42 protein-coding genes and 1 pseudogene are annotated in these 45,001 nt (G+C 70.7%); 18 read left to right on the top strand and 25 right to left on the bottom strand.

All coding sequences use genetic code 11. From position 1 onward, the window contains the following. Positions 1–163 precede the first annotated feature (163 nt). Positions 164–958: a polyprenol monophosphomannose synthase gene (locus tag ITJ56_RS11610; protein WP_194630759.1), complete on the bottom strand. Its 795-nt coding sequence runs from the start codon at positions 956–958 to the stop codon at positions 164–166. Positions 959–1,141: 183 nt separating this feature from the next. After that, complete coding sequence (locus ITJ56_RS11605) at positions 1,142–2,146, bottom strand: aldo/keto reductase family protein (RefSeq protein ID WP_194630758.1); 1,005 nt, start codon at positions 2,144–2,146, stop codon at positions 1,142–1,144. Between the two features lie 443 nt (positions 2,147–2,589). On the opposite strand from ITJ56_RS11605, the gene ITJ56_RS11600 reads away from it, so the two are divergent. The 4 genes from ITJ56_RS11600 to ITJ56_RS11585 all read left to right on the top strand — a co-directional run bounded on the left by ITJ56_RS11600 (position 2,590) and on the right by ITJ56_RS11585 (position 6,480). Beyond that, positions 2,590–3,522 carry a hypothetical protein gene (locus tag ITJ56_RS11600; protein WP_194630757.1) on the top strand — a complete coding sequence of 311 codons (933 nt, stop codon included), beginning with the start codon at positions 2,590–2,592 and terminating at the stop codon, positions 3,520–3,522. A gap of 109 nt (positions 3,523–3,631) precedes the next feature. After that, positions 3,632–4,192, top strand: a complete 561-nt coding sequence (locus ITJ56_RS11595; protein WP_194630756.1) for a YceI family protein — start codon at positions 3,632–3,634, stop codon at positions 4,190–4,192. 612 nt (positions 4,193–4,804) lie between these two features. Continuing rightward, the gene (locus ITJ56_RS11590) at positions 4,805–5,371 is read left to right on the top strand and encodes a TIGR03086 family metal-binding protein (protein ID WP_194630755.1); all 567 of its coding nucleotides are present in this window, start codon (positions 4,805–4,807) and stop codon (positions 5,369–5,371) included. 182 nt (positions 5,372–5,553) lie between these two features. Next, on the top strand, positions 5,554–6,480 hold the full coding sequence (locus ITJ56_RS11585) for an aldo/keto reductase (protein WP_194630772.1): 927 nt from the start codon (positions 5,554–5,556) through the stop codon (positions 6,478–6,480). A 193-nt stretch (positions 6,481–6,673) separates the two neighbouring features. Here ITJ56_RS11585 and ITJ56_RS11580 read toward each other — a convergent pair whose 3' ends face one another. Continuing rightward, entirely contained in the window at positions 6,674–7,600 is a 927-nt protein-coding gene (locus ITJ56_RS11580; RefSeq protein ID WP_194630754.1) for an oxygenase MpaB family protein, read from the bottom strand. A 95-nt stretch (positions 7,601–7,695) separates the two neighbouring features. Between ITJ56_RS11580 and ITJ56_RS11575 the strand changes: the two genes are divergently transcribed. Continuing rightward, entirely contained in the window at positions 7,696–9,381 is a 1,686-nt protein-coding gene (locus ITJ56_RS11575) for a long-chain-fatty-acid--CoA ligase (RefSeq protein WP_194630753.1), read from the top strand. A gap of 5 nt (positions 9,382–9,386) precedes the next feature. Here the strand turns inward: ITJ56_RS11575 and ITJ56_RS18965 are convergent, their stop codons facing one another. The 11 genes from ITJ56_RS18965 to ITJ56_RS11520 all read right to left on the bottom strand — a co-directional run bounded on the left by ITJ56_RS18965 (position 9,387) and on the right by ITJ56_RS11520 (position 22,459). Further along, the gene (locus tag ITJ56_RS18965; RefSeq protein WP_194630752.1) at positions 9,387–10,370 is read right to left on the bottom strand and encodes a DMT family transporter; all 984 of its coding nucleotides are present in this window, start codon (positions 10,368–10,370) and stop codon (positions 9,387–9,389) included. Then, positions 10,367–12,268, bottom strand: a complete 1,902-nt coding sequence (locus ITJ56_RS11565) for an amino acid transporter (RefSeq protein ID WP_228517673.1) — start codon at positions 12,266–12,268, stop codon at positions 10,367–10,369. The genes ITJ56_RS18965 and ITJ56_RS11565 overlap by 4 nt, the downstream gene beginning before the upstream one ends. A gap of 150 nt (positions 12,269–12,418) precedes the next feature. Then, positions 12,419–13,267 carry an ABC transporter permease gene (locus ITJ56_RS11560; protein ID WP_194630750.1) on the bottom strand — a complete coding sequence of 283 codons (849 nt, stop codon included), beginning with the start codon at positions 13,265–13,267 and terminating at the stop codon, positions 12,419–12,421. Further along, positions 13,264–14,265 carry an ATP-binding cassette domain-containing protein gene (locus tag ITJ56_RS11555; protein ID WP_194630749.1) on the bottom strand — a complete coding sequence of 334 codons (1,002 nt, stop codon included), beginning with the start codon at positions 14,263–14,265 and terminating at the stop codon, positions 13,264–13,266. The genes ITJ56_RS11560 and ITJ56_RS11555 overlap by 4 nt, the downstream gene beginning before the upstream one ends. 58 nt (positions 14,266–14,323) lie before the next feature. Next, positions 14,324–15,115 carry a hypothetical protein gene (locus ITJ56_RS11550; RefSeq protein ID WP_194630748.1) on the bottom strand — a complete coding sequence of 264 codons (792 nt, stop codon included), beginning with the start codon at positions 15,113–15,115 and terminating at the stop codon, positions 14,324–14,326. Between the two features lie 141 nt (positions 15,116–15,256). Further along, positions 15,257–16,777 (bottom strand): inositol monophosphatase family protein, encoded by a 1,521-nt coding sequence (locus ITJ56_RS11545; RefSeq protein ID WP_323749792.1) that lies wholly within the window; start codon positions 16,775–16,777, stop codon positions 15,257–15,259. Positions 16,778–16,884: 107 nt separating this feature from the next. Beyond that, on the bottom strand, positions 16,885–17,961 hold the full coding sequence (locus tag ITJ56_RS11540) for an ABC transporter ATP-binding protein (RefSeq protein ID WP_228517603.1): 1,077 nt from the start codon (positions 17,959–17,961) through the stop codon (positions 16,885–16,887). A 41-nt stretch (positions 17,962–18,002) separates the two neighbouring features. Then, positions 18,003–18,815: an ABC transporter permease gene (locus ITJ56_RS11535; RefSeq protein ID WP_194630745.1), complete on the bottom strand. Its 813-nt coding sequence runs from the start codon at positions 18,813–18,815 to the stop codon at positions 18,003–18,005. After that, positions 18,812–19,861, bottom strand: a complete 1,050-nt coding sequence (locus tag ITJ56_RS18960) for an ABC transporter permease (RefSeq protein WP_194630744.1) — start codon at positions 19,859–19,861, stop codon at positions 18,812–18,814. Before ITJ56_RS18960 ends, ITJ56_RS11535 begins: the two co-directional genes overlap by 4 nt. Continuing rightward, complete coding sequence (locus ITJ56_RS11525) at positions 19,858–21,012, bottom strand: extracellular solute-binding protein (RefSeq protein WP_194630743.1); 1,155 nt, start codon at positions 21,010–21,012, stop codon at positions 19,858–19,860. The genes ITJ56_RS18960 and ITJ56_RS11525 overlap by 4 nt, the downstream gene beginning before the upstream one ends. A gap of 496 nt (positions 21,013–21,508) precedes the next feature. After that, positions 21,509–22,459, bottom strand: coding sequence for a hypothetical protein (locus ITJ56_RS11520; RefSeq protein ID WP_194630742.1), 951 nt, complete (start codon positions 22,457–22,459; stop codon positions 21,509–21,511). Between the two features lie 125 nt (positions 22,460–22,584). Here ITJ56_RS11520 and ITJ56_RS11515 point away from each other — a divergent pair, with 125 nt between their 5' ends. Together ITJ56_RS11515 and ITJ56_RS11510 are read left to right on the top strand one after the other, a co-directional pair. Next, positions 22,585–23,007, top strand: a complete 423-nt coding sequence (locus ITJ56_RS11515) for a DUF3054 domain-containing protein (protein WP_323749791.1) — start codon at positions 22,585–22,587, stop codon at positions 23,005–23,007. Beyond that, positions 23,004–24,017, top strand: coding sequence for a LacI family DNA-binding transcriptional regulator (locus ITJ56_RS11510; RefSeq protein ID WP_194630740.1), 1,014 nt, complete (start codon positions 23,004–23,006; stop codon positions 24,015–24,017). Before ITJ56_RS11515 ends, ITJ56_RS11510 begins: the two co-directional genes overlap by 4 nt. Before the next feature lie 276 nt (positions 24,018–24,293). Here ITJ56_RS11510 and ITJ56_RS11505 read toward each other — a convergent pair whose 3' ends face one another. Both ITJ56_RS11505 and ITJ56_RS11500 read right to left on the bottom strand, forming a co-directional pair. Beyond that, positions 24,294–24,947 (bottom strand): spermidine/putrescine ABC transporter substrate-binding protein, encoded by a 654-nt coding sequence (locus ITJ56_RS11505; protein WP_194630739.1) that lies wholly within the window; start codon positions 24,945–24,947, stop codon positions 24,294–24,296. Positions 24,948–25,019: 72 nt separating this feature from the next. Then, a complete protein-coding gene (locus ITJ56_RS11500; protein ID WP_194630738.1) occupies positions 25,020–25,964 on the bottom strand; it encodes a DUF3097 domain-containing protein in 945 nt (314 codons plus the stop codon). An 80-nt stretch (positions 25,965–26,044) separates the two neighbouring features. Between ITJ56_RS11500 and ITJ56_RS11495 the strand changes: the two genes are divergently transcribed. Further along, complete coding sequence (locus ITJ56_RS11495) at positions 26,045–27,094, top strand: alcohol dehydrogenase catalytic domain-containing protein (RefSeq protein ID WP_194630737.1); 1,050 nt, start codon at positions 26,045–26,047, stop codon at positions 27,092–27,094. 11 nt (positions 27,095–27,105) lie between these two features. On the opposite strand, the gene ITJ56_RS11490 is transcribed toward ITJ56_RS11495, so the two are convergent. From ITJ56_RS11490 to ITJ56_RS11475, 4 genes are all read right to left on the bottom strand, one after another. Beyond that, positions 27,106–27,684 (bottom strand): anthranilate synthase component II, encoded by a 579-nt coding sequence (locus tag ITJ56_RS11490; RefSeq protein ID WP_194630736.1) that lies wholly within the window; start codon positions 27,682–27,684, stop codon positions 27,106–27,108. Further along, complete coding sequence (locus tag ITJ56_RS11485; protein WP_194630735.1) at positions 27,681–29,177, bottom strand: anthranilate synthase component I family protein; 1,497 nt, start codon at positions 29,175–29,177, stop codon at positions 27,681–27,683. Before ITJ56_RS11485 ends, ITJ56_RS11490 begins: the two co-directional genes overlap by 4 nt. Further along, positions 29,165–30,109, bottom strand: a complete 945-nt coding sequence (locus ITJ56_RS11480; protein ID WP_228517665.1) for an isochorismate synthase — start codon at positions 30,107–30,109, stop codon at positions 29,165–29,167. The genes ITJ56_RS11485 and ITJ56_RS11480 overlap by 13 nt, the downstream gene beginning before the upstream one ends. A 215-nt stretch (positions 30,110–30,324) precedes the next feature. Further along, positions 30,325–30,636, bottom strand: a complete 312-nt coding sequence (locus ITJ56_RS11475; protein ID WP_194630733.1) for a hypothetical protein — start codon at positions 30,634–30,636, stop codon at positions 30,325–30,327. A 65-nt stretch (positions 30,637–30,701) separates the two neighbouring features. Here ITJ56_RS11475 and ITJ56_RS18955 point away from each other — a divergent pair. The 10 genes and pseudogenes from ITJ56_RS18955 to ITJ56_RS11435 all read left to right on the top strand — a co-directional run. Continuing rightward, positions 30,702–30,761: pseudogene (locus ITJ56_RS18955) on the top strand (hypothetical protein); the annotation flags it as partial. Positions 30,762–30,840: 79 nt separating this feature from the next. Further along, a complete protein-coding gene (locus tag ITJ56_RS18450) occupies positions 30,841–31,110 on the top strand; it encodes a hypothetical protein (protein ID WP_228517599.1) in 270 nt (89 codons plus the stop codon). Then, on the top strand, positions 31,088–31,555 hold the full coding sequence (locus ITJ56_RS18445; protein WP_228517597.1) for a hypothetical protein: 468 nt from the start codon (positions 31,088–31,090) through the stop codon (positions 31,553–31,555). The genes ITJ56_RS18450 and ITJ56_RS18445 overlap by 23 nt, the downstream gene beginning before the upstream one ends. 59 nt (positions 31,556–31,614) lie before the next feature. Next, entirely contained in the window at positions 31,615–32,091 is a 477-nt protein-coding gene (locus ITJ56_RS11465) for a zinc-binding dehydrogenase (RefSeq protein WP_194630732.1), read from the top strand. Positions 32,092–32,256: 165 nt separating this feature from the next. After that, positions 32,257–33,498, top strand: coding sequence for an ROK family transcriptional regulator (locus ITJ56_RS11460; protein WP_194630731.1), 1,242 nt, complete (start codon positions 32,257–32,259; stop codon positions 33,496–33,498). A 108-nt stretch (positions 33,499–33,606) separates the two neighbouring features. Next, the gene (locus ITJ56_RS11455; protein WP_194630730.1) at positions 33,607–34,971 is read left to right on the top strand and encodes an extracellular solute-binding protein; all 1,365 of its coding nucleotides are present in this window, start codon (positions 33,607–33,609) and stop codon (positions 34,969–34,971) included. Beyond that, complete coding sequence (locus ITJ56_RS11450) at positions 34,971–36,011, top strand: carbohydrate ABC transporter permease (RefSeq protein ID WP_228517595.1); 1,041 nt, start codon at positions 34,971–34,973, stop codon at positions 36,009–36,011. Before ITJ56_RS11455 ends, ITJ56_RS11450 begins: the two co-directional genes overlap by 1 nt. After that, entirely contained in the window at positions 36,011–36,901 is an 891-nt protein-coding gene (locus tag ITJ56_RS11445) for a carbohydrate ABC transporter permease (protein WP_194630729.1), read from the top strand. Before ITJ56_RS11450 ends, ITJ56_RS11445 begins: the two co-directional genes overlap by 1 nt. Positions 36,902–36,909: 8 nt before the next feature. Beyond that, positions 36,910–38,211, top strand: coding sequence for a 6-phospho-beta-glucosidase (locus ITJ56_RS11440; protein ID WP_194630728.1), 1,302 nt, complete (start codon positions 36,910–36,912; stop codon positions 38,209–38,211). Beyond that, positions 38,199–39,305 carry an N-acetylglucosamine kinase gene (locus tag ITJ56_RS11435; RefSeq protein ID WP_323749790.1) on the top strand — a complete coding sequence of 369 codons (1,107 nt, stop codon included), beginning with the start codon at positions 38,199–38,201 and terminating at the stop codon, positions 39,303–39,305. The genes ITJ56_RS11440 and ITJ56_RS11435 overlap by 13 nt, the downstream gene beginning before the upstream one ends. A gap of 262 nt (positions 39,306–39,567) precedes the next feature. Here ITJ56_RS11435 and ITJ56_RS11430 read toward each other — a convergent pair whose 3' ends face one another. The 5 genes from ITJ56_RS11430 to gatC all read right to left on the bottom strand — a co-directional run bounded on the left by ITJ56_RS11430 (position 39,568) and on the right by gatC (position 44,868). Next, positions 39,568–40,290: a methyltransferase domain-containing protein gene (locus ITJ56_RS11430; RefSeq protein WP_323749789.1), complete on the bottom strand. Its 723-nt coding sequence runs from the start codon at positions 40,288–40,290 to the stop codon at positions 39,568–39,570. Beyond that, positions 40,287–41,426, bottom strand: a complete 1,140-nt coding sequence (locus ITJ56_RS11425; RefSeq protein WP_194630727.1) for a type III polyketide synthase — start codon at positions 41,424–41,426, stop codon at positions 40,287–40,289. The genes ITJ56_RS11430 and ITJ56_RS11425 overlap by 4 nt, the downstream gene beginning before the upstream one ends. Positions 41,427–41,522: 96 nt before the next feature. Then, a complete protein-coding gene (gatB, locus tag ITJ56_RS11420; protein ID WP_194630726.1) occupies positions 41,523–43,028 on the bottom strand; it encodes an Asp-tRNA(Asn)/Glu-tRNA(Gln) amidotransferase subunit GatB in 1,506 nt (501 codons plus the stop codon). Continuing rightward, positions 43,028–44,572, bottom strand: a complete 1,545-nt coding sequence (gatA, locus tag ITJ56_RS11415; RefSeq protein WP_194630725.1) for an Asp-tRNA(Asn)/Glu-tRNA(Gln) amidotransferase subunit GatA — start codon at positions 44,570–44,572, stop codon at positions 43,028–43,030. The genes gatB and gatA overlap by 1 nt, the downstream gene beginning before the upstream one ends. Beyond that, the gene (gatC, locus tag ITJ56_RS11410; protein ID WP_017887005.1) at positions 44,569–44,868 is read right to left on the bottom strand and encodes an Asp-tRNA(Asn)/Glu-tRNA(Gln) amidotransferase subunit GatC; all 300 of its coding nucleotides are present in this window, start codon (positions 44,866–44,868) and stop codon (positions 44,569–44,571) included. Before gatC ends, gatA begins: the two co-directional genes overlap by 4 nt. Positions 44,869–45,001: the final 133 nt, after the last annotated feature.

Raw genomic sequence — 45,001 nt, 5'->3', positions numbered from 1 at the left:
CAATCACCACCGGCCCCACACCGCCATCGGGAACCGGTCACCCATCACACGGTTGACCAACGTCCCTGGGCAGTACAGCTAGGAGCGAGCCGACGCCCGCCCGCCCAGCCAGGAACGACGGCGACGGTCTCTTGCAGGAGGCCGTCGCCGTCAGGCCGTCGCCTCAGCCCGCGTGGTCCGCGACAGAGCGCGCGTTCTTCCGTACGGACGGCAGCTTGCGGTGGTCCTTGACGATGGAACGGGTCTCGCGGAAGCGGCGGTCGATGCCCCACTTCGTCACCAGCGCCAAGCTCTCCCGCACGATGTTCCCGCTCATCTTCGAGACGCCGAACTCCCGCTCGGTGAACGTGATCGGTGTCTCCACGACCTGTAGACCGGCCTCGAGGGCGCGCCAGCAGAGGTCGACCTGGAAGCAGTACCCCTTCGATGCGACACCGGCGAGGTCGATCCGCTCGAACGACTGCGACGTGAAGACGCGGAATCCGCCCGTCGCGTCACGTACTGCGATGCCGAGCGCCAGACGGGTGTACAGGTTGCCGCCGCGCGAGAGCGCCTTCCGGTACCAGGGCCAGTTCTCGACCTTGCCGCCGGTGATCCAGCGCGAGCCGAGCACCAGGTCGTTGGAATCGGCGAGCTCGAGCATCCACGGCAGGTACTCCGGGTGGTGCGAGCCGTCGGCGTCCATCTCGACGAGCTTGGCGTAGCCGTGCTCGAGGCCCCAGGCGAACCCGGCCAGGTACGCCCCGCCGAGACCGTCCTTCACGGTGCGGTGCAGAACGTGCACCCGGTCGTGCTCGCGGGCGATCGCGTCGGCGAGCTCGCCGGTGCCGTCCGGAGAGTTGTCGTCGACGACGAGCACGTGCACCGTGTCGTCGGTCGCCGCCAGGGTCCGCTCGACGATCGGACGGACGTTCTCCGCCTCGTCGTAGGTCGGGATGATGACCAGGGTGTCGCTCATGGTGCTCCTCGTGCTCGATCCGAACGTACCGGCCGGTGGCTGCACCGATCCGAGGAGCGCAGCGCGAACACGATCAGCGTGCCCGCTTCCTGACCGGGCACCCGAGGGGTGGGCACACGCCGCGACGGACGGGAGGTCCGGTGCCAGCTGGCACCGGACCTCCCGTCCGTCGGTGGGTTGCGTCTACGCGGGGCGCGACGTCGGGGACACGTTCTTGGAGGCGTCACGCTCCGGGATGTCGCCGAGGGCCTCGTCGATCGCCGCGAGCGCGTCGGCGTCGAGCTGCACCCCGGCGGCCTTAACGTTGTCGGTGACCTGCTGCGGACGCGAGGCGCCGACGATCGCCGAGGCGACGTTCTCGTTCTGCAGCGTCCACGCGATCGCCAGCTGCGCGAGGGTCAGGCCTGCCTGGTCGGCGACCGGCTGCAGGCGCTGCACGGCCTCGAGGACCTCGTCGCGCATGAACCGCTTGATCATGTCGGCGCCACCCTTCTCGTCCGTGGCGCGCGAGCCCTCGGGCAGCGGCTGACCGGGCTTGTACTTGCCGGTGAGGACCCCCTGCGCGATGGGTGACCAGACGATCTGCGACAGACCGAGCTGCTTCGAGGCCGGGACGACCTCTTCCTCGATGACCCGCCAAAGCATCGAGTACTGCGGCTGGTTCGAGATGAGCTGGAAGCCGAGCTCCTTCGCGAGGGCGGCGCCCGCACGGATCTGCTCGGCGTTCCACTCGCTGACGCCGATGTAGAGCGCCTTGCCCTGTCGGACGACGTCGGCGAAGGCCTGCATCGTCTCTTCGAGGGGGGTCTCGTAGTCGTAGCGGTGCGCCTGGTAGAGGTCGACGTAGTCGGTCTGCAGCCGCTCGAGGGAGCCGTTGATCGACTCCGTGATGTGCTTGCGGCTGAGGCCCACGTCGTTGTGCCCCTTCGGGCCGGTCGGCCAGTAGACCTTCGTGAAGACCTCGAGCCCGGCGCGCCGCTCGCCCTTGAGCGCCTCGCCGAGGACCTTCTCGGCGGCGGTGTTGGCGTACGTGTCCGCGGTGTCGAACGTGGTGATGCCGGCGTCGAGCGCTGCCCGGACGCACTGGGTGGCGACGTCGTTCTCGACCTGCGAGCCGTGCGTCAGCCAGTTGCCGTAGGTGATCTCGGAGATCTTGAGTCCGGAGTTGCCCAGGTACCTGAATTCCATGATCTCGACGCTACTGGAGCGCGCGCCCGTCCGGGAGGCCCCGCGAGTGCCTGTGTGCGGGGTGGGCGGCGGTGGCGGGCGTTCGCGCCAACCTGCCCGTCCGCCCGCCGCTGCCTGCCCGCCCGCCCGCCCGCCCGCGAGCGGGCGAAACACCCGCGTTGTTTGCTGGGGCACGCAGGTATGTCGCCCGCTCGGCCGACGGCCACTTCCGCGCGGCACGCCCCTCCCTGGTCGCCCTCGACACCGCGCTCGGCAACGCATGCGGCTGCACCAGGGACGCGAGCGCGAGCGGGCGAAATGCCGCGGTCGTCGCGCTGACGGGTCCGGTGTTTCGCCCGCTCGCGTGCGCGAGCGACTCCTCCACAGAGGCACCAGTTCCCGTTCCGTCCACAGCGGAGGCCCGACACCCGACCACAACGGAGGCTCACCTCCACCATGTGGTGATGACCTCCAAACGCCCACTCCCGTTGGTGCTCCGGGACGCCTCGTTCCGGGTGCGGGACGCCCTGCACCGGGGCGTCTCCCGCGGCCGGCTGGACGCGCAGGACCTTGTTCGTCCGTTCCACGGGATCCGTTCTGGGACGACGCCGCGGTCGGTCGAGGAACATGCGCGGGCACTCGCTCCTCGGCTCCGCGCCGATCAGGTGTTCAGCCACATCACGGCCGCGGCGATCCTCGGGGTCCCGCTCCCGCGCCGATTCGAACGCGGTCCACGGCTCCACGTCACCACGATCGGAGCCGATCAGGCAATCCGTGTCCGCGGTGCCGTCGGGCATCGCGCGAAGTCCGGGCTGATGCGTGCAACCCGGTCTCGTGGAGTGCCGCTGACCACCCCTGCCGACACCTTCGTCGCACTCGGGACGATGTTGACCCTCGACGAGCTCGTCATCGCCGGCGACGCACTGGTCGGATGGCTCGGCTGGGCCACGTTCGACGAGCTCGTGCACGCGGTCCGTCGACGACGAGGCACACGGGGCATCGTGAAGCTCCGCCTGGCGCTCGAGGAGATCAGGAGGGGTTCTCGATCACCGGGTGAGACCAGGACACGGCTGGCGCTCGTGCGACACGGGCTGCCGGAGCCGGCCCTGAACCACGATGTGGTCGTCGGCGGCAGGTGGATTGCTTGCGTCGACCTCGCGTACCCGGCAGCCCGGGTGGCCATCGAGTACGAGAGCGACCTCCACCGCACCGATCCAGCTGTGTTCAAGAAAGATCTCACCCGCGGTGAGCACCTGAAGGACGTCGACTGGTGGCTCGTCCGCGCAACTGCGCACGACGTGGGACCGGGTCTCGACCGCTTCGTGCAACGGATTCGACGGCTCCTCGTCATCGGTGTCCGGGGGTCGCATGACACGCGGTTTGCGTCACGCGGGTGAACATTGGTTGACGCTTCAACCAAAAGGGTGCACACTGTCGTAGTATCAACTCGATGCAGGCGTATGGATTGCGCTGCACCGCAGACTCTCGCTCGGAAGAAGGACCACCATGACGCTCACCGCTGCCACCGTTCCCGGCTACCAGACCGGCACCTGGAAGATCGACCCCACCCACTCCGAGGTCACCTTCTCGGTCCGTCACCTGGCGATCAGCAAGGTCAAGGGCAAGTTCGAGACCTTCGACGCCACCGTCGTGACCGCTGAGAACCCGCTCGAGTCGACCGTCGAGGCGAACATCGACGTCGCTTCGATCAACACCGGCCAGGAGCAGCGTGACCAGCACCTGAAGACCAGCGACTTCTTCCTCACCGAAGAGCACCCGCAGCTGACCTTCCGTTCGACGGGCATCGAGGCCAAGGGCGACAACCTGCACATCGCGGGCGACCTCACCCTGCGCGGCGTCACCAAGCCGGTCGTCCTCAAGGCCGAGCTGGGTGGCTTCACGACCGACGGCTACGGCCAGGTGAAGTTCGGCGCCGAGGCGACCACGAAGATCGACCGCACCGAGTTCGGCGTGAACTGGAACGCAGCACTCGAGGCCGGTGGTTTCACGCTCGGCAACGACGTCACGATCAACCTCGACGTCCAGTTCGTCCTCCAGGCGGCCTGAGTCCCCTCGGACTCGTCGCCCCGCTGAGGGCACCGGGCAGCACCACCTTCCAACCCGAGACCAACGCCCCGACTCCTCATGGAGTCGGGGCGTTCGTCGTTCCCGGACCCCGCGGATCACGAGCGGTGAGTGATCGCGGCACCAGCGCACGTGCCGCGAGCGGGTGATATGCCGCGGTGGTGGCGACATGTCGGCATGGTGTTTCGCCCGCTCGCCGCGTCCCCCGGTGCCCGGCAGCGGGAAGCCGGGGCCGAGCGTGGGGCGGCATCCGGTCGCCCCGGCCCGACCGCGAGCGGGCGAAAAACCCCGGAACGCGGCACCTCGACCCCGACATTTCGCCCGCTCGCGGGACAGAGCGGCGGGACGGAGCTCGCGGGACCGAGCGGGAGGACGCTGCGGCGGGAAGCCGGTGAACACGAGCGACACCATGCGCACGGTCCCGCGTAACGTGGGCCTGCACGGCTGGTTCGCAACGCCCGGGAATCCAGGCGTCGGGCACCGGGTTGCACGAGACGGCAGCACCACGAGCGCCACGAGCACCACGAGCGCCACGAACACAGCCACCAGCAGCCCGCAACCCGCACCGCCCGCACGACGAACAGGAGCACCACCATGGCCACCGACTGGATCGCGATGCAGGCCCTCGCGGCAGCCGAGTTCGGCCGTCGCGTCGCCGCCGTCACCGACTGGGACGCCCCGACACCGGACTCCGAGTGGACCACCCGCGACCTCGTCGCCCACGTCGTCGACGAGCAGCGCTGGATCCCGAAGCTCCTCACGGGGTGCGACTACGCCCAGGCCCAGGCCGACCTCGAACCCATCGGAGAGGACCTGGTCGCCGAGTGGGACCGCTTCGCCACCGCGGCGACCGAGGCCTGGCGGAACGCCCCGCACGACACTCCGGTGCACCTCAGCACCGACGTCGTCCCCGCCGCTCAGTACCTCACCGAGCAGACGAGCGACATCACGATCCACACGTGGGACCTCGCGCGGGCGACCGGCTCCGAGGAGACCCTGCCCGAGGAGCTCGTCCGAGCCGTGTGGGAGTACTTCGAGCCGCAGATCGAGGTCCTGGCGGCGACCGGCCTGTACGCCGCCCCGGTCGACGTCACCGAGGACGCCCCGCTCCAGGTCCGCCTGCTCGCCGTCACAGGCCGCGATGCCAGAGTGACCGCATGACGACAGACACCGGCAGCACCACCCCAGACACCGGCAGCACCACCGCCGGCACCACCACCGCAGCCACCGGCAGCACCACCACCGCAGCCACCGGCAGCACCACCACCGCAGCCACCGCAGCCACCGCAGCCACCAAACGCCTCGGCGCCTCGGGGCTCGAGATCAGCAGCATCGTCCTCGGCATGATGTCCTACGGCGACCCGAACCGGGGCTCGCACGCCTGGAGCGTCGGCATCGACGAGGCCCGCCCCTTCGTGCGCCGCGCCTTCGAGGCCGGCATCACCACCTTCGACACCGCGAACGTCTACTCCGACGGCAGCAGCGAGGAGATCACCGGCACCCTGCTCAAGGAACTCGCCCCGCGCGAGGACGTCCAGGTCTTCACGAAGGTCTTCAACCGCATGCGGCCCGGTCGCAACGGCGCCGGCCTGTCCCGCGCCGCGATCATGCACGAGATCGATGCGTCCCTGACCCGGCTGGGCACGGACTACGTCGACCTGTACCAGATCCACCGCTTCGACCCGGTGACGCCGGTCGAGGAGACCATGGAGGCCCTCCACGACGTCGTCAAGGCCGGCAAGGCGCGCTACCTCGGCGCGAGCAGCATGTGGGTGTGGCAGTTCGCCGAGATGCAGCACGTCGCCGAGCTGCACGGTTGGACCCGCTTCGTCAGCATGCAGGACCAGTACAACCTGCTCGAGCGCGAGGAGGAGCGCGAGATGCACCCCTTCTGCGCGCACACCGGCGTCGGCGTCATCCCGTGGAGCCCGCTCGCCCGCGGCCGCGTCACCCGCCCCTGGGACGCCTCCGGCTCAGGCTCCCGCGCCCAGACCGACGAGTTCGGCAAGACGCTCTACAAGCAGGACGAGGACGCGAACCGCGCCATCGTGGACGCCGTCGAGGCCGTCGCCTCCGACCGTGGTGTCCCGATGGCGCAGGTGGCCCTCGCCTGGGTCGCCGGCAAGCCGGCCGTCACCGCGCCCATCGTCGGGGCGACGAAGGAGCACCACATCGACGACGCGGTCGCGGCAGCCTCGCTGACGCTCACCGACGACGAGGTGGCGCGACTCGAGTCGGCGTACACGCCCCGGGTGCCGTCCGGTTTCTGACGCTCGCACGAGCGGACGGGAGGCACGGCGCCAGCTGGCACCGTGCCTCCCGGCCGCCACTGGTCACCGGCACAGCCCCGGACACGCCGGCGTGGCCGGATGACGCCGCGGTGTCTGCCGGACGCCGCCGGATTCCGCGGCGCCTCGACGAGGCGTCTTCGGTCCCGAAGTGCGACTTTCGACGACCCGACGGTCAGGCGATCACGTCGTCGTGCGAGCGCTGCAGGCGGGCGATGCGGCGCCGCGCGGCGCGCTCGGAACCGCTCTGGTCGTCGAGCACCGCTCCGATCCCCCCGAGCACGAGCCCCGTGGCCCGCACCACCGGCAACTCCACCGGCCCGATCACCGGCGCACGCAGCCCGAGCAACGACCGGTGCCGCGGGTCGAGCGTGGAGACCGCGCCCTCGAACACCGCGCGGTAGCCGGGCCGGAGCAGCAGCGCGAGGGGCGGGTTCTTGATGAACCGGACGACGTCGCGGGTCCGCGAGTCCACGGCGAGCTCGCCACGGTCCAGGTACCCGTTCATCTGCTCACGGAGCTCGACCTCGGACGCCGGCGGGTCGTCGATCCGCATGAGCCGCCCGGCTTCCGCCCACTCCCGCACGTAGGCGTCGGCGCCACCGGGGATCGGGCCGCCCCATCGCTGTGCGGCCCGGAGGAACGCGTCCGTGAATGCCAGGTGCACCCAGCGCGCCAGATCGGGGTCGTTCGCGGAGTAGGGCCGGATCGCGCCGTGCCCGTCGACGTACTGCCCGCGCACCCGCTCGTGCAGCCGGTGCACCCAGGCGCTGCCGCTGCGCGCAGTGGCCCGGTCGCCGTACGTCACGGTGGCGATCCAACGGCTGGTCCCCGCGAGCCGGCCGAACGGGTCCTCGCGGTAGCGGGAGTGGTCCGCGACCCCGGCGAGCGCGCCCGGGTGCAGCGCCTGGACGAGCAGTGCCCGCACGCCGGCGACGATGCCGTGGCTGCCGCCGTGCACCGCCCAAGTGGCGGATCCCGGACCGAAGAAGCCCGCGTCGGTCCCGTGTTCCAGGTCGTCCATCCAGGCGGCCGTGCCCGTCGAACCACCCGTGAACGTCTCGTTGAGGCGGGACCGGAAGGCGTCGGAGACAGAGGGCATGGCGTCATGGTCCGTCCGGCCCCTGGGAACCCGCTCGGCACCGCGCATCGCGGCCCTCCCAGCGCGCCCCGGGGCGGCCCGCTAGGTTGGGTCGCGTGAGCATCGACACGCCTCGTCCCTGGCTTGCCTCGTACGCCCCGGGGGTCCCGCACGACATCGAGGAACAGAGCGGTTCCCTGTACGACCTGGTCGAGCAGTCGGCCCGGACGTTCCCGAAGCGGGTCGCCCTCGAGTTCTTCAGACGCACCACCAGCTACGCCGACCTCGAGGACCAGATCCTCCGCGCGGCGAACGGTCTGCGGAAGCTCGGCGTCGGGCACGGCGACCGGGTCGCCATCGTGCTGCCGAACTGCCCGCAGCACATCGTGGCCTTCTACGCGGTGCTGCGGCTCGGCGCGGTGGTGGTCGAGCACAATCCCCTGTACACGCCGCGCGAGCTCCGCCACCAGTTCGAGGACCACGGGGCCACGGTCGCCATCGCCTGGGACAAGTCCGTCGCGACGCTGCAGGACTTCCCGGCCGACGTGCACCTCGACGCGATCGTGTCCGTCGACATCACGCGGGCCATGCCCCGGAGCACCCGGCTCGCCCTGGCGCTGCCGGTCGCGAAGGCCCGCGAGTCCCGCGCGAAGCTGACCGCCCGCGTGCGCGGCACCGTGAAGTGGGACGACCTGGTGGATTCGCGGAAGCTGTCGAAGCGCCACCCGCGCCCGGCCACCGACGACATCGCGCTGATCCAGTACACGTCAGGCACGACCGGTACCCCGAAGGGTGCCGTCCTGTCGCACCGGAACCTGCTGGCGAACGCCGCACAGTCCCGCGCCTGGGTGCCGCAGATCCGTCGCGGCGACAACGTCGTCTACGCCGTGCTGCCGATGTTCCACGCCTACGGCCTGACGCTCTGCCTGACCTTCGCGATGAGCATGGCCTCGCGCCTGGTGCTCTTCCCCGCGTTCGACCCGGCCCTCGTGCTCACCGCGATCAAGCGTCACCCGCCGACGTTCCTGCCGGCCGTGCCGCCGATCTACGCCCGACTGCAGCACGCCGCGGACTCGGCGAAGGTGTCGCTCAAGGGCATCGAGATCGGCATCTCCGGCGCCATGCCACTGTCGCAGGACATCGTCGAACCGTGGGAGGCCCGGACCGACGGCTACCTGGTCGAGGGCTACGGCCTGTCCGAGTGCTCCCCCGTCCTGATGGCGAACCCGGTCTCCCCGGAGCGTCGGCTCGGATCGATCGGCCTGCCGCTGTCCTCGACCGAGGCCCGCGTGGTCGACCCCGACGACGACACGAAGGTGCTCGGGGTCGACGAACCCGGTGAGCTGCAGGTCCGCGGTCCGCAGGTGTTCCGCGGCTACTGGGGCAAGGCCGAGGCCACGGACGAGGTCTTCACCCCCGACGGGTGGTTCCGCACAGGCGACATCGTGGCGATCGACGCCGACGGGTACGTGCGGATCGTCGACCGGCTCAAGGAGCTCATCATCACCGGCGGCTTCAACGTGTCGCCGTCCGAGGTCGAGGACACCCTGCTCAAGCACCCCAGCGTCAAGGAGGTCGCGGTCGTCGGCATCACGCAGGGCGGCAACGAGCAGGTCGTCGCCGCGGTCGTGCCGAAGGACCCGTCGACGTTCGACGGTGCCGCGCTCCGGGCGTGGTCGCGCGAGCACCTGGCCGCGTACAAGGTGCCGCGCCGGGTCGTCGTGGTCGAGGACCTGCCGCGCTCGATGATCGGCAAGGTGCTGCGCCGCAAGGTGCGCGACGAGATCCTCGCCGGCGACTGACGAGCTCAGCGCCCGCGCCGTGACGGCAGCGCGAGCACGGCCAGCCCGGCCACGACCAGCACGGTGCCCGCCCACCCCGTGCCGCCGAGGCGCTCCCCCACCACGAGCACGGCGAGCACCGCCGCCACGACGGGTTCGAGCAGCGACAGCAGCGTCGCGACCGAGGGGCTCGCCGTCCGGAGCCCAGCGGCGTACAGCGAGTGCCCGATGACGGTGGGCACCAGCGCAAGGTAGACGAAGACCGGCCAGTTGGCGCTGTCCGCCAGGGACGGCCCTCCGGCCACGGCGGCCAGCACCACCAACGGCACGGCCGCCATCCCGAACACCGCCCCGACGAGCCCGCGTTCGTTCGGCCCGCGCGCGCCGGCAGCGCCCGCGCTCCCACCGATCGGGGGCGGACCGACCGCCAGTGGCATCCGACTCGTGGCCGCGTGCATCCCCCGCGCCACCGCCCACGAGTACAGCGCGTACGTCAGCCCCGCGAGCAGGGCGCTGCCGATCCCGACCGCGAGCGCGCGCCCACCGCCGTCGTGCTCCGAGCGCGCGATGGTGACGACGACCATGCCGACCACGCTGACCAGCGCGGCGATGACCCACCTGCCGGTGACGGGCCTCCGGTCCGCGACCCACTCGACCAGGCCGGCGAACACGGGCGAGGACCCGATCGCGATGGTCGTGCCGAGTGCGATGCCCGCATCGTCGAGGGCCGCGTAGAAGGTGACCGCGTAGACCACGAGCGACGCGGCGCCGAGCAGGGCCCAGCCACGGGTCCGGCGCTGGGCGACCGCGCGCAGGCTGCCACGGCCGGCGAGCACGCCCAGGACGAGTCCGCCGAGGCCGAACGTGACGGCGCCGAACACGAAGGCCGGTACGCCCGGTGCGAAGTGCGTCGCGGTCCCGGTGGTCCCCCACACCGCAGCGGCGACCGTGATCGCCGCGAGCCCGTGGACGGGCCTGGAGGCGCGCCCCACGCCCGTCGGTCGGCTCACGAGACGTGGACGCTCGGCCGTCGGTTCACGTCGGGTTCGGCTTCGCGCAGGACCTCGCGCGTCACGGGGGCGACGTCGCCAGCCCCGGTGAACACGAAGCGCAGGGCGTTCCGGATCGGGCTGCCCTCGTTCCACTCGAAGTAGATGCTCGGCACGACCCCGGCGATGTCACGGATGGCGAGCAGCGTCGACGCGATGGTGTTCGGCACGTTCCCTGATCGCACCTTGAGCACGCGGAACCCGTGGACGACGTGTCCCTCGACCACCAGGTCCTCCTCGAAGTCGGAGGAGTCCGCGGGCAGGACCTCGAGGAACATCGTCGGCACGCGGGCCGGGATGCCGGAGTCGCGGCGCTCCTCGCGCCCCTTCGACCGGTACGCCTCGGCGGTGCCGGCACCGGGTTCGTTCGCGATGATGCAGACCGAGCTGAACTGGTCGGCGTCGGCCTCGACGAACTGCTGGGCCAACCCATCGAGCTCGATCGACGACGCCCGGAGCTCGAACGACCGGCGCACCCGCGAGACGAGCGACACCACGACGATGGCGATGATGAAGATCGCGGCGATCCGGACACCGTCAGGACGCTCGATGACGTTGGCGACCGTCGTGTACACGAACACCACGCTGATCACGCCGAACGCGATGGTGCGCTTGCGCTGCTGCTTGCGGCGGGCGGACAGGGTCACGGCGACGGCGGCGCTCGTGATGAGGACGAGCACGCCGGTCGCGTAGGCACCGCCCTGCGCGTCGACGTCCGCCCGGAAGACGATCGTGATCACGAAGGCGATGAGCGTGAAGATGATGACGAGCGGCCGGACCGCGCGTGCCCACTGCGGGGCCATGCCGTAGCGCGGCAGGAACCGTGGCACCAGGTTGAGCAGTCCGGCCATCGCGCTCGCGCCGGCGAACCAGAGGATCGCGACCGTCGAGAAGTCGTAGATCGACCCGAACACGCCGCCGAGGTACTCGTGCGCCAGGAAGGCCAACGCTCGCCCGTTGGCGCCGCCGCCCGGCTGGAACTCGTGCTGCGGGATGAGGAACGTCGTCACGATCGACGAGGTGATGAGGAACGTGCTCATGATCACGGCGGCGACGGTCAGCAGCCGCTTCGTCCCCCGGATCCGGCCCTCCGGTCGGGCGCTCGTCTCGTCGGAGGGGTCGCCCTGCACCTGCGGCATGACCGCGACCCCGGTCTCGAAGCCGGACAGGCCGAGTGCGAGCTTCGGGAACACGATGAGCGCTATGCCCACCATGACCAGCGGGTTGCTGTGCTGCGCGGTCAGCCCGGACCACCAGTCGCTCGCCACGATCGGGTTCTCGAAGACGTGCCAGAGGGACACCACGATGACCACGGCGTTCAGCACGAGGAACACGGCCACGAGCCCGACCGCGATGCCGATGGCCTCCTTGAAGCCGCGCAGGAACACGATGCCGAGCAGGAGCAGGAGCACCAGGGTGAGCGGCACCGGGATCTCGGTGAACCAGTGCGGCGTGTAGGGGTTCTCGGCGATGTGCGCCGTGGCGTCGGCCGCCGACAGGGTCATCGTGATCATGAAGTCCGTCACGGCGAACCCGAGCAACACCAGCACCAGCAGCTTGCCCGCCCACCACGGCAGGAGCTTCTCGAGCATCATGATCGACCCGGCGCCCCGGAAGCTGTCGTGGGCGATCCGGCGGTACACCGGCAGCGCCCCGAACAGCGTGACGAGCACGAGGACGATCGTCGCGATCGGCGAGAGCAGACCCGCGGCGAGCGCGGCGATGGCGGGCTGGTACCCGAGGGTGGAGAAGTAGTCGACGCCGGTCAGGCACATGACCCGCCACCACGGGTGGGTCTTCTCGACCTCGACCTGGTGCGGGCCCTGGTGGGAGGCGCCCTGGTCGGCCCCGTGCAGCATCCACCGGCGCAGGCGAGTGCTGCGGTCGAGGGGCTGCTCGGTGGCGTCGCGCTGGGCGGCCCGCTCGGCGTCTGTCGCGGTCACGTGGATGATGCTAAGCCGTCCGGGTGACCCGCGCGCGCACCCGGACGACCCCTGTGGACGAGCGCCTCACTTCGTGCTGATCCGGGTGTACTTGTTGACGGCCCACGGCACGAACACCACGAGCATCACCGCGATGCCGATCAGGACCGTCAGCACCGGGTGCTGCATCGTCCAGATGTCCGGGACCGGCGCGGACCCGACGTTGCCGAAGAGTTCACGGGCGGCCTGCACCAGGGACGACACCGGGTTCCACTCCGCGAACACGCGCAGGACCAGCGGCAGGGTGTCGCTCGGCACGAACGCGTTCGAGACGAACGTCAACGGGAACAGGATCATGAACGATGCGTTGTTGATGACCTCCGGTGTCTTCACGCTCATGCCGAGCAGCGCCATCACCCAGCTGAACGCGTAGCTGAACAGCAGGAGCAGCGCGATGCCGGCCAGGAACTCGAGCGGCGACGAGTTCACCCGCCACCCCACGGCGAGGCCGGTGAGCATCATGATCACCATCGAGATCGAGTTGAGCACGAGGTCCGAGTTGGTGCGCCCGACGAGCACCGCGGACGCCGACATCGGCAGCGTGCGGAACCGGTCGATGAGCCCCTCCTTCAGGTCCTGCGCCATGGCCGATCCCGAGAACGTGGCACCGAACACCACGGTCTGCGCGAAGATCCCGGCCATCAGGAACTGCGTGTAGTCGGTCCCCTGCACCTGGATCGCGCCGCCGTACACCTGGCTGAACAGCAGCACGAACATGATCGGCTGCAGCACCGCGAACACGAGCATGTCCGGTGAGCGCTTGATCTTGATGAGGTTCCGCTTGGTGACGGTCCAGCCGTCCTCGAACCAGACGGCGATCGGCGAGGTGACGACGACGGGCAGCTGTCGGCCCGGTGCGACGGACGTGGTGGTCATCGTGCCGCCTCCTTCTGCTCGGTGTCGGCGGCTTCGCCGGCGTCGTCGTCCGTCGCAGCGTGGCCGGTGAGACGCAGGAAGACGTCGTCGAGGGTCGGGCGACGCATACCGGCATCGTGCAGGTCGATGCCCGCGTCGCCCAGATCGGCGAGGACGCGCTGCAGGGCGGCCGGACCGGCCTCGACCGCGATGGCCCGGGTGCGGCCGTCGCCCGAGATCTCAACGTCACCCACCCCGTACCGTCGCAGCACGTCCGTGGCGGCGTCGCCGTCCGCGTCATCGACCAGGGCGACGACGACCCGGTGGCCGCCGACCTGGGCCTTGAGCTGGTCCGCTGTGCCCTCGGCGATCACCGCGCCGTCGTCGATGACCGCGATGTCATCGGCGAGCCGGTCGGCCTCTTCCAGGTACTGGGTGGTGAGCAGGACCGTCGCGCCCTCGGCCACCAGGTCCTCGATGATGCCCCAGAGCGCGAGCCTGCTGCGCGGGTCGAGCCCGGTCGTCGGCTCGTCGAGGAACAGCACGCGCGGGTTCATCACCAGCGCACCCGCGAGGTCGATGCGTCGGCGCATGCCACCGGAGAACCCCTTCACCGGGCGGTCCCCCGCCTCGGACAGGTCGAACACGTCGATGAGTTCGCGGGCCCGCTCGCGCGAGGTCCGGCGGCCCAGGTGGTAGAGCCGCCCGATCATCTCGAGGTTCTCGAACCCCGTCAGGTTCTCGTCGACAGCCGCGTACTGCCCGGACACCCCGATGGACCGTCGGGTGGCCTGCGGGTCGGCGATCACGTCGATGCCGTCGATCGTCGCGGTGCCCGAGTCGGGCGTGATGAGGGTGGTCAGCACCTTCACCGTGGTGGTCTTGCCCGAGCCGTTCGGGCCGAGCAGTGCCGTCACGGTGCCCTGCGGCACCGACAGGTCGAGTCCGGCCAGTGCGTGCACCGGCCCGGACTTCGATCGGTACGTCTTGGTCAGCCCTGAGGCTTCGATGATGGCCATGTCGCTCCTTCGTCGACCACGGAGAACATCAGCGGGCCGGTGGGACGACGATCGTCACTCAGACGTCGAAGTCGCCACCGCCGAAGTCGCTGAAGCCACCACCACCGAAGTCGGATCCGCTGTCGCCCCAGCCCGCACTCTCGAACCCGCCGCCGTCGGATGCGCCACCGTCGGACGCACCGGCGTCGCCGGAGTCGCCACCAGTGTCCTCCGAACTGCCGTCACCCGCAGCGTCGGTACCGCCATCGAACGATCCGGGGTCCGGCAGGAAGGCGCTCATGATCGCGGACCCGATGACGTACCCGGCCACCGTCCCGAGGACCGAGGCACCGATCATGCTGCCGAACGACGGCCCGCCGCGCCGTGCACCGAAGCGGCCTCCGGCTCCGCCGCCGACCCCACCGAGCGAACGCTCCATGAAGCCCGGCTGGCGGATCTCCGACCGGGTGGCACTCTGCGCGAGCGAGCGCGGGTCGTCGCCCCGCGGAGCCTCACCGGGAGGCGCCGTCCGCGTGAACTCGTCGTAGACCATCCGGCGCTGCTCGTCGGTCAGTCTGGCGAAGGCCTCGGCGTGCACCGCTTCGATGCGCTCGGGCGGTGCCGTCCGGAGCAGGTACCGGTAGCGCTCGACGGCTCGCTCGTCGTCGGTCGTGGCCCCCTGCGCCGGAGCTCCGCCATCCCACCCGGGGACACCGTACTGATCGCCCTGCTGCGACGCGGGCGCGGGCTGCTGGTACGACTGCTGGCCGTACCGGTAGCCCTGCTGCTGCGGCTGTCCCCACTGGTTCTGCTGCGCGCCACCGGACCGGTCGCGCTCCGGACGTCCGAGCAGGCGGTCGAGGAATCCCATGGTCGATGCTCCTTCGGGTGCGCGGTGCGGTCCGGTCGGACCAGCCGTGGGCCGCCACCCTACGGAGCGCCGACGACGGATGACTGAGCGCCCGCACAGAGTCGGCCGGGAGCGACGCGAGCGGCGACCGGGCGTGCCCGCTCACCCCGCGGCGAGCGCCGCCGTCCACACCGCGTGCAGCTCGTCCGCGGCACCGGGGTGTGCCACGAGGAACGGCTCGCCGACGGGCGGGAAGCCCTCGACGGGGCCGGACGGCGCGAGCACGATGCCCCCGGCCTCGTGCACGAGCAGCACCGCGGCGCCGTGGTCGACCGGGTTGAAGGCCGAGACGCAGCCACCGATCCCCCGCCCGGCCGCGACCTGGGCGATGGTCAGCGTGCCCGATCCCTGCACCCGGAGCGTGCACGATCGGTCGGCGAGGGCATCGAGGAACGCACCGAAGCCCGGCCACGGCCGGTGTCCGTCGAGTTCGGTCCCGACGACGGCACCGGCGAGCGGCCGGGGCACGTCGTCCAACCGGAGCTGACGGTCGCGCAGGGTGGCACCGCGACCGCGCCGAGCCTCGAGCACCTCGCCGCGCCACGGGTCGGCCACGACGCCGACGAGGGGTCGGCCGCCGCGGGTCAGGCAGAGGGACATCGAGGTCCAGGGCACACCGTTCGCCAGGTTCGTGGTGCCGTCGACGGGGTCGAGGAACCAGCGGTGACGGTCGCCGGGGGCCTCGCCGTACTCCTCACCGGTGAACCCGTGCGTGGGGAACACCATCCGGACGCGCGATCGCACGTGCTGCTCGACCAGCCGGTCGACGTCCGTGACGAGGTCGGCGGGGTTGGCCTTCGTGCGGATCTCGCTGACGGGGTGCTCGCGGGTGTAGGCGATGACCTCGTGGGCGATGCGGTGGGCCAGGGCCTGGGCGCGGGAGGCGACCTCGGTCTCGGTGGGCTCGCGGTCCCGCTCGGGCCAACCGTCTCGCTCCGCCGCGGACAGTGCGGCCCCGACGGCGCCGACGTCGTTCGTGGTGATCGAGTCGACGCCGAGGCGTGCCGCCCAGATCGCCGGTTCCGCATCGTCGATGGTCCAGACGGACACGCGCAGGCCCAGGGCGTGCGCGACCTCGACGGTGCGCGGGGTGAGGAACGCGACGTCGAGGTTCAGGGTCGACGGGGTCAGCGCCTCCAGGTCCCGCGCGGTGGGCGGGTCGAGCGACTCCCATGCGAGCCACACGTCGGCCTCGGGCAGTACGGAGCGCACCGCCGCCATCGCGACCGGCGCACCGCACCAGGCGACCGCGGTCGACCCGGTGAACCCCGCGACCGTACGGGCGGCGACCAGGGCGTCCTGGGCGTCGGTCAGGTCGATCAGCAGGGCCGAGCGGCAGCCGTCGAGCCGCTCCAGTGCACCGTCGAGGCGCGGGATCCGGTCGAGACCGTTGCCGAGCCGGGCGACGTCGCACCAGGCGACGTCGGAGACCCGACGGGCGTCACCCCACATCCGGCCGAGGGTCTCGTCGTGCAGCAGGACGGCGACGCCGTCGGCGGTCCGACGGACGTCGACCTCGATCACCTCGGCGCCGAGCGCCTCGGCGACCGCTATGGCGGGCAGCGTGTTCTCGCGCCGGACGCGCGGCGCACCGCGGTGGGCGACGAGGCGTGGCGGACGCACGCCGGGCCTCCCGTCCGGGCTGGTCGGTACCACCCGGTCGGCCGACGCCGACGCGGTCGACGCGGAGGACCCCAACGCGACGGAGCCGGCCACCGGCACGGCGGCACTCATCGGGCCACCTCGAGCAGCACGCCGTCGCGGTGCACGAGCACCTCGCCGAGGCGCACGCCGGTCTCGGTGCCGACCGCCGGCGGTGTCCCGGTGACGAACGCGCGGAGTTCGGCACCGTCGGTGGCGAGCACGACCTCGGCGAAGTGGCCGCGCATGAGCACCCGCGCGACGGTGGCCCGGATCGGCGAGTCGTCGGTGAGCACGACCTGCTCGGGCCGGATCAGGACCGTGTCCGCCGCCGTCGGGCTGACGGACGTGCCGGCGAGGAACCGACCACTGACGACGCTCGTCGACCCGATGAACGAGGCGACGAAGCCGGTGGCGGGGCGGGCGTAGAGCTCGCCCGGAGTCGCGATCTGCTCGATGCGGCCGTCGTGCATGACGGCGATCCGGTCCGAGATGCTGAGCGCTTCGTCCTGGTCGTGCGTCACGATCACGGTCGTGATGCCGAGGCGCTGCTGGATACGCCGGATCTCGTCACGGACGCTCACCCGGAGCTTCGCGTCGAGGTTCGACAGCGGCTCGTCGAGGAGCAGGACGTCGGGCTCCTGCACGATGGCGCGGGCGAGGGCGACGCGCTGCTGCTCGCCTCCGGAGATCGCGGTCGGCTTCGACCCGGCGTGGTGGCTCAGCCCGACGAGTTCGAGCGCGTCGCGCACCCGCTCGGCGACCCGCTGCTTCGGCACACGCCGGGTCCGCAGCGGGAACGCCACGTTCTGCGTCACCGTCATGTGCGGCCAGAGGGCGTAGTTCTGGAACACCATCGCGCTCGGCCGACGCTCCGGGCCGAGCGCCGTGACGTCGCGGTCCCCCATCGTCACGACGCCGCCGTCGGCGGGCAGGAACCCGGCGACCATGCGGAGCGTGGTGGTCTTGCCGCAGCCGGACGGACCGAGCAGCGAGACGAGCTCGCCCTTCGCGACGTCGAGGTCGATGCCGGCGACGACGTCGCGTCCGCCGAGCGTCTTGCGCAGTCCGCGGATGGTCAGCCCGCCGGTGCGGGTCCGGTCCGTCGTGCTGCCGTCGGCCGGGAGGCCCGGCGTGCGTTCCGCGACGAGCGGTGCGTCCGTCATGTGGTCGCCTTTCGTGCTGGTGGTGGTCGTCGGTGTCTGCGTCATCGGATCTGGAACCCGTCCGCCAGTCGGCCGCCCATGATGTGCTTCCGGGCGAGCAGGAGCAGCACCACCGAGGGGATGCTCAGCGCGATCGCGAACACCGCCGAGACCTGCCGTGGGGAGTTCAGGACGAGCGAGTACATCGCCGTGGGCATCGTCATGTAGGTCGGGGCGCCGACCAGGTACGTGCCCTGCGCCTCGTCGAAGGACGCCAGGAACGACATCACCATCGCCACGAGGATCCCCGGCCACGCGATCGGGAACGTCACACGCCAGAACGTCCGCCAGCGGCTCGCCCCGGCATCACGCGCGGCCTCTTCGAGGGAGCGCGGGACGGCCGAGAACGCCGCGGCGGGCAGCCACGTCATGAAGACGACGCAGCCCAGCACGTGCACGATGAGGATGCCGGTCACGGTGTTCATGAGGTTCAGCGCGGTGAACATCGCCGACATCGTGACGAAGAGACCCATCTTCGGGAACGCGTTCGTGGCGAACAGCCCGACCAGGACGAGCCGTCGCCCCGGGAACTCGATGCGGCTGATCGCCCACGCCGCCGGCAGGCAGACCACCACGGCGATGAGGACCGTGAGCGGTGCGAGGACGAGCGAGTTCTGGACCGCGACGCCGAGGCTCTGATCCTCGAACACGGTGCCCCACCACTGCAGGGTCCAGCCGTCCGGCAGCAGGTTCGGGTACGTCCACGTCGTGGCGAAGGCACGGGCTGCCAGCCAGACGAGCGGGCCGAGGATGAAGACGGCCAGCACGATCGCGGTCACCCACACCAGGGCGCTGCCGGTGAGTCGCTTGATCACTGTGGCTCCTGCTTCTTCTTGTCGAGCTCGCCCGCGTTCGAGCGGACCGTGGAGCGGAGGTAGAACACGCTCGCGGCCGCCGCGAACGCGAACACGATGAACGCCATCGCGGTCGACTGCTGCGGACGGTTGTAGGCCTGGAAGTACTTCGAGATGTCGACGCCGAGCATCGTCGGGGCGTTCGGCCCGGTGAAGTACGGCACGGTGAACGATCCGAGGACCCCGATGACCGTGAACGTCGTCGCGATGACGAGCGGGGTCGCGGCCATCGGCAGGAGGACCTGCCAGACGACACGCCAGCTGCTCGCTCCGGCGTCCTTCGCAGCCTCGACCAGGGCGTCCGGCGTGCCCTGCAGCGCTCCGGCGATCATCAGCACGGCGAAGGGCAGACTCGTCCAGACGCTGCCGAACACCACGGCGACGAGGGTGTAGCCCCACACCGGCACGTCGAGGCCGAACTGGGCGCCGAGGCTGCGGAGGAAGCCCTGCGCGTCGGTGAAGGTCAGGATCGACCAGCTCGCGATGACCACCGGCACGAAGATCGGCACCACGGCGAGGACGCTGAGGGTCTTGCCGAGGAACCCGCCGCGGAGCCGCAGGATCACCGCCACGACGACGGCGAGCCCCACGGTCAGCCCCGTCGACAGTGCGGTCACCCCGAGGGTCGCGACGAGGTCGCGCAGGAACGTGGCGTTGCCGAGCAGCGTGCCGTAGACCGCGAGCGAGAAGCCGCGGACGGTGTCGCCACCGATGTCGGCGAGTGCCTGGTTCAGGCCGCCGGTGAACCCGAGGCTGAACAGGGCGGCGTTCACGACGGGGACGCCGACGAACAGCACGACCACGAGGACCGGGGCCGCGACGAGGGTCAGTCCCTGCCACCGCTGACGGCGGGCCAGCCGCTCCTGGGCGGTGCGCGTGCTCGCGGTGCGCCCGCTCGCGGGGTCTGCCGTGCCCTGGCCGTGTGGCGGGACGGCCGGGAGGCCCGTGGCGGAGTCGCCACGGGCCTCCCGGCCGGTTGCCGGGCCGTCCTGGACGGTCTGGGTCACTGCGGGACCTTCGCGTCCCACGCCGCGTTCATGTCGGCGGAGAAGTCGCTCTGGAACCCGAGGCGGAGCTGCGAGGGGTTCGCGTCGGCGAACTGCTCGGCCACCGAATCCGGCAGGCTGTCGAGCGGGACCACCGGGTAGCCGGAGACGGCGCTCGCGACGAGCTGCTGCCCCTTCGCGCTCAGGACGAAGTCGGCGAGCTTCTCGGCCGCGGCCTTCTTGTCCGCAGGTTCCGTCTTGGGGATGCCGAGGAAGCTCGCGCTGCCGTTGAACGACGGGTCGGCGATCTGCACGGCCTTGACCGTCTTGGGGATGATGCCGGACTTCTGCGAGGTGATGAACTGGTCGCTCCAGACCGGCGCCATCGCGATCTGGCCGCTGCCGAGCAGCTGCACGACCTGGTCGTTGCCGTTCGGGTAGACGCCCTTCTGGTACGTCGACGGGCCGAGGTCCTTCAGGGCGGCGAAGCCCTTGTCCCACTTCGACTCGAGCGACTTGTCGTACTTCGTCTGCATCGTCTCCTGCTCGGAGGCCGTCAGGTACTTCGCGAGCACCGTCGAGACGAACGAGTCGCCGGAGCCGCCCGACGACGGCGAGTTGTAGGCGAACTCGCCGGGGTTGTCCTTGATCCAGGCGAGGAGGTCGTCGAGGGTTTCCGGCGGGTCCGTCACCGTCTTCGAGTCGTAGGCCAGCAGGACGCTCGAGGCGCGGTAGGGGATCGCGCTGTCGCCGCCCTGCTCCTTCGTGGCGTCCGGCACGTCCTTGAGGTTCGGGATCGTGCTGTCGCTGACCGTGCTGAGCAGCCCGGCCTTGCCCGCGGTCGTGACGAAGCCGGCGTCGACGAGGTCGTACGCGACGGACTTGTCGGCCTTGACTGCGGTGGCGAGGTTCGCCTGGGTCTGGGCGTCGTGCTCGCCGTGCAGGTCGATGCTCGTGCTGACGTGGATCTTCGGGTTCGCCTTCTCGAAGGCGGGGATGAGCGACTTGTCCCAGAGGTCCTGGACGTTGGTGTCGCCGCTGATGAACACGGTGAGGTCGGTGGTGCCGTCAGTGTCGGAGGCGTTCGAGGCGTTGGCGCTCTGCACGCAGCCGGACAGTGCGACGGTCGCGGCTGCCGCGATGGCAAAGCCGGCGAGGACTCGGGTCTTCACGTGGGGTTCTCCCTGTTCCGTGGGGTGGTGCGGGGTGGGGTGGTGCGGGGGTGGGGTGGTGCGGGGATGGTGCGGGTGGGGGTCGTGCGGGTGGGGGTCGTGGGGGGGGGGGGGGGAACGTTCCCGCACCGGGGTCGAGTGTGGCGCTGCCGGGTGAACTCCGGGTGCCGCGGGCGTCGCCGCCGGGTGAACTCCGGGTGCGGGGGCGGGGGCGCGGGTGCGGGTGCGACGCGGTGCTGGGGTGTGCGTCCGGTGCGGTGACGGCGCACGGTGCGAGTTCCGCCCACCTGTGCGACGTTGACGGCTCCGTGCCCGTCTACAGCCCTGCACCGAGCGGGCTGCTCGCCCCCGACCGGCGAAGGGTGCACGGTGCGCCGCCCCGTTCGCGGTCGACGAACCCGCACCGAGCAGCCACGTTCGCGGCGGGCGACGCACCGTGCACCGTGCGCACCCGCGATAGACCGAACGATCTCGCACCGTGCGCGACTGATACCCCTCAGCGAGACATTCGGACTCCGGCCTGGCGAAGCTTCGCGCGGAGGACCCACTCGTTGCGCAGGTCCGACCAGGTGAGCCGCACCACGGTTCGCACCTCGGGGAACGCACGGAGTCGGTCTTCTCGGATCTTCTCGTCGAGCAGCGCCTGCTCCGGAGTCCGTCCGCGCAGGTACGCACTGCTCCGGTACTTCACGGCTCCGTCGAACTCGACCACGACCCCGACATCCGGGAACCAGAAGTCCACGACGATGTCCGGCTCACCGAGCGTCCGGAAGCGGTGCTGGAGGACCGGCGTCGGTGTCCCGAACTGGTCGAACCGCGCTCGCGCGTACGACTCCCCCGGTGAGTCCGACGCGGCATCGGCGAACCCGATCGCCCGGAGTGCGCGACGTCGTCCCTTCTGCCCGCGCCGCTCGATCGCCGATCGGACGTCTTCCCGCTCGACATCGCGACGGAGGAGCGCATCGAGAGACACGACCGCGTCGGTGAACGGCAGTGTGAGTGCGAGGTCGGTCGCCAGCCGATCGAGTCCGCACAACAGCAACCCGTCGGGTGTGACGACCGGACGCTCGTTCCGTTCGGCGTCGAGGTCGGCGTGCACCACGAAGGTCGCGTTCGTGGTGCGCCGGTCGGCACCGCGTGAGGTCACGTGGATCCGCGTCGGTGGTGCACTGAGCAGGGGCACACCGAAGACGACTGCGGCGGAGACGTGCGAGATCAGGTCTCCGGCGCGGATCCGGTCGGCGAACGAGCGGAGTCGGACGTGGTGCTGCTCAGTGGTGCGGAGCGCGGCCCATCCCGCAGACTCGGCGTACAGTCCGCGCGCGACCCGAGTGAGCTCTCCCGCAGCGGCCCGACGCCTGATGGCATCGGACTCGTCCGGGCGCTGTGCGGAGGTTCGGAACGTGAGGACTTCGGGGACCGGTGCGAGCTTGAGGTTCATCGACATACTCCCGATGCTCCGGAGCCACCACCTTCGGAGCAGCATCGCGCGGGAGGGCTGTGGAACACCAGTCGCACCGGGCTCCTTGTGGAGGAATGAGCGAGCACCCCGGAGGCTGCGAGAATGAGCGGGTGAACGCACGCACCTGGGGTTGGCTCGCTGCCGTCATCGACGTCGTCCTCATCGTCGTCTTCGCGCTCATCGGGCGCTCGTCCCACGGCGAAGCGAACACGGCGCTGGCGCTCTGGACCACCGCGTACCCGTTCCTGGCAGGGTGGGCGATCGGGTACGTGACGAGCGGTGCCTGGGCCCGGCCGCTGCGCTTCTGGCCGACCGGCGTCGTGGTCTGGGTCCTCACGGTCTTCGTCGGTCTGGCGATCCGTGTCGCCACCGGCCAGGGCGACGTCGACGGCAACCCGCTGCCGATCTCGTTCGTCATCGTCGCGACGATCGTGCTCGGCGTGTTCCTGCTCGGTTGGCGCGCAATCGCCCGCGGGGTGCTCCGGTTCACCGCATCCCGGCCCCGGCAGGACGCCGCAGCGTCCGACACGTGAACGGCAGCCGCGGTTCCCAGCCGACCATCCTCGACGTCGCCGCACGGGCGGGCGTCTCCAAGTCGGCGGTGAGCCGGGTCCTCTCCGGGACGGGGCGGTTCTCGGACGAGACCCGCGAGCGCGTCGAACGCGCGGCAGCGGAGCTCGGGTACGTCGCCAACGCCATGGCCCGCGGTCTCGTCAGCGGTCGGACGCACACGATCGGGATGCTCGTCCGCGACGCCTCGTCGATGGTCTACACCGCACTGCACGCCGTGATGGAGCGGCGCGCGTCGGAGCTCGGCTACCGGGTCGTCACCACGACGGGCGTCGGCCGTGTCGAGGACGAGAAGTCCGCCCTCGCAGCGCTCGTCTCGATGCGCGTGGACGGTCTCGTCGTCTGCAGCGGCCTGATGCCGTCCGCTGACATCGCGGAGTTCGCACCGCGGATCGCCACGGTGGTGGCCGGTCGTCCAGAGCTGCACCCGGCGCTGTCGAGCGTGTACTGCGACGAGGCCGACGGTGGCGCGGCGATCGCCGACGCGGTCGCCGATGCCGGCCACACCACGGTCGTGGTCCTCACCGTCCCGCTCGACAACGCGATCACCCAGCACGCGCGCTCGGCGGCGATGGTCGAGCGCCTCCGGGCTCGGGGCGCGAGGGTCATCGACATCGACGCCAGCTTCGTGCGATCGCCCGACGACCTCGCCGCCGACGTCGTCGACGCGATGCGCGAGTCGGACGTCACCGCGGTGATGTGTCCGACGGACCGACTCATGCTCGACGTGTGTGATGCACTCGCCCGCCGCGGTGTCGAGGTCCCGCGCAACCTCTCGGTGACCGGGTTCGACGGCGTCTACCCGCTGGCGAACGACTGGATCGGGTTCACGACGCTCGAGCAGCCGATCGAGCGCATCGGCCGCGAGGCGATCGACCTCGTCATCGGCCGGATCGACGACCCGACGCGCCCCGTCGAACACCGCTCGCTGCGCGGCACCGTGATCGCGGGCCGCACCCTCCTCCCCCGCTGAGCCGCCGACCTCGCACCGTGCGCGTCGCACTCAACCCGTGCAGGCTTCGGGCCTCGCGCACGGTGCGGCGTCACTCAAGCCGCGCACGGTTCGCGATGCGGTGCGAGGTTCGAGGAGCACGCACCGTGCCAGGTTTGTCAAGCGGTGCCACCGCGGTGGCTCGGTGCGGCGCTACAAGCGCGCACCGAGCGGGCAACCTCGCACGGGCCGACAGATACAGCACCGTGCGGCCTCGCCCCACGGCCGCCCAGGACCCGCGCCGCGCAACCCCCCCGCCTAGAACAACCCGCCGCGCGGCCCCTCCCCGGGCCCGTCGAACCCGCGAAACATGTCGGACACCAACGCCTCGATCTGCGGCTCCACGAGTCGCTCGACCGCCTCGGCGATGCGCGGCCGGTGCTCGATGAGCGCGAGGCACACAGCGGTCCCGGTGGACCGCGCACACTCGTCGGACAACTCGATCTCGTGCCGGAGCGCTGCCTTGGCCACGTCGGACAACGGCTCCCGCGGCGCCTGCTCCGCCGCGCCCGTGCCGGCCAGCTCCCCGAGGGTGAACAGGAACGGCGACCCTGGCGAGGGCTCCGGGTCGACGTCGAGGCCTTGGAACTCGGGCGACAGCCCCTCGGCCGGCTGGTACCCCGCGTGCCGCTTCCGGGCCGCCGCCCGCTCGAGTTCGCGTTGCAGCAGCGGCAGGTTCCGCGCCGTGTAGTCGTCGACGGCGTCCTCGACGATGGTCGAGATCCGGCCGATCAGCGCGTGCTGGACGGCGTGCGGCACGTCCGACCCGAACCCCGCCGCCGACGCGATCGGGGACCCGGTGCACTTCCGGCAGATGCGGGTGCGCGGGCGGGCGGTCCCGATCTGCCAGCGCGGCAACCAGCGCAGCCACAGGTCGACCGCGCCCCGCACGCGCCCGTCGATGCCGTCCATCCCCCAACGATACGGACAGGAGGGCCGGATCGCCCCCGGCGCACGGGGCTGGTCGGTGAATCGGCCCGGTTCTCAGGCCTGTGGTTCCGTCACGAAGTCGATGAGCTCCTCGACGCGGCCGAGCAGCTGCGGCTCGAGGTCCGTGAAGGTCCGCACCTGTCCGAGGATCCGCTGCCAGGCCCGGGCGATGTCGGCCTGCTCCGCGTGCGGCCACCCGAGCGCCTGGCAGATCCCCTTCTTCCACTCGATCGAGCGCGGGATCGTCGGCCACGCCCGCAGCCCGACCCGTGCCGGCTTGACCGACTGCCAGACGTCCACGAAGGGGTGCCCGACGACGAGCACGTGCGCGCCCCACTTCCCGCGCATCACGGCGTCGGCGAAGCGAGACTCCTTCGACCCGGGCACCAGGTGGTCGACGAGCACGCCGACTCGACGCGCACGGGAGGGCTGGAAGTCGTCCAGCACCGCAGCCAGGTTGTCGACGCCGGAGAGTTCCTCGACGACGACGCCCTCGACGCGCAGGTCGGCGCCCCAGACCTTCTCGACGAGTTCGGCGTCGTGCTTGCCCTCGACCATGATCCGGCTGGGCAGGGCGACCCGCGCCCGCTGCGACTCCACCGCGAACGATCCCGACGCGGTGCGGAGGCGACCGCCGTCGGACGCCTGCCGCACGGCGGGCGCCGCCCCGGGCCTCCAGTCAGTATGGACGGAACCCAGCGAACCAGGTGCGCCGGCGGCGGCCGCGGCAGACCGGCCGACCGGCGCCTGAGGGCGGCCCAGTGTGACGAGCTCGCCCTCGAGCAGGAACTGCCCGGTGAAGGGGAAGGACCGCGTGCGCCCCTTCCAGTCCTCGAGGGCGATGTTGCCCGCCTCGAGCCCCACGACGGCACCCGCCCACCCGGAGTCCGGGTCCTCGAGCACCATGTCCCGTTCGAGCGGCACCTGCCGCACCTTCTTCACCCCGCGCGAGCGCCAGTCCCCTGAGAGCACATCGCCGCCGTACCGGTCGTCGTCCACCCGCACGAGGGTACTGTCGACGACGGCCCGGACGACGTCGACCGCGCCGGTTCCCCATCATCTCGACGGAAGGCCCTCCCGTGCGCGCAGCGATCATCCACGCCCCGAACGACATCCGGGTCGAGGAGCGCGACCGTCCCTCGCTCCTCACCCCGAAGGACGTCGTCGTCAAGGTCGTCGCCGCATGCGTGTGCGGCTCGGACCTCTGGCCCTACCGGGGCGTGACGTCGACGAAGGCGCCCCGGCCGATCGGGCACGAGCTCGTCGGCGAGGTCGTGTCGGTCGGCGACGCGGTCACGACCCTGCACGAGGGCGACTTCGTCATCTCCCCCTTCACCATGAACGAGGGCACCTGCCAGGCCTGCCGCCACGGCATGACCACGGGCTGCGACCACCTGTCCGGCTTCGGCGGGGACGACGCGTACGGCGACCCCGTCGGCGGCGCGCAGGCCGAGTACGTCCGGATCCCGGACGCCGACGCCACGCTCGTCGCGGTCCCCGGCCCGGTCGACCCGGCCCTGGTGCCGTCGCTGCTCACCCTGTCGGACGTCTTCTCGACGGGGCACCACGCCGCGGTGTCGGCCGCTGTCGGCCCGGGCAAGACCGTCGTCGTGGTCGGCGACGGCGCGGTCGGGCTGTCCGCCGTGCTCGCCTCGAAGCGGCTCGGCGCGGAGCGCATCATCGCGATGAGCCGCCACGCCGACCGGCAGGCGCTCGCCCGCGAGTTCGGCGCGACGGACATCGTGGCGGCGCGTGGCGCGGCGGGCGTCGCGGCGATCCGCGAACTGCTCGGCGGCGACCTGGCCGACTGCGCGGTGGAGGCCGTCGGCACCGAGGAGAGCATGGACCAGGCGCTGCACTCGGTCCGCCCCGGCGGCAACCTCGGCTTCGTCGGGGTCCCGCACGGGGTGCCGACCATCGGCACGCGCTACCTGTTCGACACGAACATCGCCATCGCGGGCGGCATGGCCCCGGCCCGGAAGTACATCCCCGAGCTGCTGCCCGACGTGCTGTCCGGAGCGATCGACCCCGGGCGCGTCTTCGACCTCGAGCTGCCGCTCGACGAGGCCGCCGAGGCCTACCGCGCGATGGACGAGCGTCGGGCCATCAAGGTGCTGCTGCGCCCGTAGGCGCCGGTCGCTCACTCCACGTACGCCTGGTGGAACCCGCGGAAGTAGGCCGCCCCGTCAACCGTGCCGATGCTCTCCGGATGAAACTGGACGCCTTCGACCGGAAGTGCCCGATGGCGAACCCCCATCACGAGACCGTCGTCTTCCGAACGTGCCGTGACGACGAGATCGGCGGGCAATGTGGACTCGTCGATGACCAGTGAGTGGTACCGCGTGACTTTGCGCGGACCCTGCGGTCCCAGCCCGTAAAGCCCTCGACCATCGTGCTTGATGGTGCTCGTCTTCCCGTGGCGGATGCGGTCGGTACGGACGACAGCGGCGCCGAACGCTGCCCCGATCGCCTGATGGCCGAGACAAACACCCAAGATGGGGATCCTTCCGGCAAAGTGGCGGACGAGCTCGACGTGGCCGGACACGTCCGGGTGGCCTGGGCCCGGACCGAGGACGATGAAGTCTGGTCGCAGCAACTCGACACTCTGGATCACGTCTGGAGCCGCCCGGAGCACAGTCCGCTCGTCGTCCACATCGGCGAGGTACTGCTCGATGATGTGCACGAAACTGTCGAACGCGTCGATGAGGACGACACTCATCGGATCTCCTCCCCGCAGACCGCCCAGTAGGGAGCAGCCATCTTCTGGAGGGTCTCCTCCCATTCGCTGTCTCCCGTTGAGTCCGCGACGAAACCCGCGGAGGCGCGGAGCACGTACGTCCCGCAACGAACGACGGCCATGCGGATGGCGAGACCGAGGACAGCTGGCCTGCTCCCGAGGCCGACCAATCCGAAGGCGCCCGCATAGAGACCGCGTCGAGTCGATTCCAGGGACTCGATGATCTCCATAGCGCGCACCTTCGGCGCTCCGGACATCGTGCCGGCTGGGAAGCCCGCACGGATGACGTCCCACACGTCGTGCCCGGCCTCCAGCTCGCAGACGACCTGGGACACGAGGTGCAATACGTGCGAGTACGTCTCGACAGCCATCATGACCTCGACGTCGAGCGTCCCGGGCCTTGCGACACGTCCGAGATCGTTCCGACAGAGATCGACGAGCATGAGGTGTTCGGCTCGCTCTTTCGGGTCGTCAACGAGCTGGGCCCGCTGCGCTGCATCGTCAGCTCCTCGCGCGATGGTGCCAGCGATCGGTCGCATCGTCGCCGAGCCCTTCTCCAGCCGGACGAACAACTCCGGACTCGCACAGACCACGACGTGGCCCGCGACGGTGAACAAGGCCATGTAGGGCGACGGGTTTCGCCGTCGGAGACGTTCGTAGACCGTCAAGGGATCGGCATCTGTCTCGATGGTCACGGAGTGTCCGAGTTGCACCTGGTAGGCGTCTCCTTGGCGGATGTGCTCGAGACAGACCTCGCCGCGTCTCAGGTACTCCTCGCGTGTCACGTCGTCGCGGATCCGGCGCGGACGTGGCACCGTCGGCATTCCGCTGACGGCCTCCGGCGAAGTGTTCTCCTCCGACCACGCGGTCAACGCGCCCTCGACGCGGTCTGGGTCTTCGCCACCCCAAACGGAGGAGCGAACGACGGCAAGTTCGCCGCGGTGCTCCTCGAAGGTCACGATGGCGTCGACGAAACTGATGACAGCGTCAGGCGGGGCATCATCCTGATCGGGAATCGAACGTGGGAGCCGCTCGATGTAGTGCACGGCGTCGTACCCGAAGAAGACCAGGAAGGACAACGCGAGATCGGCGCGATCGTCGGACGTCCGCGTGGCCGCATCCAAGATCCGAGGAATCATCCAGAGCGAATCGTCAGCGACCAAGCGGTAAGCGCTTCCGTCGGCAACGATCACTCCCGCTTCGACGAGGACCCCGGCAATGACTCGAATTGCATCTCGTTCGCCGTCGATCGCCATGGAACCGTTCCGGATGATGAGCGAGGTCCGCCCCGCAAGGCCACACATCGAGACCCGGTTGTCTTCCTGCGGCCCGCCCTGCGACTCGAGTAGGAACGCACGCTCCGGTCCGTACGTCGCCCGGAGCCCTCGATACGCATCCATCGCCGGCATCAACGGCACGGGTCGGCGCACAATGTCGCAGTCGTTCCGAATATCCTCCGCGCTCACGTTGTCCATCTGGCATCGCCTTCTTGTGTCCGTGTTTCGTCTGTTTGCATCAACGGAGCCGGTGCGCCCGTTTTTCCGGCAGCAGCCAGTGCATCGTTCATCGTCCGCATCTTCGCCGTTGTCTCGTCAAATTCGGCATCAGCGTCGGAACCCCGGACGATGCCAGCGCCCGCGAAAAGGCGGGCGGACGACCCGGTGACGAGTCCGCAACGGATCGACACCCGCCACTCGCCATCGCCATCGCGCGACTGCCAGCCCACCACTCCGCCGAACAGTCCTCGTTCGAACGGCTCGCTCTCACTGATGACCCGAAGAGCAGCCGTTCGCGGCACGCCGCAGACTGCAGGCGTCGGATGCAACAGCTCCACCGCAGCAAGCGAGTCGATGTACGCCCGATCGACAGTCGTCGTGATGGCGGATGCGAGATGCCAGACGCGTTCTGTGGACCGCAGTTCTGGGCCAACCACATCGACATCGGACATCGCCACTCCGCGAAGCCGACCAACGATGTCCTCGATCACCAAGCCGTGTTCCGTGCCGACCTTCGCGGATCGGATGAGTTCGTTTCGAGCACGAGTGCGCAACACTCCGCCCGTCGGCACCGAGCCGGCGAACGGTGTCGACACCAGACGTGCACCGTTGACCCGCACGAGGACTTCTGGACTCGCCCCTAGGAAGTCGCCTTGCGACTCGGAACCGTGAACCTGAAACGCCAGGGAGGACCGGTCGGAACTCAGCCGCGCGAACACTTCGGCCTCGTCGAAGTCCTCCGGTCGCGTGATCACGTCCGTCCGGGCGAGGACGACCTTCTGAAGGGTGCCGTCAGAGATACCACGTAGGACGCTTCGGACCGAAGACGTGAAGGCAGATCGATGCTCGGAGTCGTCCGCCCTCGATGGTTCGGTCCGATGTCCAAGAGATCGGGAGTTGGGAAGCGACATCGAGCGAGGTCTGCCGATCCACAGTCTTCCCGGCGATGAGAGGTCGAACGGCAGTGCACCGACGATCAGCGATCCGGTTGGCGCAGCTCTGAGCATGTCTCGCGCCGCGCCGATCTGGACGTGAGCTGGAGCACCAGGCCGGATCGCCACTCCATCGACGACCTCGAACGGCGAGGGACGTCGACCCCATCGGAACACCGGCCCCGAAACCCGCGTCACCGCTCCTCCCGATGGATGCGTGTCGACCCGGATTCGCCTTCGTCGTTGTTGCCGAACAGCATCCAGACGATCGGAACACCGTTCCGGACACGGAACCAGGTCAGATCTTGCTGACGGCGGGCCTCGTCGTTGCAGACGGCCATGTCCGCCTCGCCGGTACCCACCATCGCCGCGGCGCTGCTCGTCGATGCTCCCGCCCCGGCACTGCGCAGACGAGAAAGGAGACGGTCGGCCACGCTGGCTTTTTGAAACATCAGCGTTAACGTATCAGTACTCGTGAAGATCGCCTTTCGCGCAGCGGAACGCATGTTACGAATTGGCAGCCGGGCAGCAGACGACCGGCCCTGGTGGGTTCGCCAAGGCGCTTCCAACCGTGACCCTCGTGCCCGAGTACTTCGAACTCGTCCGGAAGCACGCCAAGCCCGACACATGGATAATCGACTTCACGAACCCGGTCGGCATTCACCCGCGCGCTGCTCGAGCCCGGCCACCGCGCAGTCCGGCTCTGCAACGTGGCGATCCCGTTCCAACGGCGTTGCGCGAAGGAGTTCCGGGTCGCACTCGACGCCGTCCGGCTCGACCACATCGTGCTGAACCACCTGACGTGGGAGCCCGGCATGCAGGTGACCGGTGCCGACGGCACAACGCGGGACGTGCTCGGGGACCTGCTCTCCGGCGAAGCGCTCGACCGCACCGCCGACACTGTGCACATGCACCCGGACCTGCTCCGGCTGCAGGAAGCGATCCCCTCGTACTACCTTGCGGTACTTCCACAGTCATGACATCTCGCTGCAGGAACAGCTCCGCGAGCCCACCCGGGCCCAGGTCGTCATGGCGACCGAGCGGGCGCTGCTCGCGAAGTACGCCGACGAGTCCGTCGTGACGAAGCCCGCCGAACTCGAGCAGCGCGGCGGGGCGTACTACTCCGAGGCGGCGATCGACGTGCTCTCGTCGATCCTCGGTGACCGCGGCGACGTCCAGGTGCTCAACGTGCGGAACGACGGCACGTTCCCGTTCCTGCCCGACGACCACGTCATCGAGGTCGCCTCCCGCGTCACCCGGCTGAGACGGGGATCAACCCGCTCGCGGCCCGCGCGGACGGCACGACGGCTCGCTTCGCCGCCATCGGGGACGTCTCCGACGACTGGGGCGGCGGTGCCTGGCCCGGCAACCGTGCCGGCGACACCATCGGCCGCAGCGTCGTTGAGCGGCAGGCCGAGGAGATAGTCCTGCTCGCCTCGGACGCGCTCGAACGCCTGAGCCTCGGTGACTCCACTGCGGCACCGGTGCCGGTCGTGCTCGGCGGCGGGCGCTCGCCGCACGATACCCCCCAGGCGCTTGCCCGCGAGTTCGGTGCGACCGACATCGTGGCCGCCCGTGGTGCCGAGGGCGTCGACGCCGTCCGGGAGCTCCTGGGCGGCGACCTGGCCGACTGCGCGGTGGAGGCCGTCGGCACCGAGGAGAGCATGGACCAGGCGCTGCACTCGGTGCGCCCCGGTGGCAACGTCGGCTTCGTCGGGGTCCCGCACGGGGTGCCGACCATCGGCACGCGCTACCTGTTCGACACGAACATCGCGATCGCGGGCGGCATGGCCCCGGCCCGGAAGTACATCCCCGAGCTGCTGCCCGACGTGCTGTCCGGGGCGATCGACCCCGGGCGCGTCTTCGACCTCGAGCTGCCGCTCGACGAGGCCGCCGAGGCCGCCGAGGCCTACCGTGCGATGGACGAGCGCCGGGCCATCAAGGTGCTGCTGCGCCCGTAGCGGCGTGCGTCCGGAGACGCACAGGCGGACGGGAGGCCCGTGGCGACGCCGCCACGGGCCTCCGGTCCGCCGTCGGGTCGCGCGGTGTTTCGCGGAGCAGAACGCGTGTTTCCGATCTGTAAACAAACCTTTCAGTAAAGAAGGTTGTCCGTTACAGTCCTCGACATGACGACACGAGGACGCACCCCCGGCCAGCCCGGGCTCCTGCGCGTCCTGAACGACCGCGCCGCGCTCGAGCTCCTGCTCGACGGCGGTCCGCTCACCCGCAACGAACTCGCCCAGCGCACCGGGCTCAGCAAGCCGACCGCGGCCGAGATCATCCGGCGGCTCGAATCGGCGGCCCTCATCCGCCCGGCCGGCACCGACACGCAGGTCGGTCGGCGCGGTCCCAGTGCCGTCGTCTACGAAGCCATCACCGAGCGCGACCTCGCCGTCGCCGTGGACGTCCAGCTCGTCGACGTCCGGTCGACCGTGGTGGACGCCGCCGGCCGCACGTTCCCGGTCGCGACGCACCGGATGTCCGACGCCGAGATGCGCGCTCCGGGTTCCGACATCGTCGGTGCCGCGATCTCCCGTGCCGCGACGGCGGCCGGTGTCCACCCCGACCTGGTGACCGCGGTCGCCGTCGGCGTGCAGGCCAGCGTCGACCACGCCACGGACACCCTGATCTTCACCGACGGCCTGCCCGGCTGGCCGCGCGAGCAGGTCGCGGCCACCCTGTCCGCCGACCTCGGGGTCCGCGTCGTCATCGAGAACGACGCCAACCTCGCCGCCATCGCCGAGCGGAACATGGGCGCCGGTCGCGCGCCCGGATCGTTCGCGCTGTTCTGGATGGCCGAGGGCCTCGGCATGGCCCTCGACCTGCACGGGCACCTGCACACCGGCGCATCCGGAGCGGCCGGCGAGATCGGCTACCTCGGGCTGCCGGTCGAGGCCCGTTCCATCGACCCGACGGCCACGATCGTCGCGGACCTCATCTCCGAGTCCGCGATCATCGCGCTGGCCGCCGAGCACGGGATCACGGCACCCGACGGCACCGCAGCCGACTGGCGCCAGGTGCTCCCCCAGTTGCCCGGCTTGCCCGAGCAGCACCCCTTCACCGCCGCCCTCGGCGAGCGCGTCGGGCACAACGTGCTCCCCGCCCTCGCCGTGGCCGACCCCGAGACGGTCGTGCTGCACGGCCCGACCGGGATAGCCGGTGGCCCCGCCCTGGCCGCCGCCGTGACCGCCTGGCTCCGGACCCGCACGCGCTGGTCCACGGCCGTGGTGGCCCCCGGCGTCCCCGACACCCCCGTCCTGCACGGTGCGCGGCACGTCCTGATCGACGTCGTCCGCACCGCGCTCGCGGACCGGCTCGAGCGCATCAGTGACGATGTCGTGACGCCGGACCCCGTCGAGCGCCCCTGAACCGTTCCACCTGCACCACTCGAGGCACCATCACCCAGCCCTGCCACAGGGCTCTTCGTCGCGCCCGGAACCGGGCAGCGCCGGAGCGAGACCAGAGAGCGAGTACCGATGCACTTCCCCGAACCGAACCGACAGGCTCCGAACCACCGGGTCTTCCGCAGGATCCTCACCGCCACCGCCATCGCCGCCGCGGGCACCCTCGTCATCGCCGGCTGCAGCTCCGGGAGCAGCGCCGACTCGATCGAGAAGAGCGCCCCGAAGGAGCTCAAGGGGACCGTGTCCCTGTGGCACTTCTTCACGGGTCGCGAAGCCGGCGTCGTGAAGACCGCCGTCGAGGGCTTCGAGAAGGCCAACCCCGGCGTCACGGTCGACATCCACGCCGGACAGGACGACGAGAAGCTGCAGAAGGCGATCTCGTCCGGTCAGAACATCGACGTCGGCCTGTCCTACTCGACCGCAATCGTGGGCAGTTTCTGCTCGTCCGGAGCCTTCCGCGACCTGTCCCCCTACATCGAGCGCGACGATGTCGACCTCTCCGACATCCCGAAGGCGGTGCAGTCGTACACGGAGTACAAGGACACCCGCTGCACCCTGCCGGCGCTCGCCGACGTCAGCGCGTTGATGTACAACAAGCCACTGCTCGAGAAAGCCGGCATCACGTCACCGCCGAAGACCCTCGACGAGCTCGAGGCTGACGCCCTGAAACTGACGACGTACAACGCTGACGGCTCGATCAAGCAGCTCGGCTTCAACCCGCTCATCGACTTCTACGAGAACTCGCCCGAGCACTGGGCGCCGATGGTCGACGGCTCGTGGCTCGACGAGGACGGCAACAGCGCGATCGGCACGTCCGCCGCCTGGAAGAAGCTGATCACCTGGCAGAAGGGCTTCGTCGACGAGATCGGCTACGACAAGCTCAAGGCCTTCACATCGGGGCTCGGGCAGGAGTTCGCGGCCGACAACGCGTTCCAGACCGGTCAGGTCGCGATGCAGATCGACGGCGAGTACCGCACGGCCTTCATCAAGGACCAGAAGCCGGACCTCGACTACGGCACCTCCCCGACCCCGGTGATGGACGGTCTCGGCAACTACGGCTCGACGTACATCGCGGGCAACGTGGCGGGGATCGCGAAGGGTTCGAAGAACCCGGAGCTGTCCTGGGCGCTGCTGAAGTACCTGTCGACGAACACCGACGCGCAGGTCACGCTCGGCAACGGGCTGAAGAACATCCCGACGCTCACCTCGGCGCTCGAGTCCCCGGACCTCGAGGTCGACGAGAACTACAAGACCTTCGTCGACGTCGCGGGCAACAAGGACACGATGACCTCGCCCGGCACCGCCGACGGCGCCGCCTACATCGGCACCTTCACGAAGTTCTGGCAGGCGTACCAGGAGAAGGGCGGCGACCTCGACGCCAAGCTGAAGAAGCTCGACTCCGACATCGACAACGCCAACCAGCTGGCTGGCCCGTGATGAGCGTCACCACCAAGACGACCGGCCGGGAGGCGCGGCTCGCCCGCGCCGCCCGGCCCTCGGGCCCGACGGGGTCCGGTCCGGTGCCCCCGACGGCTCCGCGACGTCGGCCCCGGTCCGCCGAGTCCCGGCGCCGGCTCGTCGCGCTGACGATGCTCGCTCCGGCGCTCCTGGGGCTAGTGGTGTTCTTCGTCTACCCGCTCGTGGCGTCTGTCTTCTACTCGTTCACGCGTTACAACCAGCTGCAGGAACCGGAGTTCGTCGGGCTGCTGAACTACCGGTTCCTGTTCACGCAGGACCCGCAGATCGGTCCCGCGGTCGTCAACACGCTGTGGTTCGTCGTCATCCTGGTGCCGGTCCGGATCGTCTGCGGGCTGCTCGTCGCCGGGCTGCTCAGCCGGGCAAAGACAGCCACCGGCTTCTGGCGGACGCTGTTCTACCTGCCGGCCCTGGTGCCGCCGGTAGCGAGCGTCGTGGCGTTCGTGTTCCTGTTCAACCCCGGCACGGGGCCGGTGAACCAGATCCTGCGGCTCTTCGGCATCGACGGTCCGCTCTGGTTCAACGACCCGGCGTGGTCGAAGCCATCGCTCGTGATCCTGGGCGTCTGGGTGATGGGCGACATCATGATCATCTTCCTGGCGTCGCTGCTCGACGTGCCTCGTGACCTGTACGAGGCCGCGTCGCTCGACGGGGCGAACGGCGTCCAGCAGGTGCGGCACATCACGCTGCCGACGATCGCGCCGGTGATCGGGTTCGCCGCCGTGACGGGGGTGATCGCCGCCCTGCAGTACTTCACCGAGGCCGCGGTGGCCTCGGGCGTCGCGAGTGGCAAGGCGACGATCGGCGGCGGGACGGCGGCCCAGCTCGGGTACCCCGGCACCTCGCTGCTGACCTACACCGAGCTGCTCTACCAGCACGGCTTCGCGAACTTCCAGTTCGGCTACGCGTCAGCGATGGCGGTCGTGCTGTTCGTCATCACCGCCGTGGTGCTCGTGTTCACGATGCGCCGGATCTCCGTCTTCCGACCCGAGGAGTCCTGATGACCGCCGTCTCGCAGTCCCCGCTCGCCCGGGCCCCCCTGGGCACGGCGCCGCGCACCGGCAAGCCGCGCGGCCGGACGCTGGTGTGGGTCGCCGAGCACGCCGCCCTCGTGGCCCTCGGCGTCCTGACCATCGCTCCGATCGTGTTCGTGCTCCTGACCTCGCTGATGTCGAGCAACCAGGCCCTGACGGCGTCGATCTTCCCGCGACCGTTCGACTTGTCGAACTACACCCGGGTGTTCACCGAGCTGCCGCTCGCCCGCTGGTTCGGCAACTCCGCGATGTACGCGGTCCTGGCCACCGCGTTCATGCTCATCAGCTCGGTGCCCGCTGCCTACGCCCTCGCACAGATCCGTTTCAAGGGTGCGAACCTGATCTTCACGGTGATCATCGTCGCGATGCTCCTACCCCCACAGGTCACCGCGGTGCCGGTCTACGTGATGTGGTCGCACCTGCACCTGACCGGCACGCTCTGGCCGCTGATCCTGCCGAACCTGCTCGGCGACGCGTTCAGCATCTTCCTGCTCCGCCAGTTCTTCATGACCATCCCGAAGGAGTACGGCGACGCCGCCCGCATGGATGGCTGCAGCGAGTGGGGCGTGCTCTGGCGCGTGGTCGTGCCGATGGCGCGGCCGGGCATCGCGTCGGCCGCGATCTTCATGTTCTTCCACTCGTGGAACGACTACTACGGCCCGCTCCTGTACGCGTCCGAGAACCAGGCGGCCTGGCCGGTGGCGTACGGGCTCGCCACGTTCCGCGGACAGCACGGGACCGACTGGTCGATGACGATGGCGATGACCGTCGTCGTCATGGTCCCGGTCGTCATCATCTTCTTCTTCGCACAGAAGGCATTCGTCGAGGGCATCGCGCTCACCGGCGTGAAGGGATAGCAGCACCAGTGAAACTCACAGTCGTCGGTGGCGGATCCACCTACACCCCAGAACTCGTGGACGGCTTCGCCCGGCTCCGCGACCAGCTCCCGATCGACGAACTCTGGCTCGTCGATCCCGACCCCGTCCGCCGCGAACTCGTCGGCGGTGTCGCCCGGCGGATGTTCGCCCATGCCGGGCACCCCGGCACGGTCCACGTCACCGACGACGTCGTCGCCGGCGTCTCCGATTCCGACGCGGTCATGTTCCAGCTCCGCATCGGTGGGCAGGCGGCACGTCAGCAGGACGAGACCTGGCCGCACGAAGCGTGCTGCATCGGGCAGGAGACCACCGGTCCCGGTGGCTTCGCCAAGGCGCTCCGCACCGTGCCCGTCGTGCTCGAGTACGCCGAACTCGTCCGGAAGCACGCCAAGCCCGATGCCTGGATCGTCGACTTCACGAACCCCGTCGGCATCGTCACCCGGGCGCTGCTCGAGGCCGGACACCGCGCAGTGGGTCTCTGCAACGTGGCGATCGGGTTCCAACGCCGCTTCGCGAAGGAGTTCCAGGTCGCGCCCGACGCCGTCCGGCTCGACCACGTCGGGCTGAACCACCTGACGTGGGAGCGGGGCGTCCACGTGACCGGCGCCGACGGGACGACGCGCGACGTGCTCGGGGAGCTGCTCTCCGGCGAAGCGCTCGACCGCACGGCCGACAGTGTCCACATGCACCCGGACCTGCTCCGCCTGCAGCACGCCATCCCCTCGTACTACCTGCGGTACTTCTACAGTCACGACATCGTGCTGCAGGAGCAGCTGCACGAGCCCACCCGAGCCGAGGTCGTCATGGAGACCGAGCGGGCGCTGCTCGCGAAGTACGCCGACGAGTCCGTCGTGACGAAGCCCGCCGAACTCGAGCAGCGCGGCGGGGCGTACTACTCCGAGGCGGCGATCGACGTGCTCTCGTCGATCCTCGGTGACCGCGGCGACGTCCAGGTGCTCAACGTGCAGAACGACGGCACGTTCCCGTTCCTGCCCGACGACCACGTCATCGAGGTCCCCTCCCGGGTCACCCGACAGGCGATCACCCCGCTGCCGGTGTCCCCACTCGACCCGGACATGGTCGGCCTCGTCTCGCACGTCGCCGGATACGAGCGGCTCGCCCTCGACGCCGCAGTGCACGGCGGGCGCGACCGGGTCCTCCGCGCGATGTGGGCGCACCCCCTGGTGGGGCAGGTCGACAAGGCCGAGCAGCTGACCGACCTGCTCCTCGCTGCGAACGCGCAGCACCTGCCGTGGGCGCGATCGGAGCAGGTGACGTGGGCGGGCTGATCCGAGCCGGCGGGACGGAGACGGCCCGGCCCTCCCGACCGGACTCGCCCCGCCGGCCACCGGCGGCTGACCGCCCGGACCCGAGCGACGTCGTGCTCGCCGTCGACGGTGGCGGGAGCAAGACCGACGTCGTCGCGATCGCGCTCGACGGCACGATCGTCGGCCACGCTCGTGGCCCCGGGTCCAACCCGCAGACGCGGGGGTGGGACGTGGCCGGGCCGATCCTCGACGACGTCCGCTCGCGGGTGGTCCGCGACCTCGGCGAGCACGGCATCCGGACCACCCACGTGTACCTGGCGGGCCTCGACCTGCACGACGAGCTCGTCACCGCCACCGCTGCTCTGGCGCACTGGGCCGACGACGGCGGCGCCCCGCACGTGCTCGACAACGACCTGTTCGCGCTGCTCCGGGCGGGCACGCTGTCGCCGGACGCGGCGGCCGTGGTGTGCGGCACGGGGATCAACGCGCTCGCGGTCCGTGCTGACGGCACGACGGCCCGGTTCCCCGCCATCGGGGACGTCTCCGGCGACTGGGGCGGCGGGGCGTGGCTCGGCAACCGGGCGCTGTGGCACGCGGCCCGGGCCGACGACGGTCGGGGTCCGGCGACGGCACTGGTGACCGCGGTCCCGGCAGCGGTCGGCCTCGGCAGTGTCCGTGAGGTCACCGAGGCCATCCACTTCGGGCGTCTCGACCACGGGGTGTTCAACCGGCTCTGCCCCGTGCTGTTCGAGGCCGCGGGTGCCGGCGACGCCGTCGCCCGCAGCGTCGTCGAGCGGCAGGCCGAGGAGATCGTCCTGCTCGCCTCGGTCGCGCTCGAACGCCTGGGCCTCGGTGACTCCGCTGCGGCGCCGGTGCCGGTCGTGCTCGGCGGCGGAGTGCTCGCCGCACGACACCCGCTGCTCGTGGACGGCGTGGTCGACGGACTCGCGGGCCGGGTACCAGGAGCCGTCCCGACCTGGGTGACCGATCCGCCCGTGCTCGGTGCCGGGCTCGCCGCGCTCGAGTCGGTCGGCGCCGACGAGCCGGCGCTCGAGCACTACCGCGAGGCCGTGCGCTCCCGCGCCTTCGCGAGCACCACGGCCGCGATCAGCTGACGGGCGCCGCCCGTCGCACCCGCCCCGCCGCCCGCCGCGCCCGCCCCGCCGCCCGCCGTGCCCGCCGTGCCCGCCGTGCCCGCCGTGCCCGCCGTGCCCGCCGTGCCCGCCGTGCCCGCCGTGCCCGCCGTGCCCGCCGATGGCCCTTCCGCGAAAGCGACAGTCTGACGCCGAAGATCGCGACACACTGTCGCTTTCGCGGACCCGTCGGGGTCGGCAGCGGCCAAGTGTCGCTTTCGTGACACCACGGCCCCGCGACCGCTCAGGCATCGCGGATCGCCAGCACCCGGTGCGGCGCAGCAGCCTCGGCCCGCCACCCGGCCGGCAGTGCCTCCCGCAGCTCGGACAGGGTGAAGCTCCGGCGGATCGAGCGCAGCCCGTCCACCCGGACGAACGTGCCCGCCGCCACCAGCGGGGACGCCAGCGCGTACGCCCGGTAGGCCGCCGGAGAGCGCCGGATGTCGGAGTGCAGGCTCCGACCGGTCGCGAGTGCCTCGGAGTCGGCGAGGAACCCTTGCCGCTCCTCGTCGCCGAGGTGGTGCAGGACGTGGTTCGACACGACGACGTCGAACCGCTCTCCCGCCGCGACGAGTTCGCCGCTCGACTGCTGCCGGAAGGTCACGCCCGCCGGGGTCGATCGACGTGCCGCCGCGATCGCCCGTTCATCCGGGTCGGCACCGACGACCTCGAGCTCGAAGCCGTCGCTGGCCGCCCACCGCACCAGTGACCGCGCGAGGTCACCACCGCCGCACCCCAGGTCGAGCACGCGTCCGCGCCCGTTCACGGGCAGGGCCGGCGCGACGTGCGTGCGCCAAGCGGCCCGCCATCCGCTCACGAGCGCATTCACGACGGTGAACCGCCGGAAGGTGCGCGCGAGCACGCGGGGGTCGCAGTCCGGGTCGTCCATGAGTTCGCGCAGGTCGCGTGCGCGCGTGCCCAGGTCGACGGCCGGGAGGCCCGGTTCGGCTCGGTCTCGACCGCTCACGCCACTCCCGCGGTCGCGACCGGGACCCGCTCCGGTTCGAGCGCGGGCGACGCCTCGGTCCGCACCGCGGTCAGGCGCGCACTCTCCACCGTGAGGCCCGGGCCGAACGCGAGCGCGACGACCGCGCTGCCGTCGGCGAGGCCGGCGTCGACGGCGTCGCGCAGGACGAAGAGCACCGTGGCGCTCGACATGTTGCCGTGTTCGCGCAGCACCCGCCGGCTCGACGCCATCGCGCTGTCGGGCAGGCCGAGCGACTCCTGCGTGCGGTCGAGGATGGCGCGGCCGCCGGGGTGCACCGCCCACACCGGGACGTCCGACGCGGCACCGTCGGCGAGCAGCGGTGCGACGGCCCGCGAGACGTGCAGCCCGACGAGCTTCGGGACGGCCGTCGAGAGCACCATCTCGAAGCCCTCGTCGCCGATGTTCCAGGCCATCTCGGACGCGCCCTCGGGCACCACGGCGGTCGTGAACGCGTCGAAGCGAAGTCCGGCTCCGTCGCGGGCGACGACCGCGGCTGCGGCGCCGTCGCCGAACACGCTGTTCGCGACGATCTGGTCGGGGTCGTCCGAGGCCCGGACGTGCAGGGTGCAGAGTTCACCGCAGACCACGAGCACGACGGCGTCCGGGTCCTGGTCGACGAACGCGGCGGCGATGCGGAGCGCTGGGAACGCGGCGCAGCACCCCATGAAGCCGATGTGGTGGCGGAAGACGCCTGCGGGCAGGCCGAGCTGCTCGACGACGTCGATGTCCGGCCCCGGCTGCGTGAAGCCGGTGCAGGACACGGTCACGAGGTGCGTGACGGCGTCGGGGGACACGCCCGCGCGTTCCACCGCGTCACGAGCGGCGGCGACGAACAGGGGCGGCGCGAGTTCGCGGTACCGGTCGTTCCGCGCACCGGTCGACGGTGAGCGGAGGATGCCGTCGTCGTCACGGAAGGCCCCGCCGCCGCGCGTGGAGTCGAGCTCCTCGAGCACGGTGTGGCGCTGGTCCACCGCCGAGCCGTCGAAGGCCGCGGGGACCAGCCGGCGGCCGAGGCGACCGAGGTCTGGCTGGGCGGAGAAGAGGTCCCGGACCCGAGGTTGGTCGAGGGTCGTCGCGGGGACGGCGGTTCCGATGGCGCGGATCGTTGCGGACACGCTCCATCCTGTCACCGGATTGCTGACGTGTCCCCAGGATGCACGGGAGGCACGGTGCCAGCCGGCACCGTGCCTCCTGTCCTGACGGAGAGCCGTCTACGACTGCTGCGCGCGCTCCAGCACCAGCTCGCGCACGCGGGCGGCGTCGGCCTGGCCCTTCATGGCCTTCATGACCGCGCCGATGATCGCACCGGCGGCCTGGACCTTGCCGTCCTGGATCTTCGCCAGCACGTCGGGCTGCGCGGCGAGTGCCTCGTCGACGGCGGCGGTCAGGGCGGAGTCGTCCGAGACGACCTTGAGCCCGCGGGCCTCGACGACCTGGGCCGGCGAGCCCTCGCCCGCGATGACACCCTCGAGCACCTGGCGCGCGAGCCGGTCGGTCAGGTCACCGGACTCGACGAGTGCGATGACCTCGGCGACGTGCTTCGGCGAGACGAGGTCACCGGGGGCGGCGTCCTGCGCGTTGGCGACGCGGCTGATCTCGCCGGTCCACCACTTGCGGGCGGCCTGCGGAGCCGCTCCGGCGGCCACTGTCCCCTCGACCTCGTCGAGCAGCCCGCCGTTCACGACGTCCTGGAACTCGAGGTCCGCGAAGCCCCAGTCGCCCTTGAGGCGTCGACGGCGTGCGACCGGGGCCTCCGGCAGCGAGGCACGGAGTTCCTCGATCACCGCGGGGTCCGGCACGACCGGCAACAGGTCGGGCTCGGGGAAGTAGCGGTAGTCGTCGGCATCCGACTTCGGGCGTCCGGCCGAGGTGCGACCGGTGTCCTCGTGCCAGTGCCGGGTCTCCTGCGTGATCGTCCCACCGGCGGCGAGGATCGCGGCCTGGCGCTGGATCTCGTAGCGGATCGCCCGCTCGACCGCGCGGAACGAGTTGACGTTCTTCGTCTCGGTGCGGGTGCCGAGCTTCTCCTGGCCGCGGGGGCGCAGCGAGATGTTCGCGTCGCAGCGCAGGTTCCCGCGCTCCATGCGGGCTTCGGAGACGCCGAGGGCACGGACGAGGTCACGGATGACCTGCACGTACGCGGCACCGAGCTCGGGGGCACGGTGCTCGGCGCCGAAGATCGGCTTCGTGACGATCTCGACGAGCGGCACCCCGGCACGGTTGTAGTCGACGAGCGAGTACTCGGCGCCCTGGATGCGGCCGGTGGCACCGCCGACGTGCGTCAGCTTGCCGGCGTCCTCTTCCATGTGGGCGCGCTCGATCGGGATGTTGTAGATCGTGCCGTCGGCGAGTTCGACCTCGACCTCGCCCTCGTAGGCGATCGGCTCGTCGTACTGCGAGACCTGGTAGTTCTTGGGGTTGTCCGGGTAGAAGTAGTTCTTCCGGGCGAACCGCGAGGACTCCGCGATCGAGCAGCCGAGCGCGAGCCCGAGCTGGATGGAGTAGCGCACGGCCTGCTCGTTGACGACCGGCAGCGACCCGGGCAGCCCGAGGTCGACCGGCGTCACGTTCGTGTTCGGCTCGCCCCCGAAGAAGTTCGGGGCGTCCGAGAACATCTTGGTCTTCGTCGCGAGTTCGACGTGGACCTCGAAGCCGAGCACCGGCTCGTAGCGCTCGAGCGCCTCGTCGAAGTCCATCAGCGCGTCCTTCTGCGCCATCAGATCACACCTTCCTGCGCAGCGGACTGCTGACTCTGGTCGAGGTCCGGGACCGACGCGATGAGCGGCGCGCCCCACTGCTGTTCGAGCAACCGCTCGAGGGCGGCCCCGTAGCGGTACAGCCGGGCGTCCTCGCGCTGCGGGGCCATGAGCTGCACGCCCACGGGCAGGCCGTCCTCGGGCGCCAGGCCGTTCGGGATGCTCATCCCGGGGACGCCGGCGAGGTTCGCCGGGATCGTCGTCAGGTCGTTGAGGTACATCGCGAGCGGGTCGTCGATGCGCTCGCCGATCGGGAACGCGGTCGTCGGCGCCGACGGGCTGACGAGCAGGTCGACCTGCTCGAACGCGGCCTGGAAGTCCCGCTGCACGAGCGTGCGGACCTTCTGCGCGGAGCCGTAGTAGGCGTCGTAGTACCCGGCGCTCAGGGCGTAGGTGCCGAGGATGATGCGGCGCTTGACCTCGGGTCCGAACCCGGCTTCACGGGTGGCAGCCATGACGTCCTCGACAGTGGCACTGTGCTCGGGCGTGACACGGAGGCCGAAGCGCACCGAGTCGAACTTCGCCAGGTTCGACGACGCTTCGGCCGGGAGGATCAGGTAGTAGGCGCTGATCGCGTACGCGAACGACGGGGCGTCGATCTCGACGACGACCGCACCGGCCGACTCGAGCAGGGCGACGGTCTCCTGGAAGCGCTGGGTGACGCCGGCCTGGAAGCCGTCGCCGCCGGCGAGCTCCTTGACCACGCCGACGCGCAGACCGCGCAGGGTGTCCGCCTGCAACCCCTCGCGAGCGGCGGCGGCCATGGAGGGCCAGGCGTCCGGGATCGAGGTCGAGTCGCGCGGGTCGTGCCCACCGATGACGTCGTGCAGGAGCGCGGCGTCGAGCACGGTGCGGGCCACCGGACCGATCTGGTCGAGGCTGGAGGCCAGGGCGATCGCACCGTAGCGGCTCACCCCGCCGTAGGTCGGCTTCACACCGACGGTGCCGGTGACGGCGCCGGGCTGCCGGATCGAGCCGCCGGTGTCGGAACCGAGCGCGAGGGGTGCCTCGTGCGCGGCGACGGCAGCGGCCGAGCCACCGCCGGACCCACCGGGGATGCGGTCGAGGTCCCACGGGTTGTGGGTCGGTCCGTAGGCCGAGAACTCGGTGGTCGAGCCCATCGCGAACTCGTCCATGTTGGTCTTGCCGAGCGGCACGAGGCCGGCGGCGCGGAGCTTGGCGACCGGGGTGGCGTCGTACGGGGGCACCCACCCCTCGAGGATCTTCGAGCCCGAGGTGGTCGGCATGTCCTGCGTGCACAGGACGTCCTTGATCGCGATCGGCACACCGGCGAGTGGGCCGAGGTCGTCGCCCGCGGCGCGGCGCGAGTCGATCGACTTCGCCACGGCGAGGGCGTTCTGGTTGATGTGCAGGAACGCGTGCACGTCACCGTCGACCGCGGCGATGCGGTCGAGGTGGGCCTGCGTGGCCTCGACGCTCGAGACGTCGCGCGCCACGAGGGCGTCCGCGAGCGCCGCGGCGCTCAGCTTGGTGATGTCGGTCACTGCTCTTCTCCCAGGATGGCGGTCACGCGGAACCGTTCGCCGTCGGAGTCGGGCGCCCCGGAGAGCGCCTGCTCCTGCGTCAGCGTCGTGCCGACCACGTCGGGTCGGGTGACGTTGCCGAGCGGCACGGGGTGGCTCGTCGCCGGGACGTCGTCGGTCGCGACCTCGGCGACCTTGGCGACACTCTCGACGATGTGCGACAGCTCCCCGGTCAGCTTCTCGATCTCGTCGGGCGTGAGTGCGATACGTGCGAGGTTCGCCAGGTGCGCGACCTGCTCGCTCGTGATGTCAGGCATGGTGCTCCGTCGATCGGTTCGTGGGATGCCCCACAGTCTATTGGCTGCGTCGGACGCGCAGGCGCGGCTGTGGACGACGCTCGTGCGCGACGCCTCGCGTGCGCCGGAGCTGCCCGGCACCGAGGTCGCGGTC

It is taken from the genome of Curtobacterium sp. VKM Ac-1376 (assembly GCF_015351025.1).
Classification (GTDB): Bacteria; Actinomycetota; Actinomycetes; order Actinomycetales; family Microbacteriaceae; genus Curtobacterium.
The sequence above is the reverse complement of the archived record's forward strand: the minus strand, read 5'-3'. Positions and strand labels throughout refer to the sequence as shown.

Bases quoted from the DNA above. Each gene is read 5' to 3' on its own strand.
- ITJ56_RS11595 (WP_194630756.1), top strand. From the start codon at position 3,632: ATGACGCTCACCGCTGCCACCGTTCCCGGCTACCAGACCGGCACCTGG.
- ITJ56_RS11485 (WP_194630735.1), bottom strand. From the start codon at position 29,177: ATGGACAACGTGAGCGCGGAGGATATTCGGAACGACTGCGACATTGTG.
- ITJ56_RS11590 (WP_194630755.1), top strand. From the start codon at position 4,805: ATGGCCACCGACTGGATCGCGATGCAGGCCCTCGCGGCAGCCGAGTTC.
- ITJ56_RS11555 (WP_194630749.1), bottom strand. From the start codon at position 14,265: ATGGCCATCATCGAAGCCTCAGGGCTGACCAAGACGTACCGATCGAAG.
- ITJ56_RS11540 (WP_228517603.1), bottom strand. From the start codon at position 17,961: ATGACGGACGCACCGCTCGTCGCGGAACGCACGCCGGGCCTCCCGGCC.
- ITJ56_RS11585 (WP_194630772.1), top strand. From the start codon at position 5,554: ATGATGTCCTACGGCGACCCGAACCGGGGCTCGCACGCCTGGAGCGTC.
- ITJ56_RS11480 (WP_228517665.1), bottom strand. From the start codon at position 30,109: ATGTCGCTTCCCAACTCCCGATCTCTTGGACATCGGACCGAACCATCG.
- ITJ56_RS11580 (WP_194630754.1), bottom strand. From the start codon at position 7,600: ATGCCCTCTGTCTCCGACGCCTTCCGGTCCCGCCTCAACGAGACGTTC.
- ITJ56_RS11445 (WP_194630729.1), top strand. From the start codon at position 36,011: ATGACCGCCGTCTCGCAGTCCCCGCTCGCCCGGGCCCCCCTGGGCACG.
- ITJ56_RS11560 (WP_194630750.1), bottom strand. From the start codon at position 13,267: ATGACCACCACGTCCGTCGCACCGGGCCGACAGCTGCCCGTCGTCGTC.
- ITJ56_RS11505 (WP_194630739.1), bottom strand. From the start codon at position 24,947: ATGGACGGCATCGACGGGCGCGTGCGGGGCGCGGTCGACCTGTGGCTG.
- ITJ56_RS11550 (WP_194630748.1), bottom strand. From the start codon at position 15,115: ATGGGATTCCTCGACCGCCTGCTCGGACGTCCGGAGCGCGACCGGTCC.
- ITJ56_RS11450 (WP_228517595.1), top strand. From the start codon at position 34,971: ATGAGCGTCACCACCAAGACGACCGGCCGGGAGGCGCGGCTCGCCCGC.
- ITJ56_RS11455 (WP_194630730.1), top strand. From the start codon at position 33,607: ATGCACTTCCCCGAACCGAACCGACAGGCTCCGAACCACCGGGTCTTC.
- ITJ56_RS11610 (WP_194630759.1), bottom strand. From the start codon at position 958: ATGAGCGACACCCTGGTCATCATCCCGACCTACGACGAGGCGGAGAAC.
- ITJ56_RS11605 (WP_194630758.1), bottom strand. From the start codon at position 2,146: ATGGAATTCAGGTACCTGGGCAACTCCGGACTCAAGATCTCCGAGATC.
- gatB (WP_194630726.1), bottom strand. From the start codon at position 43,028: ATGGCGCAGAAGGACGCGCTGATGGACTTCGACGAGGCGCTCGAGCGC.
- ITJ56_RS11520 (WP_194630742.1), bottom strand. From the start codon at position 22,459: ATGTCGATGAACCTCAAGCTCGCACCGGTCCCCGAAGTCCTCACGTTC.
- ITJ56_RS11460 (WP_194630731.1), top strand. From the start codon at position 32,257: ATGACGACACGAGGACGCACCCCCGGCCAGCCCGGGCTCCTGCGCGTC.
- ITJ56_RS11490 (WP_194630736.1), bottom strand. From the start codon at position 27,684: ATGAGTGTCGTCCTCATCGACGCGTTCGACAGTTTCGTGCACATCATC.
- ITJ56_RS11600 (WP_194630757.1), top strand. From the start codon at position 2,590: ATGACCTCCAAACGCCCACTCCCGTTGGTGCTCCGGGACGCCTCGTTC.
- ITJ56_RS11565 (WP_228517673.1), bottom strand. From the start codon at position 12,268: ATGCTGCACGGGGCCGACCAGGGCGCCTCCCACCAGGGCCCGCACCAG.
- gatC (WP_017887005.1), bottom strand. From the start codon at position 44,868: ATGCCTGACATCACGAGCGAGCAGGTCGCGCACCTGGCGAACCTCGCA.
- ITJ56_RS11475 (WP_194630733.1), bottom strand. From the start codon at position 30,636: ATGCGTTCCGCTGCGCGAAAGGCGATCTTCACGAGTACTGATACGTTA.